The sequence below is a fragment of the uncultured Roseovarius sp. genome (assembly GCF_947489715.1).
Lineage (GTDB): Bacteria > Pseudomonadota > Alphaproteobacteria > Rhodobacterales > Rhodobacteraceae > Roseovarius.
In genome coordinates, this window is sequence record NZ_CANLER010000011.1 from 1 (window position 1) to 56,889 (window position 56,889).

Annotated in this window: 55 protein-coding genes and 1 pseudogene (1 of these 56 only partly in view); 13 read left to right on the forward strand and 43 right to left on the reverse strand. The window is 52.4% G+C overall.

Going from position 1 to position 56,889, the window contains the following annotated elements:
* Nucleotides 1-306: 306 nt before the first annotated feature.
* The 5 genes from Q1B27_RS20985 to Q1B27_RS21005 all read right to left on the reverse strand — a co-directional run bounded on the left by Q1B27_RS20985 (nt 307) and on the right by Q1B27_RS21005 (nt 3,976).
* Nucleotides 307-939 carry a tyrosine-type recombinase/integrase gene (locus Q1B27_RS20985; RefSeq protein WP_299851142.1) on the reverse strand — a complete coding sequence of 211 codons (633 nt, stop codon included), beginning with the start codon at nt 937-939 and terminating at the stop codon, nt 307-309.
* A gap of 196 nt (nt 940-1,135) precedes the next feature.
* On the reverse strand, nt 1,136-2,341 hold the full coding sequence (locus Q1B27_RS20990) for an NADH:flavin oxidoreductase/NADH oxidase family protein (RefSeq protein ID WP_299850783.1): 1,206 nt from the start codon (nt 2,339-2,341) through the stop codon (nt 1,136-1,138).
* 80 nt (nt 2,342-2,421) lie between these two features.
* Nucleotides 2,422-2,730, reverse strand: a complete 309-nt coding sequence (locus Q1B27_RS20995) for a helix-turn-helix transcriptional regulator (protein ID WP_299850785.1) — start codon at nt 2,728-2,730, stop codon at nt 2,422-2,424.
* A gap of 157 nt (nt 2,731-2,887) precedes the next feature.
* Nucleotides 2,888-3,070, reverse strand: coding sequence for a hypothetical protein (locus tag Q1B27_RS21000; RefSeq protein ID WP_299850787.1), 183 nt, complete (start codon nt 3,068-3,070; stop codon nt 2,888-2,890).
* 69 nt (nt 3,071-3,139) lie between these two features.
* Nucleotides 3,140-3,976: a hypothetical protein gene (locus tag Q1B27_RS21005; RefSeq protein WP_299850789.1), complete on the reverse strand. Its 837-nt coding sequence runs from the start codon at nt 3,974-3,976 to the stop codon at nt 3,140-3,142.
* A 312-nt stretch (nt 3,977-4,288) separates the two neighbouring features.
* On the opposite strand from Q1B27_RS21005, the gene Q1B27_RS21010 reads away from it, so the two are divergent.
* The gene (locus Q1B27_RS21010) at nt 4,289-5,239 is read left to right on the forward strand and encodes a LysR family transcriptional regulator (RefSeq protein WP_299850791.1); all 951 of its coding nucleotides are present in this window, start codon (nt 4,289-4,291) and stop codon (nt 5,237-5,239) included.
* Nucleotides 5,240-5,364: 125 nt separating this feature from the next.
* On the opposite strand, the gene Q1B27_RS21015 is transcribed toward Q1B27_RS21010, so the two are convergent.
* Nucleotides 5,365-5,598 carry a helix-turn-helix transcriptional regulator gene (locus Q1B27_RS21015; protein ID WP_299850793.1) on the reverse strand — a complete coding sequence of 78 codons (234 nt, stop codon included), beginning with the start codon at nt 5,596-5,598 and terminating at the stop codon, nt 5,365-5,367.
* Nucleotides 5,599-5,957: 359 nt separating this feature from the next.
* Here Q1B27_RS21015 and Q1B27_RS21020 point away from each other — a divergent pair, with 359 nt between their 5' ends.
* Nucleotides 5,958-6,356: a helix-turn-helix transcriptional regulator gene (locus tag Q1B27_RS21020; protein WP_299850795.1), complete on the forward strand. Its 399-nt coding sequence runs from the start codon at nt 5,958-5,960 to the stop codon at nt 6,354-6,356.
* A gap of 349 nt (nt 6,357-6,705) precedes the next feature.
* Here Q1B27_RS21020 and Q1B27_RS21025 read toward each other — a convergent pair whose 3' ends face one another.
* On the reverse strand, nt 6,706-6,891 hold the full coding sequence (locus Q1B27_RS21025) for a hypothetical protein (RefSeq protein ID WP_299850797.1): 186 nt from the start codon (nt 6,889-6,891) through the stop codon (nt 6,706-6,708).
* A gap of 139 nt (nt 6,892-7,030) precedes the next feature.
* Nucleotides 7,031-7,543 carry a DUF6653 family protein gene (locus Q1B27_RS21030; RefSeq protein WP_299850799.1) on the reverse strand — a complete coding sequence of 171 codons (513 nt, stop codon included), beginning with the start codon at nt 7,541-7,543 and terminating at the stop codon, nt 7,031-7,033.
* Nucleotides 7,544-8,874: 1,331 nt separating this feature from the next.
* On the opposite strand from Q1B27_RS21030, the gene Q1B27_RS21035 reads away from it, so the two are divergent.
* A complete protein-coding gene (locus Q1B27_RS21035) occupies nt 8,875-9,567 on the forward strand; it encodes an SOS response-associated peptidase (protein ID WP_299850801.1) in 693 nt (230 codons plus the stop codon).
* 304 nt (nt 9,568-9,871) lie between these two features.
* Here the strand turns inward: Q1B27_RS21035 and Q1B27_RS21040 are convergent.
* Nucleotides 9,872-10,570: pseudogene (locus Q1B27_RS21040) on the reverse strand (IS30 family transposase); the annotation flags it as partial.
* 285 nt (nt 10,571-10,855) lie between these two features.
* Here Q1B27_RS21040 and Q1B27_RS21045 point away from each other — a divergent pair.
* Both Q1B27_RS21045 and Q1B27_RS21050 read left to right on the forward strand, forming a co-directional pair.
* Complete coding sequence (locus tag Q1B27_RS21045) at nt 10,856-11,986, forward strand: Hint domain-containing protein (protein ID WP_299850803.1); 1,131 nt, start codon at nt 10,856-10,858, stop codon at nt 11,984-11,986.
* 204 nt (nt 11,987-12,190) lie between these two features.
* Entirely contained in the window at nt 12,191-14,155 is a 1,965-nt protein-coding gene (locus tag Q1B27_RS21050; RefSeq protein WP_299850805.1) for an EAL domain-containing protein, read from the forward strand.
* A gap of 317 nt (nt 14,156-14,472) precedes the next feature.
* Here Q1B27_RS21050 and Q1B27_RS21055 read toward each other — a convergent pair whose 3' ends face one another.
* The 14 genes from Q1B27_RS21055 to Q1B27_RS24560 all read right to left on the reverse strand — a co-directional run bounded on the left by Q1B27_RS21055 (nt 14,473) and on the right by Q1B27_RS24560 (nt 25,762).
* Nucleotides 14,473-15,459, reverse strand: a complete 987-nt coding sequence (locus Q1B27_RS21055; protein ID WP_299850807.1) for an ATPase, T2SS/T4P/T4SS family — start codon at nt 15,457-15,459, stop codon at nt 14,473-14,475.
* The gene (locus Q1B27_RS21060) at nt 15,456-16,880 is read right to left on the reverse strand and encodes a TrbI/VirB10 family protein (protein WP_299850809.1); all 1,425 of its coding nucleotides are present in this window, start codon (nt 16,878-16,880) and stop codon (nt 15,456-15,458) included. The genes Q1B27_RS21055 and Q1B27_RS21060 overlap by 4 nt, the downstream gene beginning before the upstream one ends.
* Nucleotides 16,881-16,883: 3 nt before the next feature.
* Nucleotides 16,884-17,618, reverse strand: coding sequence for a TrbG/VirB9 family P-type conjugative transfer protein (locus tag Q1B27_RS21065; RefSeq protein ID WP_299850811.1), 735 nt, complete (start codon nt 17,616-17,618; stop codon nt 16,884-16,886).
* Nucleotides 17,619-17,620: 2 nt separating this feature from the next.
* A complete protein-coding gene (locus Q1B27_RS21070) occupies nt 17,621-18,301 on the reverse strand; it encodes a virB8 family protein (RefSeq protein WP_299850813.1) in 681 nt (226 codons plus the stop codon).
* Complete coding sequence (locus tag Q1B27_RS21075) at nt 18,298-19,311, reverse strand: type IV secretion system protein (protein WP_299850815.1); 1,014 nt, start codon at nt 19,309-19,311, stop codon at nt 18,298-18,300. Before Q1B27_RS21075 ends, Q1B27_RS21070 begins: the two co-directional genes overlap by 4 nt.
* Nucleotides 19,312-19,716 (reverse strand): hypothetical protein, encoded by a 405-nt coding sequence (locus tag Q1B27_RS21080; protein WP_299850817.1) that lies wholly within the window; start codon nt 19,714-19,716, stop codon nt 19,312-19,314.
* Nucleotides 19,713-20,477, reverse strand: a complete 765-nt coding sequence (locus Q1B27_RS21085) for a type IV secretion system protein (RefSeq protein WP_299850819.1) — start codon at nt 20,475-20,477, stop codon at nt 19,713-19,715. The genes Q1B27_RS21080 and Q1B27_RS21085 overlap by 4 nt, the downstream gene beginning before the upstream one ends.
* Entirely contained in the window at nt 20,474-21,580 is a 1,107-nt protein-coding gene (locus Q1B27_RS21090) for a lytic transglycosylase domain-containing protein (protein WP_299850821.1), read from the reverse strand. The genes Q1B27_RS21085 and Q1B27_RS21090 overlap by 4 nt, the downstream gene beginning before the upstream one ends.
* Nucleotides 21,577-21,786 (reverse strand): hypothetical protein, encoded by a 210-nt coding sequence (locus tag Q1B27_RS21095; RefSeq protein WP_299850823.1) that lies wholly within the window; start codon nt 21,784-21,786, stop codon nt 21,577-21,579. Before Q1B27_RS21095 ends, Q1B27_RS21090 begins: the two co-directional genes overlap by 4 nt.
* Nucleotides 21,783-24,173, reverse strand: coding sequence for a type IV secretion system protein B4 (locus tag Q1B27_RS21100; RefSeq protein ID WP_299850825.1), 2,391 nt, complete (start codon nt 24,171-24,173; stop codon nt 21,783-21,785). Before Q1B27_RS21100 ends, Q1B27_RS21095 begins: the two co-directional genes overlap by 4 nt.
* A complete protein-coding gene (locus Q1B27_RS21105; RefSeq protein WP_299850827.1) occupies nt 24,148-24,426 on the reverse strand; it encodes a VirB3 family type IV secretion system protein in 279 nt (92 codons plus the stop codon). Before Q1B27_RS21105 ends, Q1B27_RS21100 begins: the two co-directional genes overlap by 26 nt.
* A 114-nt stretch (nt 24,427-24,540) precedes the next feature.
* Complete coding sequence (locus Q1B27_RS21110) at nt 24,541-24,822, reverse strand: TrbC/VirB2 family protein (RefSeq protein WP_299850829.1); 282 nt, start codon at nt 24,820-24,822, stop codon at nt 24,541-24,543.
* Between the two features lie 21 nt (nt 24,823-24,843).
* The gene (locus Q1B27_RS21115) at nt 24,844-25,443 is read right to left on the reverse strand and encodes a lytic transglycosylase domain-containing protein (RefSeq protein ID WP_299851145.1); all 600 of its coding nucleotides are present in this window, start codon (nt 25,441-25,443) and stop codon (nt 24,844-24,846) included.
* Nucleotides 25,415-25,762, reverse strand: coding sequence for a hypothetical protein (locus tag Q1B27_RS24560; RefSeq protein WP_367181377.1), 348 nt, complete (start codon nt 25,760-25,762; stop codon nt 25,415-25,417). Before Q1B27_RS24560 ends, Q1B27_RS21115 begins: the two co-directional genes overlap by 29 nt.
* Before the next feature lie 135 nt (nt 25,763-25,897).
* On the opposite strand from Q1B27_RS24560, the gene Q1B27_RS21120 reads away from it, so the two are divergent.
* Nucleotides 25,898-26,476 (forward strand): hypothetical protein, encoded by a 579-nt coding sequence (locus tag Q1B27_RS21120; RefSeq protein WP_299850832.1) that lies wholly within the window; start codon nt 25,898-25,900, stop codon nt 26,474-26,476.
* Nucleotides 26,477-26,746: 270 nt separating this feature from the next.
* Here Q1B27_RS21120 and Q1B27_RS21125 read toward each other — a convergent pair whose 3' ends face one another.
* Together Q1B27_RS21125 and Q1B27_RS21130 are read right to left on the reverse strand one after the other, a co-directional pair.
* Nucleotides 26,747-27,283: a hypothetical protein gene (locus Q1B27_RS21125; RefSeq protein WP_299850834.1), complete on the reverse strand. Its 537-nt coding sequence runs from the start codon at nt 27,281-27,283 to the stop codon at nt 26,747-26,749.
* An 11-nt stretch (nt 27,284-27,294) separates the two neighbouring features.
* Nucleotides 27,295-27,957, reverse strand: a complete 663-nt coding sequence (locus tag Q1B27_RS21130) for an acyl-homoserine-lactone synthase (protein WP_299850836.1) — start codon at nt 27,955-27,957, stop codon at nt 27,295-27,297.
* Between the two features lie 287 nt (nt 27,958-28,244).
* On the opposite strand from Q1B27_RS21130, the gene Q1B27_RS21135 reads away from it, so the two are divergent.
* The gene (locus Q1B27_RS21135) at nt 28,245-28,883 is read left to right on the forward strand and encodes an autoinducer binding domain-containing protein (protein WP_299850838.1); all 639 of its coding nucleotides are present in this window, start codon (nt 28,245-28,247) and stop codon (nt 28,881-28,883) included.
* A gap of 33 nt (nt 28,884-28,916) precedes the next feature.
* Nucleotides 28,917-29,429 (forward strand): hypothetical protein, encoded by a 513-nt coding sequence (locus tag Q1B27_RS21140; RefSeq protein WP_299850840.1) that lies wholly within the window; start codon nt 28,917-28,919, stop codon nt 29,427-29,429.
* A 173-nt stretch (nt 29,430-29,602) separates the two neighbouring features.
* On the opposite strand, the gene Q1B27_RS21145 is transcribed toward Q1B27_RS21140, so the two are convergent.
* From Q1B27_RS21145 to Q1B27_RS21160, 4 genes are all read right to left on the reverse strand, one after another.
* On the reverse strand, nt 29,603-29,980 hold the full coding sequence (locus tag Q1B27_RS21145; protein WP_299850842.1) for a hypothetical protein: 378 nt from the start codon (nt 29,978-29,980) through the stop codon (nt 29,603-29,605).
* A gap of 439 nt (nt 29,981-30,419) precedes the next feature.
* The gene (locus Q1B27_RS21150; RefSeq protein WP_299850844.1) at nt 30,420-32,033 is read right to left on the reverse strand and encodes a long-chain fatty acid--CoA ligase; all 1,614 of its coding nucleotides are present in this window, start codon (nt 32,031-32,033) and stop codon (nt 30,420-30,422) included.
* A 64-nt stretch (nt 32,034-32,097) separates the two neighbouring features.
* A complete protein-coding gene (locus Q1B27_RS21155; RefSeq protein ID WP_299850847.1) occupies nt 32,098-32,997 on the reverse strand; it encodes a metal-dependent hydrolase in 900 nt (299 codons plus the stop codon).
* A gap of 30 nt (nt 32,998-33,027) precedes the next feature.
* Nucleotides 33,028-33,513, reverse strand: a complete 486-nt coding sequence (locus tag Q1B27_RS21160; RefSeq protein ID WP_299850849.1) for a hypothetical protein — start codon at nt 33,511-33,513, stop codon at nt 33,028-33,030.
* A 135-nt stretch (nt 33,514-33,648) separates the two neighbouring features.
* Between Q1B27_RS21160 and Q1B27_RS21165 the strand changes: the two genes are divergently transcribed.
* Nucleotides 33,649-36,408, forward strand: a complete 2,760-nt coding sequence (locus Q1B27_RS21165; protein WP_299850851.1) for a LuxR C-terminal-related transcriptional regulator — start codon at nt 33,649-33,651, stop codon at nt 36,406-36,408.
* Between the two features lies 1 nt (nt 36,409).
* Here Q1B27_RS21165 and Q1B27_RS21170 read toward each other — a convergent pair whose 3' ends face one another.
* Nucleotides 36,410-36,727 carry a 2Fe-2S iron-sulfur cluster-binding protein gene (locus Q1B27_RS21170; RefSeq protein ID WP_299850853.1) on the reverse strand — a complete coding sequence of 106 codons (318 nt, stop codon included), beginning with the start codon at nt 36,725-36,727 and terminating at the stop codon, nt 36,410-36,412.
* Nucleotides 36,728-36,877: 150 nt separating this feature from the next.
* On the opposite strand from Q1B27_RS21170, the gene Q1B27_RS21175 reads away from it, so the two are divergent.
* Both Q1B27_RS21175 and Q1B27_RS21180 read left to right on the forward strand, forming a co-directional pair.
* Entirely contained in the window at nt 36,878-38,284 is a 1,407-nt protein-coding gene (locus Q1B27_RS21175; protein ID WP_299850855.1) for a coniferyl aldehyde dehydrogenase, read from the forward strand.
* A 260-nt stretch (nt 38,285-38,544) separates the two neighbouring features.
* A complete protein-coding gene (locus Q1B27_RS21180; RefSeq protein WP_299850857.1) occupies nt 38,545-39,204 on the forward strand; it encodes an OmpW family outer membrane protein in 660 nt (219 codons plus the stop codon).
* Between the two features lie 385 nt (nt 39,205-39,589).
* Here the strand turns inward: Q1B27_RS21180 and Q1B27_RS21185 are convergent, their stop codons facing one another.
* Together Q1B27_RS21185 and Q1B27_RS21190 are read right to left on the reverse strand one after the other, a co-directional pair.
* Complete coding sequence (locus Q1B27_RS21185; RefSeq protein ID WP_299850859.1) at nt 39,590-39,937, reverse strand: RidA family protein; 348 nt, start codon at nt 39,935-39,937, stop codon at nt 39,590-39,592.
* Nucleotides 39,938-39,978: 41 nt separating this feature from the next.
* Entirely contained in the window at nt 39,979-40,953 is a 975-nt protein-coding gene (locus Q1B27_RS21190; protein WP_299850861.1) for an ornithine cyclodeaminase family protein, read from the reverse strand.
* 242 nt (nt 40,954-41,195) lie between these two features.
* Here Q1B27_RS21190 and Q1B27_RS21195 point away from each other — a divergent pair, with 242 nt between their 5' ends.
* Both Q1B27_RS21195 and Q1B27_RS21200 read left to right on the forward strand, forming a co-directional pair.
* On the forward strand, nt 41,196-42,782 hold the full coding sequence (locus tag Q1B27_RS21195; protein ID WP_299850863.1) for an ABC transporter substrate-binding protein: 1,587 nt from the start codon (nt 41,196-41,198) through the stop codon (nt 42,780-42,782).
* 408 nt (nt 42,783-43,190) lie between these two features.
* On the forward strand, nt 43,191-44,111 hold the full coding sequence (locus Q1B27_RS21200; protein WP_299850865.1) for a LysR family transcriptional regulator: 921 nt from the start codon (nt 43,191-43,193) through the stop codon (nt 44,109-44,111).
* A 50-nt stretch (nt 44,112-44,161) separates the two neighbouring features.
* Here Q1B27_RS21200 and Q1B27_RS21205 read toward each other — a convergent pair whose 3' ends face one another.
* The 11 genes from Q1B27_RS21205 to Q1B27_RS21255 all read right to left on the reverse strand — a co-directional run.
* Entirely contained in the window at nt 44,162-45,529 is a 1,368-nt protein-coding gene (locus tag Q1B27_RS21205) for a GlmL-related ornithine degradation protein (protein ID WP_299850867.1), read from the reverse strand.
* Between the two features lie 48 nt (nt 45,530-45,577).
* Nucleotides 45,578-47,788: a D-ornithine 4,5-aminomutase subunit OraE gene (oraE, locus tag Q1B27_RS21210; RefSeq protein ID WP_299850870.1), complete on the reverse strand. Its 2,211-nt coding sequence runs from the start codon at nt 47,786-47,788 to the stop codon at nt 45,578-45,580.
* Nucleotides 47,785-48,150: an ornithine aminomutase subunit alpha gene (locus Q1B27_RS21215; RefSeq protein ID WP_299850872.1), complete on the reverse strand. Its 366-nt coding sequence runs from the start codon at nt 48,148-48,150 to the stop codon at nt 47,785-47,787. The genes oraE and Q1B27_RS21215 overlap by 4 nt, the downstream gene beginning before the upstream one ends.
* A gap of 15 nt (nt 48,151-48,165) precedes the next feature.
* Entirely contained in the window at nt 48,166-49,593 is a 1,428-nt protein-coding gene (gene ortB / locus Q1B27_RS21220; protein ID WP_299850874.1) for a 2-amino-4-oxopentanoate thiolase subunit OrtB, read from the reverse strand.
* Nucleotides 49,586-49,900, reverse strand: coding sequence for a 2-amino-4-oxopentanoate thiolase subunit OrtA (gene ortA / locus Q1B27_RS21225; protein WP_299850876.1), 315 nt, complete (start codon nt 49,898-49,900; stop codon nt 49,586-49,588). The genes ortB and ortA overlap by 8 nt, the downstream gene beginning before the upstream one ends.
* 29 nt (nt 49,901-49,929) lie before the next feature.
* On the reverse strand, nt 49,930-51,000 hold the full coding sequence (gene ord / locus Q1B27_RS21230) for a 2,4-diaminopentanoate dehydrogenase (protein ID WP_299850878.1): 1,071 nt from the start codon (nt 50,998-51,000) through the stop codon (nt 49,930-49,932).
* Nucleotides 51,001-51,082: 82 nt separating this feature from the next.
* The gene (locus Q1B27_RS21235; protein WP_299850880.1) at nt 51,083-52,960 is read right to left on the reverse strand and encodes an alanine racemase; all 1,878 of its coding nucleotides are present in this window, start codon (nt 52,958-52,960) and stop codon (nt 51,083-51,085) included.
* A 142-nt stretch (nt 52,961-53,102) separates the two neighbouring features.
* The gene (locus tag Q1B27_RS21240; protein WP_299850882.1) at nt 53,103-54,254 is read right to left on the reverse strand and encodes an amidohydrolase; all 1,152 of its coding nucleotides are present in this window, start codon (nt 54,252-54,254) and stop codon (nt 53,103-53,105) included.
* A 170-nt stretch (nt 54,255-54,424) separates the two neighbouring features.
* A complete protein-coding gene (sugE, locus tag Q1B27_RS21245) occupies nt 54,425-54,745 on the reverse strand; it encodes a quaternary ammonium compound efflux SMR transporter SugE (RefSeq protein WP_299850884.1) in 321 nt (106 codons plus the stop codon).
* 32 nt (nt 54,746-54,777) lie between these two features.
* Entirely contained in the window at nt 54,778-55,941 is a 1,164-nt protein-coding gene (gene argE, locus Q1B27_RS21250; protein ID WP_299850886.1) for an acetylornithine deacetylase, read from the reverse strand.
* 18 nt (nt 55,942-55,959) lie between these two features.
* Nucleotides 55,960-56,889, reverse strand: the 3' portion of a protein-coding gene (locus Q1B27_RS21255) for an ornithine cyclodeaminase (RefSeq protein ID WP_299850888.1). The gene runs 108 nt beyond the window's last position; the window shows 930 of its 1,038 coding nt (coding positions 109-1,038); the start codon falls outside the window, past its right edge — the gene reads right to left on this strand; the stop codon is at nt 55,960-55,962.

A 56,889-nucleotide genomic window follows, 5' to 3' on the forward strand; every position in this document is an offset into this window, starting at 1 on the left:
AGAGTTAAGCTCCCGGAATTCTCAGAACGCTTGAAATGCAGCCATTAAATTCTGAGAATTCGAGGGCGGTTTTGTCCGCGACGTGTGAATTCGACGCCTGATTCATGCTGCGATCAGCACGAACGGTCGTTTCTTCTGCTGCGCACCGGCACGGAGTTTTTCGCTCATGCCGCAATTTTCACGCTGCGGGCGCGCGCAGCGAAAGTCGAACACTTCCGGTGTGGGGCTCGCACTTCGCTTTCGCCGCAGCGAAGTCGTAGGTCTGTTCTAAATCGGCGAACGGCGCGTGCCGTCCGCCAACATGGGTCAGATGTCGATCCGCTCTGCGATGCTCAGAGCATCTTCCAGTTCAACACCAAGGTAACGAACTGTGCTATCGACCTTCGTATGGCCAAGCAAAAGCTGCACAGCGCGAAGGTTGCCCGTTTTGCGGTAGATTTCCGCAGCCTTGGTCCGGCGGAGTGAATGAGTGCCATAGGCGCTCGGCTCTAACCCAATCGATGTCACCCAATCACGGACGAGCCGACCGTATTGTCGCGTTGAGATGTGTGGTCGATCGTGAAAACGGCTTGGAAACATGAACTGGCAAGCAAACATCTCAGGCGACTTAACCCATACCAAGACCGAATCGCGCGTGTTTTCTGTCAGTTCGAACTGCACCGGCTTTTTGGTTTTGCTTTGGATCACCGAAACCCGTTCTCGGACGCGATCTTCTTTCACTAGGTCCGTGACGGTGAGTTTGACCAGATCACAACCGCGTAATTTGCTATCAATCGCAACGTTGAACAGCGCAAGGTCGCGGAGATAGCTGGCAAGTTCAAGGCGCGCGCGGATCGCCCAGACCTGTTTGGGAAGCAGCGGACGTTTCTGTCCGATGATCCGCCCTTTGTTCCAGGCTTTGCGCTTAGGGGTGACTGCAGGAAGTTGGACTCTTGGCATAACATGCCCTCCAATCCTCCCCCCAAACCCAGACGTCAGCACCGCGCTGACGCCAAAAACATAGCATCGGATTGAATGACCGGTGTCAGAAGGAACTAATACAGGCCATCTCTGCGAGCGCATTAGGCTGCTACGAGCCCTTACCCACCAACTTGCTGCGCAGAGTCGAATGTCAGCAATGCCAGATGAGACCTGGTCAACTGAACCGGTTGCGCCAGGTCTCACAGCGTCCCGCATCCCGCGCCTCGTATGCCTCTAAAGCGTTTGCTGGGCTTAGATCAAACCGGCTCTCTTCGTCCTTACCAAGTGCTGTCAGCCGCATCGAATACCAAGCGGTGACACCACCGCGTGACGGTGCGTCGAACATCGGAAACTCAGGGTCGCTACCAGCATCGCTCAACCATGTATTCGCGAGTGATGGATTCAAAATCATCGCACGGCCAAGACTGATGGCATCAGCCGCGCCGTCCCGCAGAGCCCTCACAACCTGATCTCTAGTCTCGAAACCACCCGTTACAACGATTGGAATATCGGTGAGTGCTTTTGCTCGCTTGGCGAAGTCAGCAAAGTATGGCCCAGACGAAGCCGTGCCATCCGAACTCGATGCAGCACCGGGGAAATAGGTGCCGCCGCTTATGTCGATCAGGTCCACCGATGTTTTGTCGAGAAGTCGCACCACCTCCAACGCATCGACAGTCGTGAGGCCCCCTTCGAGCTTGTCCGTCGAGTTGATCCTGATGCCGACCGGATATGAAGCCCCAACAGCCTGCCGAACGGCATCGATCACCTCGCGGATGATACGGAAACGCCCCTCAACTTCGCCGCCATAGGCATCGTTCCGGAGGTTGAACAGAGGTGATAGAAACTGGCTGAACAGAAAGCCGTGACCGGCGTGGATTAGGACGCCACCGAAACTTGCTTCCTGTGCGAGGGTCGCGGCTCGCGCATAGGATTGGGGTAGCTCATGGATTTCATCCAATGACATGCCTTCACATTGCAAACCCTCAACATTCAGGGGAGACGGCCCCTTAGGATTGCTGATAGGTCCATGTGCAAGTGCACCGGCGTGACCAAGTTGGGGCCAGATTTGAGCGCCGTTTTTTGATCCGCGCTTTGCCAGTTCCTGCAGTGCGGGCAAATCAGCGTCTGGCACCAGCACGAGGTTACCGGGTTTCTCAGGATAGCCGGGGATCACCTGCACCTCGCCGATCAACGAAAGCGCTGCACCGCCTTCCGCCCATCGTTCATAGAGGCGCATCTGTGCATCTGTCGGATTTCCAGCACCATCGCCGAGGGAGTCAGACATCGCCGATTTTATCAATCGGTTCTTCAACCGAGCGCCACAAGGTAGGTCAAGCGGATGGGTTAACAAGTTTTTCGCATCATGGTTGTTCTGGTTCATTTCATCACTCCATCGGCATATTTCGATATATCATTTCGCTTGAGCAAAGCTCGGAGAGGATAGACTTCCCTCATTCCGACCTACGATTTGAGAAGCTCGTCTTGGACGGCGGCTAGGAACGCTTGAATGTTCTTTTCGTCGCGTCGGTAGAATGTCCACTGACCGTGGCGCTCTGCGTTCACAAACCCAGCTTGTTTCAACAATCCCATGTAGTTCGAGATTGTGGATTGCGACAGCTTTGCTTTCTCCTGAATGTAGGCAACACAAACGCCCTCAAGGTCTTCATGACCGGGCAGTGCAGGAGGAAAGTTTGAACGGTCTTTAAGCCATTCCAGAATTTGTCGGCGAACCGGATTGTTCAACGCTGATATTGATCTTTCAATGTCCATAAATCGAAATATCTCGATATATTGTTTACTGTCAATCCATCCGTCAAATCGCTCCAAAGCGGGCGTTCATGGAAAACGTTCAAAGGTCAGGTTTTCCGCTTTGTGCCCGCTCGTAAAAACCATCCACGAATGACTGTTTTGCCATCCTACAATGAAGTTAAGCGCCGGTAATCTCGGCCTTATGTGCTGCAGCCAGTTCCGCCATACTGTTGAAGCAGAAGTCATAGCTGGGCATCTCTCCGGGGTTCATTGTTGCCCCGAACCCTTCTTTTTCGTGACCGCGATAGATCCAGCAATTATAAAGCCCGTATTTGTTGGCAGGGCCATGATCGTGGAACATGCTTTCTGCTGTAACCCACAGGCATTGTTGCCATTCCACCGACTTGCGTCGTGAGCATTCTACATTTATCTAATTCAATTTACCTCTACTCGGCATCCACGAAACGAACGTGATTTCGCCAGGAGTATTCTGGGTTATCCCTTGCCAGTATTTGACCTTTTCGGACCTTCCACGAACAACTATCTCATGTGTCCTGTCTGACCAAGTTGCCTGATAGGGCAAATTTAGACCCTCAGTATGCTCTGTCAAAACTGGAACTTTTCGATGCCAACAAAACGCGTCTTCCAGGGCACAGGCATCTATCTCTTCCAAAAGAGCGTTCGTCGCGAAAAGCAGTTCGCCGTTTTCACCATGAATGGAAGTCATCAATTGTATATTTTTTGTGAGCGCCATAACAATATTATCATATTCGCCAAGTGCTTCAGACATGAAGCGCATTTCCGACTGCAGCAACTCCGTCGCGAGTAGATGTTCAGCTTCCATGCAACACAATTGCAAATTGAGTTTGTCGACTTCGGACCAAATCCGAGGTTCAGAAGATACCGCACAGATAGCCCCTATTGCATTGGACTTTTCATCTCTGATTGGTTGTCCGAGATAACCTACGATAAATCCCTCCAAGACATAAGGAATTGTCGACAACTCGTTTACAGTTCGGGCGTCGTTCAATTCTTGCATAGTATTCCTGGTTACAGTCACCCCACATAGGGTGTCTGAGAACTCGTGAGATCGTCCACTGTATTCGTCCTGTTGCGCACCGGTCATTCCAAATGAAAATAGCCTGCTGCGGTTTGCTAAGCTAATGTAGACCCCGTCACAATTCACTACTTCCGCTAGTTGAGCTGCGACTTTGTCTGCTTTCTCAACGATCCCCTCTTCAGCACCCCAATTTTTCCTTCTTTGCATTCAAGGTTAGCCTTTCCGTTTTTGCCATCCACATTAGGTGAAGCCAATTGAATTGGCTTCCCGCAATTCTGCACACTGGGCAGAGTAAATGATACCTCACAGCCCCAACCACCCGCGATTTGTTAGTCTAAGCGCCTTGATGAACGAGCAATTCGGGCCGTCCAAAAAAGTGGTTGAATTTATATGGTATAACGCACTCTATGCTTGCGACTCCCCATAAGCACCTCTTCTGCATAGCTTTTATTTGATCACGGTTTTGTGAAATAATAACCGGAAGTTGTGATCGATCAATGCGAAGGTCTTAAAAAAAACATGAAGAAAGTTGATGTGTTATCATTGGATGGAAAGCTATTGAGGGTCTTTTTAGCTGTATATGATACACAATCCGTAACCAAAGCGGCGGTGAATTTAGAGACGGGTCAGTCAGCTGTTAGCCATAGCTTAGACAGACTCAGAGAATGCATCGGAGATCCATTGTTCGTCAAAAGCGGCAGAGGAATAGCGCCAACAGATACAGCATCTTTGATGGCCCCCAAAATACAGAAGATATTGACCGACATCGAGGGGTTGTCCACCCAAAACAACTACAACCCGAGGACAGACACAAATGATTTTACCGTTGCCACCAACGTAACCGAGCTTTTGCCAGTCTTGCTTTCTGTCAAAGAAAGAATCCGAAACATTTCAGGGGAAATACCCTTGCAATTTATCGAGTTGGGACCTCGTACAAACACCTTGGAAACACTGAGTTCGGGTAAGGCGGATCTGGTAATCTCGGTTTCAATCGGACCTTATCCTGTTGAGCTTTCAATTGAGCACCTTTACCAAGACCAGATTGTTTGTTTCTTCGACCATTCCCAAAGGAGTGCACCTCTAACTGTTGAGGCCTATTGTGCCGCGCGACATGCCGTTCTTAGTTTTGGTGGGGACAACAAGAGCATCGTTGATGCCGCATTAGACTATGCGGGATTTTCAAGACGTGTCTCGCTTGCTGCTTCCAATTCCTTCGCCCTCGCAAGTTTGATGAGGGGTACAAACCTGTTAGCCACATTGCCAAAGCGATTACATACAACGGCGTTTGAAGGATTCTATGTATCAAATCCTCCAATTTCACTCCCATTGGTGCGTTATGATCTGGTCTGGCATAGACGAATGCAAAATTCTGAACGCAATAAGTGGTTCCGAACATTAATGCGTGAAGCCGCTGCTGATTTTGACATAGTCAAGAATCCCGCGTCAGTTTCTCGTATTCTTGCTGTTTAGCATTACGGAAGAGTTCTTTGGATTAAAGAGATTTTACCGCTTCACTGAGGGATTATTTCCGAAATTTCCCTGTAAAACAAGATATTTGACCTGCAAATAGGAGATTCAGAATCACATGCCTTTGCTCAATCTTGCACCGGGTCTGATTCAAGGTTTCCAAAAAAAGACATATCAACACTTAGTGCACGAGATATGTCCTGAAGCATTGAAACGCTGATTCCTCTACCTCCTGTTTCGCATTTTTGAAGCTGCTGGAACTCGACACCAATATTCTCTGCAAGCTCCACCTGCGTTATGCCAAGTTGCCAGCGGCGATGGCGAATACATATGCCAACAAAAATATTGGTCAATCTTTCCAATTGATCGCCTCCAATTGAAGTAAGCCCTCCAAGCCAGAAAAGACTGGCGGGTTGAGGCAGTAACATTAAGAAACACAAAAACATATTCGCGTTATTATCTAGACGACCATGAAAACCTATGCATCAAGACCATTGTGTGTTGAGCCGTCCAAAGCAGATATTTGTAAAATTGTGCTGAACGACTGCAACCGGGGCTCAAAGCGGCCATCTGAGGCAAATGCTCGGGAGTTCGCCACCAAATTCATGACAATTTAGCGTGAATATTCCCCCTTTTCGCGAGCGCCATTGTCGACATTCTGGATCGCAATAACCACCCGCATTGAAGCAGAGGTGGGGGAACTTTTGCTTGGGGAGAATGAATGGCAAATCAGGTTGATATTTATGTTGGAAAACGCATCCGGCATCGGCGTTGGGTCGTTGGGCTTTCGCAACAAGAACTCGGTGAAAAGGTCGGTGTAAAATTTCAACAAATACAAAAGTACGAGACAGGCAGTAACAGGGTCAGCGCGTCTAAACTTTGGGAGATGTCACATGCTTTGAATGTTCCATTGGCGTCTTTTTTCCAGGGATTTAAACCTTGCGTTGAGGGTGAAGAAACGTTGCAAGAAGTCTTTTTGGCTGATTATCAGGCCACAATATTCTTAGCTGGATACTACAAAATATCGGAAGGGAAGCGGCGGGCAATTTATGAATTGGCAATGACACTAGCGGAGCCGCACAGAAGTCAGAGTGCCGAAAAAAATAGCGGCGTGCGCTAAAAAAAATTGTAATTTTCGCATCGCGTTCAAGTGCATGTGTAAGAGACACTTTCACGGACCTACTTTCCACACCGTTCTCTAAGAAATTCGTAGAATGATCACCCAAGCGCCCCAGTCCTGACACACAGCTATCGCCTACTGCGGCTGGGGTGCAGTCATGTCTGTTCCGAGTTCCAAGAATACAAACAAATCTGATTTTTGATATTCTCATTGATGAGTGCGACTGCACCTTCTCTAGCAGAGCAAATTGTGATGAATAGTAAGCTGCCCTCACATCTATTCGGGCCGCACCATCATGTCCTCTCGCATATTTATTGCTTAGTCTGAACATCAAATCAGGTTTTGAAACTCAGTGCGTTCTTCCAAAAGATGAGAGATCCAGCATTCGTTCTTTCGCGATGGCGCTTCCATTGATTTCGGTTTCAACATTTGAGCGCGCTTTGCCTAATAGACACTTCAATGAGCTCAATTCTTTGCTCGCGGCATACATTTCCAAATCTGCCAATACATCGATCATCCATTTGTGGTCAGTCATTAAAGTCACTCCCCAAGAAAATTTCAATTTCAAATAGCGAGCCCGAAACACAACTCAAAGGGGAATAATGTAAGTCAAAACTCAATTAGGAAGTTATTTCCTCACTGAAGCATCCACCCCATCCCGCAATACACCCCGTTCAGCCTGAAAGTGCTAGATCATCCAACGTACCGCCATCTCGCTGGAAGTCGCGCCAGACCCATGTCATGCGATCCACAAACCACATTTTGCCAACTGAAATCACTCCTATACCGAGACATGTGAACCCCAAATCGTACGCCCATAGACCATAGGCGAATGGCAGGAGACCCAGGCCGCTTCCGATAGCAAGTGCGTTTGCGACACGTTTATGATGTCCAGCAATCTTGTCGCGTTGCCGCAGCCAAACGCGTTCACCCAACACGCCTTCAGCCGACCAACTGTTGAAAGTTTTAGGCTGAGAAAAAATGCGAGGATTCATCCAGACCCAGGCCAGAACTACCGCGACAGCAACCCACGCTCCGCTGCCAATCCACGAACGACTCCAGATTGCCAGAGCCAATAATGGTAAGGGCGTCAATACACGGGACCATACAGACCAAGGGTTAGCATGCCTGAGCCAAACCTCGTCTTTCATACCCATAAGCCGTTCGGAAAATCGGGCTACGTCCATGTGTTCAGATCCGAATTTAGAATGAATTGCGAAAGTAGATTGAGACGATATGTAATGGAGCTCCACACCCTTATCTAGGTCACCCCAACAACAACAGCGTGGGCCCAAAGAGATCACGTTAATCCCTTCAAGAATACTCCGCCGCCTAAATCCGACTTCGGCTCACAATTAAACCAAACGTAACGAGGCAAGCAGACACGAAGTGCCAATCACCAAAGCCCTCTTTCAGTAGAAATGTCGAGATAAGGGCTGCGAAAAGAACATTCGCCTCGCGCAGGCCAGAGACCATGCCCATAGGTGCAACAGCAAGCGCGTAGATAATGATCCAGTATGCCCCAACCTGCATCGCGCCACCGGCTCACCCAGAGCTGATCGAACCAAAGCAAGGGTCGCGCTTTAGATAATTAACCAATTTTAAACAACTTATAGATGAATTAAAGCTTCGTACAGCACGACATTGAATTTCTGCGGAAACCGAAGATACCGAAAGACACCACGACACCAGATTCCCTTCAACCAATTGAAATAATGCCGCTGAAGGTAGTCAGCGGCAAACGCAACAGGCTTCCAACTTTGACAGATGCAAAAGAATGCACAGGTCATAAAGGGATGTGGCTTTCGAAATTGGCCTTGACCATGCGCGATTTGGTTAAGCATTAAACTTCGCCGAAACATTGCGAAAGCGGGATGTGTGAGAGCAACTGGTGCTTGGTGGGAGCAGCGGTGGGTTTAGCTAGCGACCCTCACACAATGCCCACAGCTAGAGCCAATTGATAAACAAAACGTGCCTAACTGATAAACGAAGAGTCAGCGGTTTGATTTACCGTTCGCTTTACTACTTCGAGCGACAGTTTTTGGCGTGTGAGCTTGGTGCAAGTATCTCAGGAATTTCGATAAATTAGGTGTGGTCCTTACTCAACCGACTCAGTTGTTTGCTCGTACTTTACACCAAGCTTCTTGGCTAAGTTTTACGAAGGTAAATTCGTCGGATTCGTGTTATTGTACAGCAAGAGGTTCGGCATATGACACAACGGCGGAACAATTGGGTTAGTGCTCGGGATATGATACGTTCGCGTGCTTGGCGCGAAGGGTACGAATCTTTCCGGCTTGGCAAGCCCCCCGAATTTGGCGCTCATGGACGTAAATCACTGGCTTACGAGTACGGAAGGCTTTCCGCAGCCTTCATCCGAAGCAAAGGTCAGCAACTTCCTCGCGTCTCCGCTACACGACCGCTCAACGAACATTACGTCCCGCAGTTGGTGCGCGCGCTTTCTCAGGTTGCCGCCATCAACGGGCTTGACTGAAATACGGCTCTGCGGCCAACCTTGCTTATGTGCGGAAGACTCGTCGGCGGAAACCTTACCCAAGCCCAGATGCTCGCCATTTTGGAGCGCTTTCTATACGGAGCGCTCGTGCCTGATGCAGATGCGCCGGAAGCCAAAACTGGCTGGAACATTAAGCCCACCCAGCACATTCACATGGTCTGTGAGGACGCTGGGAGCCTCATTGCCACGTCGGCCCGCTGGTGGTTCGTACCGCACTGGTTCAAGGGCAATGTGAAGGAATGGAAGCAAACTACATTCAATGCGCGGATCGAAACAGCGGCAAATAAACCGACATTCAGAACCGCCTGGAGATCCGCACGCTGCGCTATTGCCGCCATTGGCTATTACGAATGGTCAGGCCCGAAGAATGACCGTAGGCCGAACTACATCACGGTTGAAACCAATGCCCCGCTGATATTTTTTGCAGGGCTGCACTCCAAACTAAACGACGGCACGCGTACCTGCACCATTCTGACGCGGGAGCCTGCCCCGCAGATTGCCCATATCCACAACCGGATGCCGGTTCTTCTAACAACAGATGAAGTCGCTTCCTGGGTTAGCGGCGAGACAACTTCAACGGCTGCTCAGAATGCTTTGGGCACTAGTTGGGAGGGGAGATTCAAGTTTAATGAGGTGAACAAGTTTGGCCGTGATGATGATGGCCCGGAACTGGTTGAACCGATTGACAGGCTCATTTGATGTTCGCTAAAAGTTCCGATGCCTTGGACACGGAGACGGACCCGAATAGCTGGCACATATGCCATCGATCCGGATAGCGACTGGACCATCCAATTTGGGGGCCGCGATGTCGGACGTATTTCGCGAGACATCCAATCACAAAACGGTGCTCTACCGTGGAAGTGGAATACATGGCTTCACCCGGTAGAGAAGGGGCGCGCTGATACGTAGGTGGAAGCTCAGCAAGCTGTCAGGGAAAGCGTATTGCAGACATCGAAACGGGGAGTATACAACTAGTTCTCAATGTCAGCATTAGCGGGTGATTTCAACTGATCGCCGCAACACATTCTGCGAACTTCTCAGCTGGTGTTTGATATTGCAAGGTTTTGCGGGGCCGCTCATTGAGCTGTCTGGCGATAGCGCTGAGTTTTGCTTGCGAGTGAACGGATAAGTCGGTTCCACGCGGTAGATATTGGCGCAGAAGGCGGTTGGTATTTTCGTTGGAACCGCGTTGCCACTGTGAATGTGGGTCGCAGAAATAGACCTCAACATCGGTTGCCATCGTCAATCGCGGATGGTCCGCGAGTTCCTTTCCACGATCCCAGGTCAGGGATTTATAGAGTTCTTTTGGCAGGCGCTTTGATTGTTTGATTTGCCCTGCGATTACGCTCCTGGTGTCCTTGTTGGCGACCTTGATCAGCATGACATAGCGAGATTGGCGTTCATCCAGGGTGGCGACATAGCCGTTTTTGGAGCCACCGATCAGGTCGCCTTCCCAATGTCCAGGAACGGCGCGATCCTCAACGCAGGCAGGTCGTTCGCTGATCGAAACGGCATCTTTGACCTGTCCCAGACCGTTGCGCTTGAGGCTGGCATGCCGTGATCGACGCACCGTGCGCCTGGCGCGCAGATGATCCAGCAACTCTTTCTTCAGCACCCCACGTGCCTGGATATACAGGCTTCGATATATCGTCTCATGCGACACCTGTTTTTGCGCCTCTCCCGGAAAGCTGCGTTTGAGCCATCAATCATCCCTCCTGTGACACACAAATAGTGGCACAGTTTTACGGGGCTAAGACAAGGGCACCCGGAATTGCCGTCATTCGTCATCGCTCAACCGATGGCCGCTTGAACTCGTTCTTCAGACGATTGTCCAGCTGTGCTTCTGCTCCGCACCGGACTCGCGCTTTGGACCGTGCTGCACCCAAACAATTCGAACTAAATTCGACATTCTTTCACACATCATTCTAAGAACATTTTAAGGATTACATGGCCACCTTCCGGCGACGAAGCCCGGAGGCACTCAACCATGCCAGGATACATTTCTGAATATCAATACATGGGGTTATCCGATGAGGAATTCATCGAAATAGCAGTGCCAAACGGTACTGATGTCTCATCTTATTCCATCGTTCTATACCAGTATGATGGGACGATAGTTGAATCCTACTCGTTGGGAACCACGTTGGGAACATTTGGGGGTCAGGATGTCTATGCGATTGACGACACCACTCCTGGTTTCGATTCATTTTCCGGCCAGGGTGAAATCTATGCCGATGATGCGATTGCCCTCGTCGACGACAATGGGAACGTCCTGCAGTTCATTTCGCACTGGGGAAATACCGTTTCAGCCGTCGAAGGTCCCGCGTCTGGATTGAATAGCATCTCGGTCGGGACTGCCAACTTTGGGGAATCGTTGCAATCGGATGACGGGGGAGCAAGTTACTATTCTCAGAGCACAACCAACCAAGGTTCCATTCCTGCCTGCTATGGGCCGGGTACACGCATTGCAACTCCCCGTGGCTACATTCTCGTCGAAAACCTGAGAGCCGGTGATCACGTGTTGACCCGGGATCGTGGAATTCAACAGGTTCGTTGGGTATGGTCTGGAGGTCAGCCGCTCGACGATGTTGAGCCACACCAGAAACCCGTCTTGATTGCAAAAAACGCTCTTGCGTCCGGATTACCTGACCGAGACCTCATTGTTTCAAATCAACATCGTGTCGTCGTGGGCGTACCTGGACAACTCGACGAGATATTCACTGTTCCAACTTTTGTTCCGGCAAAAGCGCTTGTCGAAATTCCGGGAATCCGACATATGGTTGGCAAGAAATCGATGCATTGGCATCATTTTGTTTGCGATGATCATTGCGTGGTCATGGCTAATAACATCGCGTCTGAAACCTTGTTTTTGGGATCGCAAATTGTCCGTAAACTGAACAGTGCACAGCGAAGACAATTATCTCAATCATTGGGTCGCCACGTCAGGCAAAATGAAATACAGCCGATGGCTCTTCCGAGTTTAACGAAGCGTCAGGCACAGGAAGTATTGGCCCGAGGCGATACGAAACACTGCGAGGTTCGAGCCAAGAAGGACGACGATTCTGGAAAGAATACAATGCGAAACGAGCATTCCCTGGTGCTAACTGAATTGCACTAACTCGGTCTCATTTTCGTGCATCTCCCGCAAAACTAGCGCTCCGACGCCGGCCAGAAGCAGCAACTAGAATGTTGCTGCCGATTAACAGAACACGCCAAACCAATTGTGGTTTAGTCAAAATGAAAATTCTTTTCACACGTCGCATAATCGAATCCAAACGCCTCTGAGACATGTTCTTCGATTCACAACCTTGTGGATTTGAATATGAAAAATCGTCGTTTATCAGACCTCTGTTTTCTGCGGTCAGTTGCTCCCGGTGTCACATTATCCGTGTTACTTGTTTGCGTTATGACAGGTGTGATTTCCTATGGTGTTCACCGGCTGATAGACTTTGCAATTTCAACAACCATTAAGAATGAAGCCATCCAGGAAACCAGTAAGTGGGCGAAGTATTTCAACGCAACATCGCCAGACCTGGCAAGAATGATGGCCGATGGCAAGCTGACTCAAGAACAAAACAATATCGTCCAAGCCGCAATTGACTATAATAACGTATATTCATTTATGCTCTTTGATCTGCAGGGGCAGTTGAACTTCGGTTCAGATGAGGGAGTTCTTGAAAGTCCCGAAGATCAAGCTTTCAGCCAGGAAGCACTGAACGTCGTCCACTCCGGCGAACCGAGTGTCATCGTTACAAAAAGGCAATCTTATTCGACCTTGCCTGACTTTTTTGTTGAGGCACTCGTCCCGGCTTACGGAACAGATCAGCAAATAATTGGTGTGATCTATTTGTTCATGGATAAATCCGACAAAGCAGCTCTTTTTCACCAGTTCCTGAACTGGTTGGGTTATCTATTACCAATTCTGTGCGCATTGCTCTATTCAATCCCATCGCTCGCATTTGTACTGAAACGTGAACAAGCCAATGCAAAGGCTCGGCGTGTCAACCACTTGTCACGGTTTGATCATCTGACCGGTGCGCTGAACCGGCACACCATGTCAGCAGAGGCCAAAATGCGTTTCACCCAGCGTCGTGCAGCCGAAAATATCGGGGTCATGTTCCTGGACATCGACAACTTCAAGGCAGTCAACGATGAAAGCGGGCACGAATTTGGCGATGCCTATTTGCATAATATTGCGTCCATCTTGATGGGTACCGTGCGGAGTACTGATCTGGTCGGGCGCATGGGTGGTGATGAGTTCGTCGTTGCGCTGCCGAACATAGACCGAGAGGAATTGGAACGCATTGGAATTAGAATGCTATCGGCCGCACGTAAGCCTTTTGAGTATAAAGGACGAACAATAAAATCTAGCATCAGCATTGGATACCGCTTATCTCCGCAAGGAGAAACTCCGCAAACGGCGCTGCATTGCGCTGACCTCGCGCTCTACCACGCCAAATCAAACGGACGAGATTCTTTAGTTGAGTACTTTCCGGAACTCGACATGGCCCTCAATCGCCGTCGTGACATAGAGGCGACAATGGAGTCAGCATTAGCGACTGATCGGTTCGAAACGGTGTTTCAGCCGATAACTGAACCCAAGGACGGTTCGATCATAGGGTTTGAGGCTTTGTTGAGGCTGACATCCGAAAGCGGCGAAAAAATCCCACCAACGGAATTCATACCCGTTGCTGAAGAGACAGGCATGATCCACGAAATTGGGCTTCAAGTTCTGAGAAACGCGTTAAAAACCGCTCTTAATTGGCCGAGCGGAGTGTTCCTATCGGTAAACTTGTCAGCGCGTCAATTTGATAGGGATGATCTAGTCGAGCAGATTTCGACAATCTTGACTGAGCTGAACTATCCCGCCCACCGACTGGAATTTGAAATCACGGAAAGTCTTCTAATGGAAGATGAAGAGCGTATTTCTGAAATGCTAGCTGATTTAAGACACCTCGGCGTATCGATAGCAATGGATGATTTCGGCACGGGTTATTCAAGTTTGGGATATTTGTGGAAATACTCATTTGACAAGCTCAAAATCGATAAGGTCTTTCTCGAAGGGTATGATTTTGATGGTGAAAGATATCGTGAAATCATTGAGACCATTGTAGTGCTGGGGCGCAAGATGGGCATGGAAGTGACGATTGAAGGGGTCGAAGAAAAAAGACACGCCGACATGCTAAAGTCACTTGATTGCGATCAGTATCAAGGTTTCTTATTCGGCAAACCTATGGCCGCGCATGAAACCCTAAGTATTTCGTGGGATCAGAGTAAGACGGCCTGAAATCAAAAGGTCGCGGATTTCACACTCAAAATACAAAGCGGACATTTATCCCTAGTGCAGTAATTGGTACTTTGGGCTGAGATCGATTATTACTTCCAGTGTCGCGAACGGCCTTAAAGTCCGCGACCCGTAAATTGGCTGTCTGAAAATTGCTGCGCGGTCGGTGAATGGCCGATCTTTACGCTGCGTGGCGGCACGAAAATTTACGCGCCCGCAGAAAAATCCGTGCTGCGAGCGCGCGCAGCAAGAAGTCACAATGGCGGCCATGGGCTCAGAGCGGTGGTTAGCGGCATCATTCACGAACGGCTGCTTGGGCGTCAACCTTGCGGTACGACCAATATCTCGGTAACGCCGCGCGTTCCGTCGGCGCGACCCAGTTGGACAATCACGTCTATCGACTTTCGGATGTAGGTCTGCACCTCGGCAAAGGTCAGGGGTGTGCCCGCCTGTAGGACCATGATCGCCAATCGGTCTATTGCGAGCTCGGCGGTTTCAGCGTGTATTGTTGTTACCGATCCGCCATGGCCGGTATTGATGGCTTCCAAATAGGTCAGTGCCTCTGGCCCTCGAAGTTCGCCCACTATAATCCGATCGGGTCGCATGCGTAAGGATGCCTGCAGCAGCGCGTTTGTAGAGCGGTTTGAACTTGAGGAACGTTCAGCCAGAAGTGCTACGGAATTAGGTTGTTTCGGGAACAGCTCAAAGGCATCTTCGATCGTGATGAGACGCTCAGAGTCCGGAACATATCCGAGTAAGTATCGCGCAAAGGTGGTTTTCCCGGTCGAGGTCCCACCACTTATCAGAATATTCAAACGGTTCTCGATGAGCAGCTTCAATGCGCCATTCAAGTTTGTACGTGATAGCACTTCGACCTGCTTCAGCTTCTTCATTCTGAGGTCAACCAGCGAGACGGGTTTGTCGAACAGGTATTCAGGTCGGAAACCTTTCAAATTGTTCAGACCAAACAATCGCACGGAAATAGCTGCTCCATGATCTACAACTGGAGGGGCAACAACTTGAACACGTAGTGGGCGGCCACGGTATTCAATCTTGCCCGACACAAGAGGTGTTTTCTCTGAGACTTTGGCCTTTGCATTACCGACAATCGTTGTTGCGAGATTTATCGCCGCTGCTTTTTGGATTGACCCTCCCGTCGGTTCCATGACGGCGCTCCCCTGCCTCTCGATCCAGACACATCCATCTGGATTAATGGCGATTTCCAGGATGTCTTCTCGCAAGATGAGATCCCGGAATGGTTCGAGGTAACGTTCGAGATAAGAGGCGGGCAGGGCGGCTTCGTTCAATAGACCACGATGTCCCTGTCAACCAGCACGGTGACCATCGCTCCTTGATCGACATAGATCGTGGGCGAGATCGAAACCTGATCCGCGATGACCGAACTTGTGGCATCTTCCAGATCACTTCCGACTTCTTCCAGGACATCACGCGTCAGATCGTCTTCGGCCGAGTTTGCAGCAATTGCCGGAGCCGCACCAATGATGGAGATGAGAGCGGCGCCACCAAAGCGCTCATCGAATTTTGTGTCGACAAGGCCGGTCAGACCGGAGCGCCCCAATTGATCACCGCCGACAGAGGCGATTTGCATTGAGGTTCCATCTGGCGTCAGAATACGCGTCCAGAGGACCAAAATGCGTTTTTGGTTCACCTCGATACCTGAGCGATATTGACCGAACAAACGAGAGCCACGAGGAACCAGGATGGTATCGCCGGAAAACGCGTGAACAGGCTCAGCGACAACAGCAACGACGCTGCCCGGCAGGTCGCTGTTGATCGCTGTCTGAAGAGCCGCCTGAATGACCGAACCTTGCGCCAGGGTCCGGTCCGGGCTTTCCATTCGAGCGGCCTCATCAACTTCGAGTGGCCGGGCTGCACCCTGAAGATAGGCCTCATTTTCACCAAGGGGCAGATCAGAGCCTTGGCCCGTTCCCGCCCCGGATTTGGCTCTACCGGATGCAGATGACGTTTTGCGGGTAGAATAGACAATAGCTGGAGATTTGATTTGGGCGGTGAGCAAATCCGCAGCTTGCCGTTCTGCTTCTCGTTGGCGTTGTTGTTCCTCCTGTCGGCGGCGTTCGTCGAGTAACCGTTGATCGCGGATCAGCGCGTCATTGACACGCTCTGATTCAAGGGCTTCTTTTTGTGCGCGCTCTGCATCCAACAGGCTTTGGAGAGAGTTCAGCCGGGTTTTGGTTTCTCGCTCCAGGCGGGCGATGCTCTGATCACGCTCAGCGACAGTCGCCTCCAGGGCGTCGGTCTGATCCTTAAAAGCGTTTCGCAATTCAGTCACCGCGGCCTGGATCTCGGTGTTCCGCTCCGCCTGATTGTCGGCGAGTGCCTTTCGGAGACGCTCGAGCTCAGCCACCACCTCTGCGCTTGGTTTAGTTGGGGCAGGGGTTGGATCGGGCACCACAAGCGCCTCTTCCACAGCGATCAATGCATCGTTGACACGCTGACCCGTTTCTTCTTCCGGGAACTCCAGTCGTCCCCCCGTACGAATGCGGTCATTCTGAAACGGCTCGACATCGGAAGTCTGCAATCCATCAAGGTCGCCGTGCCAATCAGATGCGAGAAAATAGGCGACACTAGCGCCGCCTAATCCAAGTGCGAGCGCAAGAGCGGTAATCCCAAACCTCGAGCGACCGGATTTTCGTTTGGCGCCATTAAAGGTATCAAGACGCTCCTGAAGGTCGGGATCCTGCGCCATCTGTCATGTGCCTCCCTGCGACAACGCTTTGGCATCGCGGTAGATGCAGATTGCTGTTTCACCAAGTCGAAGTGTCCAGTAAGCATTCACGCCGGAAACCCGAACCGTATTGCCTTGCTGGGTCCAGTTGATGGTGCGCTCGCGGCCCTGATTGTCGGCCTTGAAGATCGCTGGCTGTCGTCCGGTTTCAGAGAAAGTGAAATACGTGAAACGCCCGTCGTCATAGACTGAGGTTGGTCGGAAATCGGCTTTCCCTGCGGCTTTGTAATTGTAACTACGTGGGGCTTGAAACCCCTTGGGCTGGGCATTTGCCAGTTGCTTCTTGCGGTCATCATCCGGATACCGAAACCGGACCTCGAAGAACATGCCGGTCTTGCCTGGAATGGAACCTTCGCGCAGGTGGAACGAGTAAGTTCGTCTGTTTGTGATGACTGTCATATTGGTCGACGCGTTCTGCACATGCGGTTTGATAGTCAGAACATTTCCAAGCTCCGGAATCGGATCGACCTGAAAGCTTTCCGTATCACCGACAATCACTGCGTTGAAGCGTTCGCCCTGTCCAAACTGGATGGTCGTTGAGTGGCGCAGATCGGTTTCGATGCGAAAGACTTGCTGCTCATCATAGGCCGCATAGCGGATGCGGATATCGCGTGGTCCACCCCGCGGCGTGGCTTCGGCCAACGCGGCGTCTGATGCCAGCAGGCTGGACAGGAATATGAGGGCAGCTCGTACAAACATTTTCACTTCTCCAGGGTTTCTGCATCAACGCGATAAGACGTGACGACAAAGCCAAGTGGGTTGGCCCAGACCTGTTGCAGACGTTGACGGGTTTCGGGCCTGAATTCATAGCCGATGGTGGCCACGTAGGGCCGTGTCACGGTTCGATTGTCGCGGGGGCGTCGCAAGGTTCGGGTGAACCGCACCTGTGCAACGCCAGGCTCGATCTGGTTTACAGAGCGGATCACGACGTCGATTTTGGCATCTCTGCCATAAACAGTGATGGGATATTCCGAATTTGTGGAGGACCAGAGTTCTCGGAGGGTGCGTGAGGCGTCTTCATCTGATCGTTGCAAAACCGAGTTGATCCGCTGATCGCCATCCGTGAGATCAAAGGTTTCACGGTCATCGACATAGGCCACCAGATTGGCCTGAATGATGGCGTCGCTTTCATCCAGTGTTAGCGCTTCGACGGCAGCAACACGGTCCATGTCGCCGGTCTCCTTGTCGACCACAACGACAAATGTCTCCACGGTTTTGAGAGGAAAGAGCGTGATGGCACCAACAAAACCCGCGAGGCCGATGATGACCCCGGCGGCGGCCACCAGGTATGCAATCCGTTCGCGTCTTCGCGGACCGAAGATGAAATCCGCCTCGAAGGCATCCTGATCAAACGCCGGCTTATCTGAAACGCGCGCTATCATGCTTTTCGAAACGATTTGGTGACGGCGAGAAGGGCGCCTGGTGAGCGCCGGATGAGTTCATTACTTTTTGTTGCCGCTCCGCTGATGTCCCGACGAAGTTCATGCGGCGTTCGACCCGTCATCATTCGACTGGCCCCACCGGCTCCGTACTGGCCGACATTGACAAATCCTTGGCGCGCCAACCCGGTCAGGCCAATGGCGTTGGAGGCGATGCCCATGACGCCCGTAAGATTGGACGCGATAAACGGAACAGCGGCCATGATGCCCGCAGACAGAATGAGAATAACCAGAAATGGCAGGATGAGGCTGACCGTCTCAACACTGTCCGGGTCTGCTGAGGCATCGCCAATCGCTTCTGCAATGGCGACGATAATTCCAGCAGCGCCCGCTGCGGCCACCGGCATTAGGGCATAGCCGATGGTGGCGCGGGTCCAGGCTTCGAATAGTGATTGAGTGGGCTTGAAAAGAGATGTGAGGATCATGAAGGGTGCAATGACGATCATCAGCGTGAACACGATCCGCGCATAAGCAATGATCCCGGCTGTTACGGCTGCAAATATGGCTGACAGAACAAAGAAGATTGCGCCAAGGACCGCCCCGAAGACCCACCCGGCTCGGTCGCCAATGGCATCTCCATATGCGGTGATCCGGTTCACCATGCCGTCCAGACTTTCGTAAACGCCGGCCTCGTTGCCGGAGTCAGTAAGTGCAAGGATCGATGCCCCTACACTGTCCGGTACGTCTGTTGCGATCGAATAGATGACCCGGAAATTGTCCCAACTTTGTGCGAATATCCCGATCAGAGTTATCTTCAGCCCAAAAGCAAAAGCACTTCCGAATGTCATTGGCCTGAGCTGCATGACGACGCTGACGCCCAGAATTACCAGCAATAAAATTGATCCGGCTGTAAGCACATCTCCAACAACGCCAGCGGATGCCACGAAACCGTCCTCAGAAACGCTGTCGATTGCGTTATCGACCTGCTCGAGGATATCGCGAATAATGCCCATTCACTTAGTCGAACATGCGATAGCGCGCTCAGCTTCCATCTCGCTGGCTTGCCGATCGAGTGCAACTACATCAAATGGTCGACGTGGATTTTCGGAGATGACGAAATCATTCGCCTTTGCAACAACCTCTACCCAAGAAATTTCTGAAACCGTGCATTCGCAGGATCCGGTCTCCTGCCATTCTTCTATGGCCATGATACGTAGTATGGCTCGATACCCGTTTCGGAGATAAGCCGTCTCAGCGAGGTCTTTCGGGGGCTTAGGTGCTTTGCACTCGTCTTCATCTTCAGCCGGTTGCACCATGGTCTCAAAACCTTGTTGAGCTGTTTGGGCGCTAAGAATTACTGGAGATGCAGCCGTCACTATTGCAGTTGCAGCGAATAAGAATTTGAGCGGCACAATCATTTTGGCACCTCCATGGAGCGGAATTTGCGTTCTTCAGCGAGCGTCGCCGCATCAACGATACCGAGCTGCCCGCCATTCACGCCTGCGGCCGCCTCGAGCCTCCAGATTTGGGTAAGAATGATGCCGAGTTCCGCCGTGACGCGGGTGTTGAGATCGACGGCTGACTTGAGCCCGTCCTGATCATCAATGAGCCCTACCATCGTCTCAAGTCGCTCTAGGCTTTGTCCTGCCTCGGCGTGGCTTTCTTGGGAGGCCACCGAGAGCATCACACTCGATCCAGCCTGGGTCGCGATGCGGTTGTCTGCGGGTTCCGAACTCTCTGAAAGCTCAGTCAATCGTTCCTGCGTAATCCCGCTGCCCGACAATAAACGTTTTAGGACATCATCCAGATTTGCGTCGGGTTTGAAGCCACTCAGAAAGTCACCGCTTGCGAGCGCTTCGGCGGTTTGTAGAGGCGCGGTAAGCTTACCTCTGACGCGCTCAAATTCTTCGACATTTGCGAAGAGCTTCCCCAGCTCGTTGCCATCAACCAACGATGTCAGTTGCGCTTCCATATTGAACAGCTGACTGAATTGCGTCTCAACTTCCTGACGCATGGTGGCCAGCTGCTGAAGCTGGACGTTCAGGTCCTCGGCCATGTGCTCGAGCTGAAGAACCAGCTGGCGCAGCTGCGAACCGTCGAAGGTCGGAACGCCCTGTGCCGTGGCGCTTGACCCTGCGAGTAGAGTGGCGAGCGCTGTTCCATAAATCTTTTTCTTCATCGGATCTCTCCCATGCGTTTGAAATCACGCTCAGCCAGACGGTCGGCGACGAGATGTTGCCCATGCGCCGAAGCTTGTTGCTGCTTTGCGGCCATCAGGCGGACACGGAGGTTTAGAATGCGCCCAATCTCAGCTTTGACATAAGTGTTGAGCTCGACCGCTCGTTTGACGTCCACTGTCTCATCGATCTGTCGGATGATCGCAGCCAACCGATTAATGACCTGGTCTGATGTGGCATGACTGTCAGCAGCATAGTAGACCGACGCGTCCAAGATATTGCTGTATTCAGCAAGAGCCATTTCGGCGGGCGACAAAGTTCCGAGCGTATCTGTGCCACCGACCACGGCCAGATATTCATTGTAGTAGCGCGAAATGTTCCGGACATAGCCTTGGGTTTCCGGAAAGGGTGGCACGCCACCGTATTCCTGAACGCGGCCGGGCCCTGCATTATAAGCGGCCAGGGCATGGGGAATATTGCCAAAGCTGTTGAGCTGCGTGGTGATGTAGCGAGCACCACCACGCAGATTGTCCATCACGTCATAGCGGTCCACCCCCATGTCAGACGCTGTTCCGGGCATGAGCTGTGTCAGACCATAGGCACCGACCGGGCTTTGGGCGGAGACACTGAACCGGCTTTCCTGTTTGATCAGTGCCTGAAAAAGACACCGCCATTGCGTCGGTGAAAGGCCCGCGCGGCTCACGCCCGCAGCTCCTTCGAATTCTCCGGAAACCTGGACAATCATCATCTCGACAGTTTCACGGCCTTCGCCAAAAAGACGACTGTCCATCGGGTGATTGCTTGTCGATGGATAAATGTCGCCCGCGGGAAAGTCGGCATTTCCTTCCAATGATTGAAGGTTCAACCCGGGCCCTGTCAGCGCAGCAGACATAGCCTCCAGAACCCGCAATTGATCGGCCTGGACAGACGCTAAGGTCTTACCGGTGCTGAGATGATCTCTTTGGGTGTTCATATCTTCGTTCAATCTGGAAAGCAGGGTCGCGAGGCGTCCGATGCTCGTGTTGTCGTGTGTTGGAACACCTTGGGCACAGACCGGCGCACCGGTGCAGGCAGCGGCAATTAACATGGGCAAAAGGGTTTTCATGACCCATTGCCAATCGGTTCAAAATCACAATTCTTTTCATCGGTTCCGGTGCCAGTCTCAGTTCCAACGAATGTGAGTGGCGTGGCGGCACTGCGGCTCACAACCGGATCACCATCCTTACCGAAACAGGGAGATGTTGCGTCAGTGTATTTTTCACAAGCCGACACGACGGTAAGGACCGCAAGAAGGATATAGAACAGCCTCATGTCGACCTCCAAAACTCGGGATCAGAACGCCAGTCTGCGGCGACCTTTTCTTCTCCGGTCCGGCCACCTCCCAGAATCGGAAGCAGGTGTCCGAGTGCGGAGAGATCCGCATCGATAAAGACGCTGTCGCCTGCTGAGCGGACGAGAGCGATCCGCTGCCCCGCCGTGGTCTGGGTAAGGAGTGCGGCTTCTTTTTCGTTGACGCGCAGGAAATCATAATCGGCTGGTGTCGCCCGATCGTTGGGAAAAAGGATTTGAGTGGGGACAGTTTCGACAATGGTCTTTCCGACCCGAACATCGCGCAGCTGACTGGGATATTGCGTCATCATCACCACCACGCAATTCATCTTGCGAAGCGTGACCAGCCAATTCTCAAGCCGTGCGCCGAAGTATGGGTCATCCAGAAGCTTCCAGGCTTCATCGAGCACGATTATTGTTGGGCGCCGATCCTCGACAATCCGCTCAATACGGCGAAAAATGTAGGATAGCACCGCCATACGCTCGGTTGTCATGTCGAGGATTTCAGTCATGTCAAAGCCGACGATGTCACCGGAGACATCTATGGATTGCCCAGTGTCCGGTTCATCGAAGACCCAGCCAAACCGCCCGCCTGGGATCCATTCCGCAACGCGCCCTTGCAGTTCGCCGTCATCATCCAGTGGTTGGAACAAGGTCTCGAACGACGCAAAACGCTGAAGTGTCGGGCCGGCGTCAGCATTCTGAGTGACAGCGCTTTGGATGTGCCGTGATTGCTCACCTGACAGATCGCCTGAACGGGAGAGCAGTGTCGCCAGCCAATCTGAGAGCCAGGCCCGTCCGCGTTCATCGATCTCGGTCTGAAGTGGATTGAGACCCGTCGGGATTCCCGCGCGGATTTCGTTGTATCGCCCTCCGAGCGCACGAACTGCCATCTCTAATCCACGGTCTTTGTCAAAGAAGAAAAGGCGTGCACCCACACGCTGTGCCTGCGCTGCGAGAAACGCGGTGGTGAGCGTCTTGCCGCTGCCGGTGCGCCCCAGAACCAAGGTGTGGCCAACCGTCGGTTCGCGCGCTGCGGTTCCAGCCTCGTGGAAATTAAAACGATACGCGGCAGACCCAATGGAGGGAAAAGCAGTGATCAGCATGCTCCAGGGGCTCTCGGAGTCGGAACGTCCCTCGACACTGCCGTGAAGTGCGGAAAAATCGGCGAAATTAATTGTTGAGATGGGTGTCTTGCGTGCGCGATAGCCAAAGTTGCCCGGCACTTGTGCAAAATATGTGGCTTTAAGCGCCATATTCTCGCGTACGATTACGGCCATGGCCTCTTGCCCGAGACGTTTGATTTCCGCGGCTGCTTGTTCGAGCGTCGCCCGGTCAGGCGCGTATACAGCAATCGAGAGATGGTGATCTCCGAAGGCAATGCGCCCAGCTTCCTGATCATCGGCTGCTTCCAGAAGCTGATCTCGAAGCGAAACAGCCGCATCGTCGGCCGCCCGCATTTGCCGGACGATGCGCTGAATGCGCTCTGCCATGACGTTGGTAGGCGTTGGGGAGAAGGAATTGGTCAAGACAACATCGAGTGGAAGGTCCAGACCATCAAGGAGGGCAACATCGGTCAGGGCAGGGTAGGACTTGACGCTGAAGAGGGCACCATACCGGGTTTTACTCGTGGTCGCACAGGAGATTTCGGCCGTATCCCCATCGAATGTCGCGCGGCAGGCGCCGAGGCAATAGGCCAAGGGCAAAGGCGAGTTGGGGGCCGCAATGGGTGAGAATGTTCCTGACATTAAGGTGCTCAGATAACCCAGCCATTCCCCACCATCATTCGTAAGGCGAACGGGGCTTGCCGCTGCCAAAGCCGTCTCAAAAAAGCCGGTAACTTCATCAAGCTCTCGTGCGCGTCCTGCCCGATCCTTCACCCAGGTACGTTTCGCAAGCAAATTCAGCACCGGCACTCTGGCAGCGAGGTCCGGACGTCGGATGATGCTCAGATAGAGTTGCTTTTTCTTTGGCGCCTGATTGGCGTTGTGGCTTTGCCAAATGCGGTCAATCTCAGCTGCGAACCCGCCTCCTGGTATCAGCTGCATGGCAATTTCCTGAGGCACCGAGATGCGGTGCACGTAAATGCCAAATGTGTTGCCTGTTTGGGCGATGACGGCAGCGACCGCGCGTTTGAGAGCATCAAGATCGGCGTCAGGTGTGGTCAGCGGATTGAGGCCGTCCAGTCGAAGCGTTGCCATCAGATCACCCTCGCGCAGAACAATGACGTCTCTGCCGAAAAATGAGACGAACGGCAGATGCTCCGCGAGATGGCTCTCCTTTGCGAATGCGCCTCCACCCGCTGAGATTAGCGCGGCGCCGGGATTTGCGTATCGGATCCCATCAAGCGCCATAGCTGTCACCCCCATGCAGGGCGCGGTTTCGCGTAGCCCGGACAGCGCCGTATGAGACGCGTAGCACTTCGAAGAAATGCGGTTCCTTGTCGGCGACAAACCAAAGAATGGGATAGGCGAGGCCACCTATCAGGAAAAAGACAAGCGATTTGGTCCAGATAAACGGCAGAACGATCCCCGTGACCAAAACCACCAAATACCCAACCGGGAGTCCGAGGTATTTTGGGGGCCTGGCAAGCCCCAGGAAGAGGGGGGTTCGCTCTGCCATGTTATGCATATCCCGTGATGTTGAATCCACCTGTCGGCCCGAACGCGTTGTGCTGCGCAAACGCTGCCTCGGGCCTTCGGTTGGATGCATTTTGTGAGCTGAACGGGATACGCATTAGGTAAACCCGTCGACGATAGTACCGGCTGAGAAGATCAGCACAATGCCGATAATAACTGAGGCAAACCATCCCCAGTTCAGACGTCCCATCATGCACATGAACCCGGTTCCGATAACGGCGAGTGTGGCCACGGCAATGCCGATGGGTCCGGTGAGAGCGGCCTCAACCGTTTCCAGCATGGATTGGATCGGCGACAGATCCTGTGCGAGGGCAGGGGCGGCCCAAAATGCCATGAGTCCCGTGAGCGGTGGCAGGCGTCTGGGCAGTAATCTGTGCATTTTGATCCCTCGATCTGGTATTTATTTGTGGTTAACCTCGACGGCGGGTCGCAAAGGTCCACGTGTTGAAACACGGACGGATTCTTGGATTGGAGAGTTTGAAAGCCGGGCGCGGATGCGATTCACCCGCGTGATGTAGGTCCGGGTTTCCTGAAACGGTGGGACACCGCCGTATTCAGTAACCCGGTGCGGGCCAGCATTATAAGCGGCCAGAGCAAGATCGACATCGCGGAATTCGGTCAGCTGAGTCAGCAGATACCGTGCAGCGCCATCAAGGTTTTGCGCCATATCTTTACGGTCGACACCAAGGCGGTGGGCTGTTTTCGGCATGAGCTGACCCAATCCGTATGCCCCCTTTGGGCTCACCGCATTTGGTCTGTAGGCGCTTTCCGCCTCGATAAGTGCGCGAAACAGCACATGCCAATCGTCGGAAGAAAGACCTAACTTTCGGATGGTTCTGTTTTTCTCATGGCGCGCAGATGCGACCCGGATTGCGCGTAAGACATCGTGACGGCCTGACGAACGAAAGGCAGATTTTCTAGCGAATTCGCGACTTGCGTTACTGTCGTGGAAATTCCAGCCGACTGTCGTTCTAACGCTTCCGTCCCATCCGAACAGCATTGCCTCCGCCGGCAGTGTCGAAGGCAATGTTATACTCACCGTCAAAACACAGAGTGCGACCGTCACCGAACTCGAGATGGTGCTTGAAGAGACCCGGCCAGATGTTGAAATAGCGTGGTTCCGGGCCGTAGGGCGTAATCCTCGTGGACACGAGGATCGCTTCAGGTTCTCCGTCCCGAAGATAAATGCACTGATAGCGGGGTTTTCCATCGTCCGTGAACCCGACAAGCTCGTACCGACAGCGGAAGCTGACTCCAGACCCGATGAGGTCTTTTACCCCATCAATCGTAATCAATATCTGGTCTCTTGCGATCGGCACCGGACTCCCCCTCTGGGAGTCCTTCTATAGTTGGCAGGAAAGCGCGCAAAGACATAGCTTTGCAATATGTAATATTGTGCAATACGTAAATAAGCGAGAATATGCCCAACGTGGATTAATCAGAGGAGCGTCCCAATGCGTATTCGTACCATGGCTGCCACCGCTGCATTCCTTGGAGCCGTGACAACAGCCGAACCAGCTCGTGCCTATGATATCGACTGCGCCATTATTCTCTGCATGGCAGGTGGATTTCCATCAAGCGCAGTCTGCTCGGCAGCCTATGCCGAAATGATCCGCCGCATTACGCCAAAGCCGGTCTTGCCGCCCTTCGGCGTCTGTTCCAATGCCTCGGCTCCGGTTGCGTTTGGCGGAACCGGCGGGACGGAAGCACTGGATGTTTCCAAGCCTGATTATGCATGGCTGCGCCGCACACGTGTCATTTGGTGGAATGGCCAGGCTTTTGAGGATCGCGATGGAAACCGACGCTGGAACTGGTCTGTCAGTTCGTGCCAGCATACCAATCTGTTTTGCAGGGTAGTTTCCAATGGATATCGGTCTGAAGAGCCTTGGCCCGACATGTTTACGACGGAACACGGGCAAACCATAGCGATGCCGTCTGCAAGTGAGGCAAGGGTTTTCTCCAGCCGGTCCGTCATGATGGAATTCGGCGACTACAATGGTGTCATGAACCATTCCGGCTGGTCGAACTACTAGGAGGGAAGTCGTTCCGTTTTAGAGGCGATGGCCTGATTGTCACCTCAGATCCCGAGATCGAACTCGGATCTACGAGCCAGGATCGTTCTATCTCACCAGTGTTCCACTGATAGTCGCGCCAGATTACCGCGCGACCCTTTGGCGTCACAACGAGGCCCTCATTTATGGGATATGCCAGCAATCTTGTTTTTCCCATTTTGAAGGCACCTCTTCACGGCCGCGAAGAATGTCCATCTTCGTGTTTGTGCCAAAAAGTGTTGGTGTTTGCGGTCAACCGGTGCTTGAGTGAGCGTTAGAATCTACAGCCTGATATGTCGGTTTCGACGCCACAGGTGAAATGTGGAGATCATCGAGCTGGTTCGGCACGGGGTAGGGGATCTGGCCGATCCTGGCGAATTCGTGAACCCAGTGGTTGGCAAGGGTCGCCAACCCTTCATCTGAGAGGGGATCGTGTTTGCAATCGACGATGCCGACAAAACTCTCCGGCCCCATCTCTTCAATGATCCTGCCAAGCGTGCGCATGATGAAGCCACGCCGCGCGGGGATTTGATACCTCACGCACATCTCGATCGTCGGTGCGCCGATAAGGATGATCGGCTCCTCCGCGAAAGTGTCGAGATACCAGTCTGCCATTTCCACGCAGAACCCCGACCAGTTTTGGAGAACCTTGGAAATCTCTTCTTCGAGGGCGAGAGGGAGAAGGTCTTCTTGCTCAACTGAAGTTCCGGCATGATGCGGATCAAAGCCGAGAGCAGACAGGTAGACGTCCTTGATCGTGATTGGTTTATGCATTTGAGAACTGTTCATGTGACATCTCCTCAGTGAATTGGGCCGGGATGTGGTTTGAAAACATCGCAGGAGAACGCGAGAAATCGCCCGTCCTCGTTGCTGTGAATTGGTCCAAGCGCGCGCGCCTGAAAGCCCATGGATCGCGCCATGCGCATGAAGGCTGGCGATCCTAGAAACAGGCAAGTTCGCGCCGCTTGATCTGCCAGAAACTCATTGGCAGCCTGCAGGATCTTGGGGCCCAGGTTGGTTTGTCCGAATGAAATGATCCGCGTCAGCTCCCAGACATCATCGCCGCGCGGTGGCGCTTTGCTACAGATGGTGGCAGGGATGCCGGGAAGGCGCCCGAGATAGGCGTCACGGATCATGTAGGAGGTCGATCCATCTGCCGATGCATGAGTGGTGTTCAAAAGCCGAGCACCGCCCAGGACGCCGCCGAATTTTGTATCATGGGCGATCAGATAAACGGTTTCCGCGCAGTCATACTGCTCGATTTCAAAATCGTCATCGACAGGAATCTGCCAGCCCATATCCTCGACGAATATGCGTTTTCTCAGGCGGTGAAACTCGTCGATCAGACCTTTTGGGTCGTTAAGGGGCCGGACGGTTTTAACAACCGTGTAGGGGAGCCGTCGCCGAACCGTGACATTGGCGGCATTAAGCTCCTTGTCCCGTCTCTTCCTTGAGAATCCCATCGGTTCACACATCCCCATTTCCATGCCTATTTGGCGGCAACCTGCTGCGCGGGAGAGGGAAAGTCGACGGAAATACCCGTGATACCCGGAAATTCAAACCTCTGGTTAGAGTTGAATTCAAAACCTAACCTCAGGTTAGGTGTCTGGCAAAAATCAGCCTATAATCAGAGAAAATTGCCGAAGTCTGACCTGTCACTTCAAATCAGGCTTCATCTCTCAGATCGCGCTTAAGTAGAACTTTGGTATGGAAATGAGGGAAATCTCTGCTCAGAGCTGGATGGCTTCAAATGAAAATGCATGAAATCAAGGCCCTTTCTGCTGCGGAACTATTTGCGGAGTCGCTGGAGACGATTTCGTCCATCGGCACGGAAGGGTATTTCGTGATGGTCAATCACTCACGGAAAGGGCCGGAGTTCATTCAAAGCAGCTATCCGCAAGAGTGGCAGACCGAGTATGACGAAAATTCCTACCATCTGAAAGATCCGGCTTTTCTGTGGAGCCTCGCGAAAAACGGATCGCGCAGATGGTCAGAAATCAAACTGCCGGATCCGTCAGGTGTAATGAAGAAAGCCCGCCGTTATGGCCTCATCTATGGTGCCATCTTTAGCAAAGGGTTTCTGACAAAGAAATCGGTGTTCAGCGTCGCACGTGATGACCGCGAGCTCACCGATGACGAGATGACCTGGCTGGCCGACTGGTTCGAACGCTATGTGACGGCCTGCAACCGCCAGCAGGCATTTTCGATCAAAGAACTGGACGTATTACAGTGCCTATCGAATGACATGACGGTTGAGGAAGCGGCAGATCATCTCAATATTAGTGCGTCAGCTGCAAAGGCACGTTTGAAAACTGCACGCGACAGATATGGTGTCAAAACGAACACCTGGATGGTTGCCACCGCGTTAAGGTCAAATCTCATTAACTAACGCTCCGGGGCACGTTCAGAGAAAGGGGTTTGTTTGAAGCGTCGTAGTTCATTCATCGTTCCCAAAAAGTGGATGGCCATTGTTGCTACGGTTGTGATCGCGTTTTGGTTCGTGAAACTCTCTGGTGAATTTTTTGGGAATTTTCGTGTCTCTGAGCAATCAGTTGCGAGACAGATATCGGCACATCCTAATCTTTCTCGCGTAGTAGATGCGGATACAATTATTGTTGGTCAAATCACTGTTCGTTTGGATGGAATTTCCGCGCCCGAGCGCGGTCATGAAGCATATGAGGCAGGGAAATGGTTCGTTGCGGATCTGATGAGAGAAGCTGAATTGGTGGTTTGTGATCTGGAGGGTCGCAACTTGCGCGGTCGCGAAATTGGCGCGTGCTATTTCGTTTTTCCGGATGGGCTGCGGATCGACCCCCAAGCAGAAGCAGTGAAAGCAGGATTTGCGCGCGATTGTCCAAGGTACTCCAGCGGCCGGTATAAGAAATTTGAAACATCAGCCAGCAAAGCGTTACCGCTGCCACCATATTGTACGTGAATGATTACCGAATTACCGCGTAAAGGTGGCACTTTCGTCCGCCTATGGTTGCTTGGTAAAAAGAGGATTTATGTCAGAATTATTGACATAACGCATAATCAAGGTTATGTTAAGCAATCTAACAGTGTGCAGGGCCTACTTTGTGAATTTGATTAGTGCCTGAGCCACTACGTTTATCGGTTGGCGTCAATCCATTTTGACATCATCGTGCGATCCCGAAAGCATTCTCGGGGAATGTCGCGGCGCTTCATCCGCGCGATCCGCTCAGCAAAGCCAACCTGTTTGGAAGACGGATACTTCGAAAACTGGCCGGCTGGTTTTGCAATCTTGTTTGCGTCTATCCAGCGCGACAGCACATAGCGATCCCGCTGAGCCTCCTGCGGTAGCGCGACCCCAACACGTTCCGAAATCTGTTTGGCAAACGATATCTGTTTGCTGGTTGCTGGAACCCGATAGTAGTCATTCGACTGACTTGGTGAAAATGAACTCTGTTGCAGGGCCGCTGACATAGGAATCACTCCTCTCTTCGCTTGCCAATGAGTATAGAACATTTGCAGAACAAATCAAGATGGTGTGGTAATTAACGAACAGAACACACCATGTGGTGTTCACTGATGCCGCTCTCCAAAACAAGAGCTTGAAGACATACGGAGATCAGGGATCTCTAGTCTCATGTGGAGACGCGAACCGGATCGCCAGTCGTCTACTCCTGTTTCGGCGCAGTATCTAAGCGGGGCGTTAAATATGCTTTCTTGCCCCCTCCCCTACCCGCCTGCACCCGGCCACTCCGGCATCACCCGTGGCGACTTTAGCATTAGCGTGCCACCTGAAAGGATAAACACCAGGATGTGAAAAGGAGAAGGGAGCGCTTTCCTATGCAATCGCAGGTGCTTGCCTCATAGGCAAAGCTTGGTAGCGGAGGTTCGCGGGATAGTTTGTCATGCCGCCCTGATACCAAACAACGATTTCTCTAAGGCGCGAAGATTGGCATCATGCGAGTTCCAGGCCGCCATACTTTTCTCGAAGCTTTGTTTTGACAATTTTACCTGTCGCGTTGCGGGGGATCTCATCTACGAACAACACGCGGTCTGGAATCTGCCACTTGGCAAACTTGTCTTTGTAGAGCGACAGGATGCTTTCTTCGGTGGGCTGGGTGTCTTCGACAAGTTTGACCAAGACAACCGGGCGTTCGTTCCATTTGGGATGTGGCACGCCAATCGCCGCGGCATCCACGACATCCGGGTGGACAATGGCGGTGTTTTCCAACTCGACCGAGGAAATCCATTCGCCACCGGATTTGATCAGGTCTTTCGAACGATCTCGGATCGTAACGAAACCGTCTTCGTCAATAGACGCAATGTCACCGGTGTCAAACCAGCCATCCACCAGGTCATTCGCGTCGCGATTGAAATATTGCTCCACAATCCAGTGTCCGCGGATCTGCAATTCACCTGTTCCGGTGGCATCTGGCAGTTCCACCCCGTTTTCGTCGACCAGCCGCAGCTCTACGCCGAATGGCGGACGACCCTGGCAAATCCTGATCTCGTTTTGCTGTTCCACAGGCAGGGACAGTTGCGAGTTTTTCAGGGTATTGGTCAGCCCCAATGGGCTGGTTTCCGTCATGCCCCACCCGTGAATGACCTCGACGCCGAAATCTTCGCGGAACGTTTCCATCATCGACGGTGGACAGGCCGCCCCGCCGACAATCGTGCGCGTCAGAGGCAACTTTTCAGAGCCGCCTTTCGCCAGGGCCCCAAGCAGGCCAGCCCAGATGGTCGGGACGCCCGCGGCAAAAGTGACCTGTTCCGCGTGGATCAGGGACAGCAGGCTGTCGCCATCCAGTTTCGGTCCGGGCAGCACAAGCTTGCAGCCCGCCATCGCCGCCCCATAGGGAATGCCCCAGGCATTGACGTGGAACATTGGTACCACGGTCAACACGCTTTCCTTGGCACCAAGCGCCATGCCATCCGCCGCCAGAAGAGCCATGGAATGCAACAACGTGCTGCGGTGGGTATAGGCCACACCTTTGGGGTTGCCGGTTGTGCCGGACGTATAGCACAGGCTCGATGAATGGGTCTCGTCGAAGTCCGGCCAATCAAATTCCGGGTCGCCATCGGCGATGAACGTGTCGTAGAACTCGACTTCCGGAAGAATGTTCCGGGCCTCTTCGTTGGCCGGTGACATCACGATCACCCGCTCCAGAACCGGCAGACGGTCGCGCAGCTTGGCGATGATCGGCAAGAAGGTCTGATCCACGAAAAGGATACGATCCGCAGCATGCGCGACGATGTATTCCAGCTGATTGTCAAACAGACGCGGGTTGATGGTGTGACACACGAAGCCAGCGCCAGAGGTGCCGAAATAAATCTCAAGGTGGCGGATGTTGTTCCACGCCATCGTCGCGATGCGATCGCCTTTCTTCATCCCGGCCTTTGTCAACGCACTTCCAAGCTGGCGGGCGCGCTTTGCAACGTCGCCCCATGTGCTTCTGGCAATTGTGCCGTCTGTTTCCACGCCGACCACGGCGGTTGACGTGTGGTAGCGTTCAGCGTGGGTGATAGCAGCACCGATGGTGAGTTGCTGCATCATCATCTTTCCAAACATGTCGGTCTTCTCCAAATCGAAGGTCGCGTTCTGTCAAGTTTTGTTGGATTGGCGCGTTGCGGGCCTAGTCCGGCATTTCGTACATCAGAATTCTGGCCATCAACGGTTTGTCGATGGACAAGACCTCTCCGCCATTGTCTTCCCAGTTGCGCCACGCGAAGCCCACGGGGTTTTTCCGTTGGTTGACGAGCGGATGGTCTCGGGGCGTGTAACCCTTTTTCAGAACCGGAAGAGCCGTCCATGCCATTTCCGCCATGGTCTTGGTCAGGAAGCTGATGCTTTTCCACGTGCCGCGCAGGGATTTGAAATAGCCTTCAACCTTGCACATGTGAAAATAGGCTTTGCAGGTTTCCTTGGTGATGTGCCACAGCGCTTCTATCACCATGCGGCGCCGGTACCACTCGTGCTCGCCATAGAGATGCTGATAGGCTTCGAACGCAACAGCGCCATGTTCCACCTCTTCAACCTGGTGCCAGACCCACAGCGCCCGAACGATCGGGTTCGCGTCGTGCAGCCAGCGTTCATAATTGTCCAGGATGATCATTCCGGCCAGGAAGGTGAACGTCTCGTAACCGGCGGTGAACCCCGTCAGGCGCTTCAGGTCATCCTTGCGCGCCATTGTCGCAAAGTCTTTCTTGGCGTGTTCATCCAGCGCTTTAACCTTGGGATAGCAATCCGCAAGATATTTGTTGAAGTCGATGAAGTTCTTTGCGTGGTGGGCTTCCTGGCCGATGATGTCAGATACGTCGCTGCGCAGCTTGTCATCGGTGATATGCTTCTTGGCTTTCCCAAGGGCTGCAATCAGATACCTCTCAAAATACGGCACGTGCACGCCCAGGGCATTGATGAAAATCGCAAATTCCGGGCAGGATTCGCTCCAGACCGGGCTGTCCATTTGGTCTGTCTCGAACTTCAGTGTCCGGACCTTGATATTGTCCATTGGATGTTCGTCAGTGATAGACATTTTCTTTTCCTCCTCCTCGAAACCCGATGGTCAAAGGTGCTTTTTACCGGGCAGGTTCATCAGCATTTTCACCAAGACCAGAAGCAGCAACAGCGCAGCGAACACGGCTGGGATATAGGCGATGTACGAGGCCCAGTTGGCGGGGCCCGCGGGCGTTTCGGACAGTGCAAGACCCCTGTTGGGCGACAGGGCGCCAAAGACGTAGAACAGGACATTCGCCCAGGCGACAAAGACAAACATCTTGGTGATCTTGCCGATGCTGTGTTCGCTCATCGCGAAGCGGGGCAGAAGTGCGGCGAAGGCCAGCAACATCAACCCGTTCATCAGGCAACCGGTGTGAATACGCGCCCAGGCTTCGGTCGAGCTTGGCATCTGGACATCGATGACGAACGGGATCGGCGACAGGCTGACTTGACCCAGAATCGAAAAGGTCAGGCCGAATCCACTTAACAATCCGATGATCATCACCAAAATGCCGTGCTTTATCAATCTATTGGCGTGAATGTGATCGTTCATATTTGATGTCCCGATGTCTCGTGTTGCACGCCAAGGTACGGGAAACGCGAAATCCGGCCCCAAACTTTAGGCTAGGTCTGGGTTTGGATTTTCATGTTAGTGGTGTGACAACAGGACGTATCGGTAACTTTGAAGATGCTGACGGATCGCCATCAATTAGTGGATACGAAGTTTCATCCACCAAACCTTACGCAAACCAACGTGTCGCGCGATGGTATTTTGTCGGCGTTGCTGCCACGTCCCACGAAATCCGTTTTCATGTTTGCAGCGGCCGGGTTCGGGAAATCCACGATCATGCGTCAGGTTTTCGATCGCCTGACCGAGGATGGGTTTGCGACGGCATGGTTGAGCCTGGATGAAAGAGACAGCCAGCCTGCGACTTTTCTGGTGTATTTTTTCGAGCTTCTTACCCAGGCTGGCATCATCGAAAAAGCCGAAATTCTTGAACAAACCTGCCTGAGCGAAGGTGGCAACATCGAACGCGCCTTTTCATTGATGAACCAGGCCGTGTCACGCGTGTCCCGGCCAACGGCGATTTTTCTGGATGATTTCCACGCCATTCAGAACGCTAGTATTCTAAAGGAATTCAGTCGCTTCCTGGATGCCAAATCCAGTAGTGTCAGTGTCTTTCTGACCTCGCGTACGACACCTGATCTGGACCTCAGCAGACGGGAAATGGACGGTTCGTTCATTTGGCTGGACTCAGCCAACATGAAGTTTTCCCAGATCGAGGCGGAACGGTTTTTTGACAACGCCCTAGAGAAAACGATCGAACCTTCCGATGTCTCGCGGGTGCTGAGTTCTACCGAAGGATGGCCAGCGGGCCTGCAACTGGCATCCATTTCGCTGGAATCTTCCACCGCGCATGTTCCGGCGATCGCATCCAATTATTTGGGTTCGTCCGAAAAGATGACGCAGTACCTCTACGACAACGTCATGAAAAAACTTCCCGAGGACGTTCAAGACTTCCTGCTAAGCACGGCACCTCTGAACAGGTTTTGCAGCTCTATGTGCCGCGCTGTTCGTGGCAAGGCGGGCAACTCCGCGCTCATCCAATGGCTGGTTGAAAAAAACCTCTTCGTTGTGAAGCTGGACGATGACGGAAAATGGTTCAGGTATCATCATCTGTTTTCTGATTTTCTTAACCAGATGAGCCGAAAATGCGGGCGCCGCTCGAAATCGGACATTTGCCACAAGGCCAGTCGATGGTGCCTTGAAAACGGGTTTCTCGATGAAGCCGTGAGTTACCTGCTCGAAATACGTGATTACGACGAAGCTGCAAAATTGATCAGCGACGCGGCCCCCAGAGTTGCGCGCCAAAAAGGGGACAACATCACGATGATCCGGTGGATCGAAACGTTGCCAGAGTCCTATCTCACGGAATACCCGGAAATGATGTTGGATTATGCCTTCTCGCTGTCGTTCACGCATTCCACGGAAAAAGCGATCGAGATTGTAAACAACACCCGAAAGCTGTTTCAGGACACCTCCGATACCCCGGAAGAAGCGCCGTGCCGCGAGTCCTATGACACCCTGGCCTATGCAGACACCGTCGAGGCATTGGCCCTGGCCGCGAAGGACGACACCGAAAAATCCCTGGAAAAAATCGCTGAAACACAACGGCGCTGGACAAGCTGTGACGCTGTTACTCTGGGCGTATTGGCCAACGTCGCCGCATATTGTCATATTTCCAACGATCGTCCGGGTCTTGCTCTGAAAGAAACGGTAAACGCCCGCATGTTGGGGCTGCAGTCTAAATCAAGTTACGTCTGGGTCTGGGCGGATTGCCTTGAAGTTATGGCGCATTGCCGAACCGGAGACCTGGCAGCAGTCGATGGACCGTTGAGACGTGCGTTCGCTGATGTGGGGACCGTCGAGGAAGACAGCCTTTTACGGCTGATGGTTCATATGCTCTCCGCGGACGTGGCCTATTTGAAAGGCGACATCAAAAAGGCCCGATCGGAATTGGCCTTGGGGACCGGGTTTTCGGCATCCTACGGCCCGCTGGAACCGCTTTTGATTTCGCATCGTGTTCGGGCGGGTTGCGCGGCAATCTCGGGGAATTGGAAGCGAAACGCCGAAGTTCTGGAGCGCGGTCAATCCCTGGGTCTCAGAAACGGATTGCCGCGGTTGACCTTCAGTCTGATCAGCTTGGAAATCTCTTCTCTGGCTCTGCAGGAGAAGGATAGGGAAGCACGCCAGGTCGCAGAAAAATGGGGGGTTTTTGACGGCAGTTGGTCGACACGTTTTCGCGGCACAACAGAAAGTACCGAAAGCCTTGTTCTGGTGCAGAAGCGAATAGTCGCAGAGGTCGCCGTCACCGAAGGCGCGTTCGATCTGGCGGCGAAGACAATCGACGACGCAGTCAGGCGCGTGCGCAACCGTTTGCCTTTGCCGGAACTAGTCCGCCTGATGATCCTTAAGGCCCATGCATTGTCAAATTCGGACCGGCCGGATGATGCCGGCAAGGAAATCTCCGGCGCCGCCCGGCTTGCGCATTCCCACGGCGTCGTCGCACCGTTTCTGGAGTTTGCCAAATATGCTCGCCCATTGCTGTGCGATGTCCTGGACCGGCGTATCGCGGTTGATACGCCAGAGGATATTCTTGCGGAATCACCCGAAAGCCGCCTGCTCGCGGCGACGGAACCCCAGACCCCGAATTCGGAAAATCCGAATGTAGACGCCGAGACACCCTTGTGCTGCGAAGACCTGACGAAAAGGGAGATCGAACTTCTCCAATTGATCGAGAGCGGCATGACAAATGCCCAGATCGCGGCCAGCTTGTTCATCTCCGTCGCGACGGTCAAATGGCATTTGCACAATGCGTTTCAGAAACTGGGCGTTCGCAACCGAATGGGCGCATTGAAAGCCGCACGTAAAGTCGGACTGCTGTAGCTTAACATTCGGTTTCCACAACCGCATGCAACCCGTTCATCGCCTCCGTCAACGTGATTTGACAGGCCAAACGACAATTGCCCGGGGTTTCCACCGAAAATTCCAGCATGTCCTCTTCCTCTTTGGACCGGCCGTCGAGCAGATGCTTCCATTCGTCCGAAAAAGACACCGCGCATGTGCCACACGCGCATGACCCGCCACAATCTGCGTCAATGCCCGGTATGGCCTTGGCTTTCGCCGCCTCCATCAGCGTAACGCCAACCTGGGTTTCAACCTCGTGCTTTTTCTTGGCTGTATCGATGAAGGAAATCGTGAGCATGAGAATGTTCTCCGTTGTTTTTCCACGTTCCTTACCGTCAGTTCGGGCGAAGAAACCCATCCTTAAGTTTGGTTTGGGCCGGGTTGCGGCACGTTAAGCCGTAGACAAATGGCGTCAGCAGAAGCGCGTCAATGCCTACGGAGATTTCAGATGACTGAATTGCGGTCTTTGTTTGAAAATCATAGAGCGGCCTACTTGGAAAACCCTTATCCGGATTTGGCCACGCGTATGGAACGGTTGCATCGGTTGAGCACCGCCCTGGCGAAAAAGCGGGAAGGTCTGATTGCCGCCATCAACAAGGACTTTGGATGCCGCAGCCGGTCCGAGACCGTCATTGCCGAGATCTTGGGGTCTCACGGCGCAATCCATTACGCAGAAAAAAACCTGCACCGCTGGATGAAATTGAAAAGACGCCTCACGTCAATGTGGTTCGCCCCGGCAAAAAACTATATGGTGCCGCAGCCGCTTGGTGTGGTTGGGATCATGGCGCCGTGGAACTATCCCATGCACCTGAGCATCGCGCCCCTGGTGGCGGCGCTGGCGGCAGGCAACAACGTCATGCTTTGGATTTCGGAGGAAACTCCCAACACCACGCGCTGCCTGGCACAACTGATCGAGGAAAACTTTGACCCTTCTTTGATTACCGTTGTCGCGGGCGACCCGAAGATTGCGCCGGAGTATTCCGCCCTGCCTTTTGACCATCTGCTGTTCACCGGATCAACGCGCGTTGGCAAGCTCGTTGCCACGGCGGCCGCGAAAAACCTGACTCCGGTGACGTTGGAACTGGGCGGGAAAAGCCCGGCCGTAATCGCCCCTGACTATTCTTGCAAAGAGGCTGCAAAACGTATTGCCTGGGGTAAATCCTTCAATGCCGGGCAGACCTGTATCGCGCCTGACTATGTGCTTTTGCCGGAAAAGGATAAACGCGCCTTTGCCGAATACGCGATCAAGAGCTTCAAATCCTTCTACAATTCGATCTTGGATTACAACTATACGGCGGTGATTTCGGAACGGTTTTTCCGACGCTTGCGCGACATGGTCAAAGAGGCCGAAGACAAGGGCGCGACCGTTCTGCAACCCTATGGCATCACGGAAAGCGTCGTTGCCGGTGTCCACAAGTTTCCGCTGACCCTTATCCTTGACGCGCCTGAAGACTGTGCGGTCATGCAAGAAGAGATCTTCGGGCCAATTCTGCCTGTTGTCGGATACAAAACGCTCGATGATGCGATCTCCTACATCAACGCCCGCGAACGCCCGCTCTCGCTTTATTGCTTTAGCGGCAAAGAGGCGACCCGCCGCGAGGTGCTCCGCAAGACCTGCTCGGGGTCCGTTGGTTTGAACGACGTTCTTTTGCAGTATCTGCAAGAAGACCTTGCCTTCGGCGGTGTCGGGTCGAGCGGCACGGGCGCATATCACGGCAGAGAAGGCTTCGAGACATTCTCGCACATGAAATCGGTGTTCGCTCAGAAAGGCATCGGCCACTTTACCGGAGCCAAGCTGCTCTACCCGCCCTACGGCCCGGTTGCGAAGACAGTTCTCAAACTGATGGGCGCCTGACCAGCCGCGGGCCGGATGGTCGATTTTACGAAAACCCAATCTTTAGGCTGGGCTCTGGCGTGCACTCTCAAGGGTAAAAAGCATCATGGAAATAAGGAACAAAAATCAACCGGCAGATGACTTCACAGGGATGGGAGCCGTTTCACGCGGCATGTCTGCCACATGGAAAATGAACAGCGTTCAACGAAGTGTTCTGGCCCGTCATGGGGCGGTCGACTTCGTGGAATTTGCTCCAACAACGAACGAATGGGGGAAACAGAATGAATATCAGGAAAGTACTGGCTGTACTGGCGGTGGTTGCGGGCTGTGCAAGCAGTGTCCAAGCCGGAGATAAGGGATGGTACGTGCAGGCGGGTCCGGCGGCCATCACCTTTGACGAAAGCACAAACCTCACAGCCGCTGGCACGCCGGTTCCCGGCTCGAATGTAAAAGTCTCAAGCGAGGCGGCATTCGGTATCGGCCTGGGCTACTTTTTCAATCCCAATTTCTCTGTTATCGGGATTGCCGGATCTACACCAACCAGCAGCATCACCGGACGCGGCGCCATCAATGGCCTCCAAGTGGGCAGTGCTCAATACGGGCCGATTCTTGTGATGGGTAACTATCACTTCCGGCAATTCGGGAAGTTTCAGCCCTTTATCGGTGCCGGGCTCTCCTATGCGATCATCTTTGACCAGCACGATGGCCTGGTTCAGAACCTCAAAGTCGACGATGCCTTCGGAGGTGTCATTCGCGCCGGGTTTGACTATACGTTCGATGATCACCATGGCGTGTTTTTCTCGATGAACAAGATTTTCGCCGATACGACGCTGACCGGAACGGTTGCGCCCGGTGTGCCCGGATTTGGCGGAGCCCCCGTAAGAGCCAAGGTGGACCTCGATCCGCTTATCTTCCACGCGGGTTACACATACCGTTGGTAAGAAGAATTCAACCTGATGGGTGGCATCATCTCGGAGTTGAAGTCCGATGCACCCCAATCACATCGGAATCCTATAGCTGTCATTGAGTGTAGTTTTGGAACTCCAATCGAACGAGATACCCAATTGAGAATCGAGGAAAAGAGCAAGAAAACTGCAAGTAGACTTAAGCCCGATGTGCAATTACAGGGGCTGGACAACTGGCAGACGTTGGCAGCGTTGTGAAGTGGGCAAGTCGAAATATGCCCACTCTATTGTTTGTGATTGCCGGTTGGGTCCTTTACTTGGAAACAACGTGCACCCAGATTGCGCGAGTAGATTTTCAATGCGTTGTACAAACTGAGCCATTCGGCTACGATAGGATTTCGACAGTCGAGCCCAAGTTTTGTTACTTTGCAGCGACAATCATGACTTCGATAGCAAATTCTGGGAGCGCCAATTTGGCTTCTCCACATGCACGGGCGGGCGCAAGGCCCTTAGGCACCCATGCATCCCAAACTGCGTTCATTTCGTCAAAGTCAGTCATATCCGCGAGCCAAATAGTCGCTGATAAGATACGGGATTTGTCTGACCCTGCTTCTGCCAACAGTTCGTCGACATTGTCCAAACAATCCCGTGTCTGATTCTCCACACTCGTTCCTGGTTCTCCAACTTGGCCTGCAAGATAGATAGTATCGCCATGGATAACGATTTGGCTCATGCGATCACCGACTTGGATGCGTTCAATGTTTGACATGCTACTTCCTTTGGTTGTGGTGTTGGAAATGGAGGGATGGCCTAGTGCGAAGCTTCGATAGCCAACTCTGCTGCCGCAAGGTCTTCCAAAGACATGCCAACTGATTTGAAAACGGTGAATGCACTTCCGTCCACCCGGCCTGGATGCCTCTTGTTGCACAGATCCAGAAGATCTGCCTGTATGTGTGAACTATCGATCACACCCGAGTTGATGGGTTGATGCAAGTCGCCGGACTTAAGTGCCCCAGCCCGGGTATCGACAAAAAGGCGTGCTTGACTGATTGCCTGATCGTCGCTTTCGCGCATAGTTTCACGGAACGCACCAACCAGGTCGAGATGTGTACCAGGCCGAAGCCACTTACCTTTAACTATTGGTCTGTCTGAAGGGGTGATGGTGCTGATCACATCTGCAGTCTTGCACGCCAATTCGAGGTCTTCGGCAACATTGGTCTTTAGTCCCGATTCAGATAGCAATCCTGCTACGGCTGCCGCCTTAGACTGGGTCCGCCCCCAGACAGAAATTACATCATAGTTTCTCACGCTCGCATGAGCACGTGCCATCGCGACAGACAATTGTCCGGTGCCAACTACAAGTAGCCTGCTCGCGTCATCACGTGCCAGGTAGCGCGCTGCCAGCGCCGAAGCGGCTGCTGTGCGCCAGCTTGTGATCGCATCACCGTCCATTAGCGAACGCATTCGACCAGTGGCGCCATCGAACAGCATATAGCACGCATTTATCGTGGCCTGGCCTCGCGTGCTGTTTTGAGGAAAAAATGTAACCACTTTCACGCCTAAAGACTGACCGGGCACCCAAGCTGGCATTATTAGCAACGATGCCTCTGATCCGTCTGGTTGCTTCATAGAGTGTACATGACGTTCGGGCGAAACCACGTTTTGCGCTGCAATCCACCTTTGCAGTTGGTCGATAAGTTCGGGCCAACCCAATTTGGCATCAATCTCTTCGTGAGACAGGCAGTCCATCACGGTCGTTTCCTCCAAACTGTTTTCGTCAGCCAACTGGTCTCGCGCGCTAATAACAACCAACAGGTCGTGCGAATCGTCGCTATTGGTGGTGGGTACAAATTGATAACGGCAAATACGCGGTCGACCACTCTGTCTTAGACAGATGACATTGCGTTTCCTTATGTCAGATATAACCGCGCGAATTTCGCGAGAATTGAATTGAAGAATATACCTGCAACAATTGTGCAGGCGCAAATTGTGAGGCGCGAACCAAAATCGCTCTGCGGGAGGAAGACATGAAAGACGAATTATCAAAGTCGCAGCGTAGTACTGTCCAAAGAGGTTTAAACCGTCGCTCGTTTTTAGCCCGGTCAGCCGCATTTGGTGTCACAAGCGCAGTGGGAACATCCATTACTGGCAGATCAGCATTGGCTGGCGAACCAAAGAAGGGTGGGATTTTGAAGCTAGGTATCGGAGGCGGCGCGACCACCGATGTCCTTGATCCTGGAATGGCTCAGAATTCGGCAACGTTCATGGCCAACCGGATCTGGGGTGACACGCTATTTAATGTCACACCAGATGGAAAGATAGAGCCTCGCATTGCCCAAGAACTGTCGTCTAACGAAGACGCCACGGTTTGGACGTTCAAGATCCGGGAAGGTGTTACATTCCATGATGGTTCCCCGCTCAGCGTTGATGATGTGGTCGCAACATTCAAGCGCCATTCAGGCGAGGGGTCCACATCCAGCGCCGTTGGTATTCTAAAGGGTATTTCTGACATCTCTGCAGATGGTGGCAATGCCGTCTTCACCCTGTCAGCCGGCAACGCAGACCTGCCGTATCTGCTGGCCGAATATAGTCTGATTATCCAGCCCAAGGGCGGCGTTGAAAATCCGAATGCAGGCATTGGCAGTGGCGCTTACAAACTCATTTCGGTTGAAGCCGGTGTTCGTTACCAATTTGAGAAGAACCCGGATTACTGGGACGGCACACGAGGTCACTACGACGGCATCGAGATGCTCATAATCAATGATGCAGCCGCTCGGAATTCGGCGCTGCTCTCGGGTCAGGTGCATATGATCAATCGCGTCGCTCCGAAAGTTGCGAAGCGTGTTGCAGAAAGCGATGGCATTCATGTCAGAAACACGTCGGGCCGAGCCCATTATGAGTTCGTGATGCTTGTCGACACACCGCCATTTGACAACAAGGATCTTCGTCTGGCGTTGAAGTACTCGATCAACAGGCAAGAAATGGTGGACAAAATCCTGAATGGTTTTGGATCGATCGGGAACGATATTCCTATCAACTCAGCCTACGCCCATTTTGACGAGACACTGCCGCAACGCGAATTCGATTTGGAAAAGGCTGCAGCCCACTACAAAGCGTCTGGCCACGACGGCAGCCCGATTGAACTGATTGTCGCTGAGGCTGCCTTCCCAGGCGCTGTGGATGCAGCAACACTTTGGCAGCAAAGCTGCAAGAAAGCCGGCATTCCGCTGACGGTCAAACGGGTACCTGACGACGGTTATTGGGACGATGTTTGGCAGAAAAAACCATTTTGTGCCAACTACTGGAGCGGCCGGCCGGTTCAGGATCAGATGTATGCAACGGCCTATATTTCTACGGCATCCTGGAATGATACGCATTTTTACAATGAAGAGTTCGATGCACTGTTGATCGAGGCCCGCGCTGAACTGGATGATGCACGTCGCAAAGAGTTGTATTCGAAAGTTGCCCACATTCTTTGGGAAGAAGGTGGCGCCGTTGTTCCGATGTTCAATGACCTGATCGACGCGCATAGCGATACCATTGCTGGTTGGGAATCCGATCCGAACTTTGAGCTGATGGGCGGTCACGCGCCGCTGAAAACTTGGATGGCGTAGAACATCGCGCATCATCAACAAACTCTGGCCGGTGAACCTGCTGGCCAGAGAACTCACTATTCGGGTCTCGATCATCGCCAAGCGGTGTCGCCGTAGAAAATAGAACACATTTGAGCAATCAAACCTGCTGAATTGGGCGGTGTTTATGCTGGTCGATCCTGGACGACTCACAAAACGGAACGAGGCAGGCCAAACTTCGTACTCCATTTCATTGGCTGTGATCCCAGAACAATCGTCACCAATGTTACATCGACATTAACATAGCCTTGGCTTATGTTGGTCGGTGTTTCTGGCCATCCAAGTATTGCAAGATGAACCCGTCGTTTCCCAAAGTTATGCCGTTGATCCAAGGAAGGCATACCATGAACTTCCCAGGTCGTTTTCGAACAGAAGGCGCGATAGTTTGAGATGAGAGAGGTGAACTGGAACCTTTTTCGTACATTCTGCGCAATTGTAGAGCAGGAAGGCGTTACCAAGGCGGCGCGGCGATTGGACACCAGCCAGCCATCTGTTAGCCAAGCCTTGCAAAAACTTGAGGCTCAGCTTGGGTGCACTTTGGTTGTAAGGGGCATGCGAAAATTCAGTCTGACCGAGCACGGCTCACGAATTTATCAGGAATGTGCCAAGATACAGCGATGTACCAGTCGGATTGATGCCCTGGTTGATGGGCTTCACGAAGACACTTATGGCGAATTGCGTCTACCGATGATTAGCAACGTCGCTTCGCCGCTCATTGACGAAGCAATCCGCCTCTATCATCAACGTTACCCGTCCGTAGTCTGGCAAATCGAAATTCGAGATAGCCAAGATATTGTTCGCCACATTGCGATGGAAAAGGGAGGCCTTGGAATTTGTCTTTTGGCCAATCCAGTGGTGGGATTGGAATGCACCCACTTGTTTCGCGATGAATTCGGTGTGTTCTGTGGTGCTGAACATCCACTATTTGGCAGCAACAATGTTTCCGTTCGCGCTTTGCAGAAAGAACCTTTCGTAGTTTTTTCCTGCGCGCAAAGGGGCGGCGGAATGGAGCCGATGGAAGCGCTGCGAGAAGGTGCAGGGCTTGGCCAACATGTTATTGGTTCCAGCCTTAACCTTGAAGAAGTTCGTCGAATGATTGTCTCTGGACTGGGTATCGGGATATTACCCCTGGCAGTTGTTCGCGAAGACATAAAGAAAAATTTGCTGTGGAAGCTGCCCATAGCCGACAGTGAAATTGGCGCTGATATCTATCTGGTTCGGCACCTCAAAATCCCATTGACCAAACCGGAACAAAGATTTGTGGATGTCATAGATGAAATTCTGCGCCTGTATCCGGTAAATCAACTCTAGAACTACGGGTCCTACAGCGCGCTAGTCTGCACCACTCATGTCGACGTTTGTCACATGCCCAAGCTTTCCCTAGCAAGTTTCAGTGCCGCCTTTGGATGGCGCTGTGACAGCACACCAAGTGGTGCCAGGATGTTTTTCCGATCCACTAGGACGTCTGCATCCTCGCGTGGAATCAGGCGTGATCCACTGGGGTCAGATTTTGATATCTCTTTCATGATCTCAATCCGGTTTGGCAGTTGTGTTAACGCGCCACCTGTACCGATTACATATCGTACAGCTGTCAAATCCTTGCCCTCTGCAATGTCTCTCTTGCCAGATAAACTGTATATTCCCCGGATTGTTCCTGCATGCCGCTGGACGGCCCGCAGCACGCAATATCTTGCAAGCTCTTCGGTAAATTTAGTCTGATCTGGCGATTTGGGAATTGGTTGGTGATTATCAATCAGGACTTTCAGCTCGGACACATCGATGCCCAAACTCCGAGAAAACTTGTCATGTCCGATCATCTCAAGCACGTTTTTCATATTCACATAAACGCCTAGATCGCCCTCGACTGTGCGTTTTGCTTGGGGTTCAGGGCTAATTGAAATCCGGCTGATTTCGTCGTCTCCCGTTGTCACCGAATGCAAGTCGCTGGTGGCCCCGCCGACATCGAAAACAACCAGATCGCCGAGGCTTTCGTACAACAGCTCAGCGGCGGTCATTACAGCTCCTGGCGTTGGAACGATCGGACCTTCTACCAGTTCGCGAACATGTTCCATTCCAGGCGCATGAACGATGTGTTCTTCAAATGCCTCTTGGATTGCTTTTCTGGCCGGATCAACATTGAGAAGGTCGATCTTCGGATAAACATTTTCGACAACACGGAGTTGAAATCGCGTTCCAGAAAAAATCAGCCGAATTTCGTCATGATTTTGTACATTACCCGCGTATATTACAGGAATAGGCATATCCAATGCTGCGATTTTTTCGGCATTATCAAGCACAGTGTCACGCTCGCCGTGATCTACACCGCCTGCCAAAAGAATGATATTCGGTTTTGTTGCCTCCAACTGGGCAATTTCCCCTCGCCGCATTTTGCCAGCAGTGACATTGTGCACAATAGCCCCCGCGCCAAGCGCAGCTTCATTGGCTGCCCGCGCTGTCATATCATGCACCAAGCCATGAACAGTCATCTTCAGACCGCCTGCGGCACTCGAAGTGGCCAGCATCTCAAAATAATCTAGTTTTTCAATGCCGAGGCGAGTTTCGAGATCCTTGACTGCAGCCCTAAGACCAACGCGAACGTCACCTTCCAACACAGTAGTTGGAGCCTGCCCTTGACCCAGAAACTTAGCATCGTCAGTGCCCAGGTTATCAAAAGCGCTGACGGTCGTCGTAGTGCTGCCAATTTCTGCAACCACAGAATCGATTTTCATTACTGCTCTCAATCGTTATTTGGGCTTTCGAAACGGTGCATGAACTGCTTAGTCATTCCTTTTCTGCCGTCGCTGCTCGACCAAAAAGGTGGCGACATGAGCGCCTTTGGTTCCGCGGCCGAAGCCTGCATCTACACCCATTTCGCGCGCGATCTCTGGTGTCACCTGCGTTCCACCGACCAAAATGGTTATCTTGTCTCGGACACCTTTCTCGATCGCCAGCTCATGTAGCCTGCGCATGTTTGTATAGTGGATGTCGTCATGGCTGATTATTGTCGATGCAAGAATTCCATCTGCGTCCAACTCGATAGCGGCATCAACTAGCTTCTCCAGTGGCACAGAAGTTCCAAGGTAATGACACTGGATCCCATATTTCTCGATTCCACCATGTTTTATATCGATGACTTCGCGAAGGCCGACAGAATGCTCATCCTCGCCGACTGTACCGGCGACGATACGCATAGGTTCATTATCAATCGCTTCGCGTAATTCATCATCTGAAATGATTTTCGGCTCCGGCGGAATCTCAAGCTTCGAAACGTCGACCTTAAAGGGTACTCGGCCCTTGAGTTCGATACGCGTTCCTTCTGCCGGGTGCATCACTTCGCGGTTGATGACTTCGGCTTCTTCCAATCCCATCTGCTTCGCAAATTCAATCGCCGCCGCCGCAGCCACCCGGGCATCCACCGGCAGGAACATCGTCAGCAAAACAGTGCCATCACCTGCCCACTCCGCTTCGGGAGTGATCATGGGCGACTTGCGAAACTCATGCGACTCAGCCAAGCGAAGGCCGACGTTGTCGTTCTCGTCTAGCTCGTCGATATAGATTGTTTTTTCAGGTTTCTCGAAAGTGCTCCCATCAATCAATGCCGACGGATCACTGACTGCTTCGGCATCATATTGAGCCACGTTGTTGCGCCCGAAATGCGCCGTAACCGGCGCCATGTAATCTTGATCGCGGGGGTAAACTGTTGCCGCAGCGATCCCGCCTTCGATTTCACGCGGAATACCGTCGCCGTTCTGACCAGGGTAGTATCCTGAATCGACAAAAAACCCATCTTCAACGGCCTGGAAATACCCGCCGATTTCCAGCATTTCCTCCAGAAAAAGCACTGCGCGCTCTTTGATTTCACGCGCCTTGTCACGCAACACCCCAGTCTCGCTAAGCTGGACCATTTCTTTAAGACCATCCATTCCGACAAAAGCTTGCTTAGCGGTATCGCATGCCTCGACATTGTAGATGTGCCAAGGCACGTTTCGTCCTTCGTCTGGCGTAATTGTCGATTGGATATCGGCGTGGGTTAGCTGAGAGACCAACGCGTTTAACGTGTGAGTTACCGTTGCCTCGCGGGTCGATGCTTCCATGTATTTGGTATTCATCTGCGCGCGCATTTTGTAGTTCGCGAACAGGTCACGCAATGCGACTGCGTAAGGCAAATCCAGATAGACACACGGCGCTGGAGGCGCGGTCGGAGGTACAGTAGATAAGCAGATGTCTTCTTGGGACATTCCAACGCGTTCGGAGATGTTCGTATTGACCGCGTGCTGCACCAGAAGTTCGGGCGTTACCTTCCACGCTTCGCGGGCTGTGGCATTTGCGTTATGCGCCCCATCAATCTGGGCCATACCTGCCCATGCCATAACGTGTTTGGCTTCGCAGGCATCGACAAAGCTGCGCACCATGTTAATGCCACGATAAAGAACATTGTACTGCGGATCCTGATGGGCGCCGTTCACACCTTCTTCCGCAAACATGACAGCAATTTCCGGCCCCGCGACACCACTGACATAAGAGTGGTAGTTGATCGGCCGACCAACCTCTTCTTCAATCAGATCTAGTGCCTTGCGGTGTGCGCGAACCTGTTTTCGCGTAATAGGTACACCGCCAATTCCTTGTGGGGTTCCCTCGATCAGACCATCATAATGCGACTGCCCAGCAGTACGGATCACCATAATATGGTCCGCACCATGCCATGCCGCCATGCGCATGCGGCGAATGTCGTCTTCAAATCGACCAGAGGCAATCTCGGTTGTGATTGAGCATTTCGACTGTGGATCAATGTCGCCGAAAAATTTGGCCGATGGCAATGCTACGCTATTTTTCAAGGGTGCAGACATGTCTTTGAACGTGAAAGGCCCGGCTTCCAATTTGGCCTCCGGTTGTCGCCATGTCCAGCCGCGTCGTTTGGGTCGGTAGTTTTCAAGTCCCGATAGGATATTATCAATATCCAGCTTCTCGTGAGTACTCAAAACCGTCATGACGCTTCTCCTTCAAACAGACATGCTGCCCGGTCCCACAATTGACCTTCAGCCAAAGCTAGCCCTGTCGTTCGCAGATCCAGCCCTTCTGATTTGGCAAGCTTGAATACAACATGACCTGCCCCCCTGCCCATCAATCCGCGGTCAATAACCCCATCGACGATTGCGCGCGCTTCGAGCGATGAAAACCCCATGCGCAGCAATACGGACCGTTCAATCGACGGAGTTGTATTGTCTTTACCCAGCTCAAGCAGCGGGTCGACGACTTCTGCCGTCAGCGCCCAAAACCTTTGGTGTAGCTCAGCGTCGCTCAATTCTGCCAGATGCGCACGGCGGCTTTGAAAATCATCTTCTCTTTTCATCGTGAAATCTCCACCTTAGGAATGCTGAGCTGCCGCTAAGTCTGCGATTGTGTTGCGGACAAATTGCTCTGAACTTTGTGTTTCGTTGACCAGAAACGAGATATCCACTTCGGACAACTCAACGTCGTTTCTGCCTACCAGCGCGTTTCGAATGTATGATTGGCGAAGGCGGTTAAGGTTGATATCGACCGCGCGGATCTGTCTTGGGTGATTAGGCAAGACGATACTGCTCCCAACAGTTTCTTCCTGGGGGTTGCCGAACAGAACGTCGATTCCGCGCGACTTGGCAAACGTCAATTGTGCCTGAACATGTTTTCCGGCACCGGTGTATTCAGTTTCCTGAACAACAAGCGTCTGGTCCTTGCCCATTTCCTGGGCTAGCGAGAATGCAGCCGCCAAGGACGTGTTTCCGGCCGGTCCGCGTTCTAACCCTTCGAGCCGGGACAATGCCTCAGTTGCGTAGAATACTTCGCCCTGGTTTACGGTGACATAGCGATCCATGTACCGCAAAACCCGCGCGGCTGAACGTGGTACGTCTGAACGGTCGGGTTTGGTGGCAAATGGAATGCCAAATCCCGTATGTCCTGTTGTAAAAGATTTGCGGTTGAATTGATGATCGCTGGCCATGTGCAAGCCCTTCAGGTTCACGCTAGCCCCGACGACTTGCGTGTCGACAGCACCGGCTTTTCGAAGACCTCGGGCCGTTCCGGTCAGGTTGCCACCGCCAGCATGAGTGCACACAACCATGTCCGGGAAATTGCCTGTCAGCTCCTGCATTTGTTGTGCTATTTCAACTCCCAAAGTTTCAACTCCGGCGATGCCAAAAGGTGAGTACAGCGAGGCATTGAAGTAGCCGGTTTCTTCCAGGACGTTCAGAAAGGTCAAAAAGAGCTCGGGGCCAACCGAGAGCTGAAGAACCTCTGCACCGTAGGCTTCGCAACGGCGAGCCTTTTCGATGATTTCCGGTTGCCCGATCCCATCTCTGTCATAGCATTCCTGCACGATGATGCATTTCAAGCCATTGATAGCGGCCTGAGACGCAACCGCAGCACCATAGTTGCCGCTTGTCGCGGCGACGACGCCTGCATATCCCAGTCGCTTCGCGTGGTAGACGGCATTGGCGGCACGTCTGTCTTTAAAACTACCCGACGGGTTGGACGCTTCATCCTTCACAAAGATACGAGCGCCTTTGCCGGGTTTGTTCGTTACCATCCGGGCCAGCGACGTGAGGTTGCGCAACTCCAGCAACGGTGTATTGCCGACCCCAGCATGGCGTTGAATGACTTTCATCTCCGCCAACGTGTAGCCAGTTTTCCGCATCATTTTTTCGTAATCGAAAGAGATGCCACCGCTTTCAAACTCACCGAAATCAATCCCGATTGAGGCCTTCATGATCTCGTTTTTCCGAGCCATGACCGAGTTGAACTTGCCTTTTTCAATCATTTTTCTGGTTTCCTTCCGACAGCAGGTTCCAAACCTGATCGCCAATTTCCGACAACTCCCGTTGGAAAGTTCCGAAGTTCAGCGTGTAAGCTGGGTTCACTTCAACGAGTTCGCCGCTTACTTTCCGGCCTGTGGCCGTTTTGACTTCGACCACGTCTCCGATGTTTGCATCGGCAGAAAGGTGACCCTTTACCCACATCTGCAGTGAAGTCGCACGAGTATCTTCGGGCACTTGTTCAGTTCGTTCACTTGACGGGATAACTATCCCATGAATTCTAACCCAATCGCCTCGCAGAGCATCTGACATACTGTTATCCTAGCGGTTTTTGCCGTATCTCAGGCGGTTGTCTTAAGGCGTTTTTCCGCCCGAACTTGATCGCGAAAATCGCCCATGATGGCCCTTGGCACTGGCAAATCGAGCATTGTTCTCAGTCCGGGATCAGAGTTGATCACTTGCGGAATCATGTTCACGCACATAGCAATCGTCCCAATTCCACCCGGAATTTCAGGACCGATTTTCATAGAGATGTCGGGAGTGCCGCGGATCTCAATCACGTCCCCGGTTTCAATACCTTCGACCTGAGGCATGATTTGTTGGGGGTGCTCCATTTCGATCTTCGCTTCCCCATCCACGTAGCCCTCACCGCGCTGCCGGCACCCGGCAACATCGCCGGCTGATACTTCAGCAAATGGTGCTTCTCGATGAACGTTCGAAACGATTGCTTCGCGACTTTCAGAAACTTTTTCGAGATCCCAACCCAAGCCCTCGGCAATCATTCCAATCGACTCGGGGAAACCGACATGGCCCGATATCGTGCCGATTTCTACACCTTTGTTGAAGGCGTCGATTGTTGTACCGACGCCTTGCTCGCGCATGACAGTGGCACCAAAGGGCGACAGATCATTCACTCGCACGGCTTTGATATGGTCAACCGTTTCGCAAGTCCCGGTCAAAGCCAGTACCAGGTAGTCCAGTACGAACCCGGGATTGATGCCGGTGCCAAGGACCGATACACCATATTGTTGCGCAATTTCGTCAAGCTGTTCTGCCAATTCTGGCTCTTGGATCTTGGGGAATGCCATTTCCTCTGCTGTCGAAATGACGTTCATTCGGCGTTTCAGACCCAGAACCACCTTGTCGAATGCGCTGTGCGTGAACGAGTCGGTAGCAAGCAGCAACACGTCTGCCACGCCCTCTTGAAACACATCCTCGGGGTCGTCCATCACAACGACATCGGGATGCACTCTTTGTTCTTCCCCCAGAATGTCGAACATGCTGCGCCCGACGCGATCCTGTGCAAGATCACAAACGGCGACAATTTCGACACCTTTCTTGTTCAACAGCATCCGGGCCATACCACTGCCCATCGCTCCAAATCCCCAGATGGCTATCTTAATCTTTTCCACGTTTATTTCCTTGTCTTGAACACTCTGCGGCGTTTAGTGTTTGCCGGTTAGGTTGCATCTCAGATGCCCAGCTTGTGCCGGGCTAATCTCTGATTTTGTTTATTATTTTCTTGCCAAAGGCGCTTAGGATGACACCAGAGATGTCTTCCTGAAAGGCTGGGTTGCATTTGCCATCAAATTCCGCGACAACAAGCGCTCGCAGTAGCCCGCTGTCCGCAATCAGCTCCATTGCGTGGCACATCTCGCGATAGGTGAGCGTACCGATTTGCCGTACACCTCTTCGGTTTTCCATCGAATGCGGATTTAAGTAGACGAGGAAACCAGCAGTGCCCGCAGAAGCCTGACGCATGCTTTCTCGCAAAACCCGAGGCATACCGGAAGCGTCAATGTCTTCCATCGTATAAGTCGTGATTGAGCTTTTTATTATCGAGTCGAGCTTTTGGGGATCACCACCACGAAGACCAACCAAAACCACGTTCTCCAGCAACAATTTGTCGCTTGTTGTAGCAAAGAGCCCACCGTTGCAGGTTATCTGAATATTTTGTCCTACGCGTTCATCACCGTCCGTTTGCGCGGAGTCCGGCACGAGTCCGGGTGTTGCATCAATCCAGATTACACCAAGTGAGCTTAGCTGCTCAGACAGCCCGGAAATCGCTGATCTGGCAGTAATTTCACTACCTCCGATAATCAGAGGCAGTTCTCCAGAGGACGCGGCCTTCGAAACTTGACGGCCAATTCGAAGATCATCACCGGCTTCACCAACCAATTGCACGGAATACCCCAGATCCTTCAAATTGTGCGACAACACGTTCAATTTGCCGTGCTCAAAACCTGCAGGTTCTCTCGGAACAATCAATGAGATGTTTTTCCTCAACGATTGTTCTGGCTCTTCACCTGAGATTTCTTTTTCAATTGAGACCGAAGACATCGCTCCGATAAGAGCTGAGTAATCCATGAAAAAAGAAACGGTATCCTCAAGCGACACATTTTGCGATGTGGAAGATAGATCTAGAATTAAGTGATCGCTGGACGCGCCGATTACCTTGATCTTGGGGTCCGTTGGCGTCAGACCTTCTATGTTCAGGTCAGCACGCCCAACGTTAACAATGCCGCGTTTCTGACGGCCGCGATCTTCAAACTTGTTCTTGCGCCCAAACGCATCCCGCCCTACCTCGCCGATGGGGCAGGATGGCTTGTCTTTGAATTCGATAATTTCCGCCCGAAGCAAGAAGGCTTTTTGACGCGAACCGGGCCACGCTGTCTGGTTCACAGTTTCCTTGCCAAGAAGAACAGACTCTCCCAATCTCAGATGGTTGACCTGCTGAGGAAGCTTGCCCGAAAACAGCAACGGTAATGTGCTGCTGTTCCCTCCGGAAACAAATCTGAGATCCAGACCAAACTTCCCGACCAGCTCATCTGCGTGATCAACAAGAGCACCAAGATTGGCCTCGGTAGGGATCACGCCACCATAGCAGGTCAAATTGGTACCCAACCCGACAATACGAACGCCAGGTAGCTCAACAACCTTTTCGACCAATGGTACCAACTCTTCTGGCCAGACACCTTCTCGCAGGTCACCCAGCTCGACCATTATGATGATTTCGTGAACACAGCCGTTTTGCACGGCAGCTTTTGAGAGCGCTTCTATCACCGTGTATTCAGAGTTAAGACTGACATCTGTCAGTTCCACCACTTCCTGAACGCTGCTGAGTGACGGGATCCGAAGCAGCATTAGCGGTGCTACAATCCCTGCGGCTCTTAGACGCTGGACACCTTCCAGCCGAGATTCACCGATGCCGGAAAGGCCTCCACGCAACATCGCACGCGCAACTTGAGGCATACCAATTGTCGCCTTGGAAACCCCGGTGATCTCCACACCGTATCCACCGCAAATTGCCGCCAGCTTGCGGGCGTTTTCCTCGATCATTTTCAGATCAATTTCAACTCTGGCGCCAGTCATGTTCATAGAGCCTTAGTTCCAAAGCGGTTGTAGTGTTTGCGTGCATCAGGAAGCACTGTATACGGGTGCTGCAGGACAGATTTTTCCATCAGGCGCCAATTAAGCGACTGCCAGGAACTTGTGCAAAAAAGGGTCTTGTTGGCTACGCTTGGCCCAGTAGATCGCGGGCAATTCGTTCAAAAATACCCGAACCAACCGGTATCAGGTCGTCCGGAAAGTCATAGTCAGGATTGTGCAGTGCCGCATAATCTTCACCTGGACCAAGGCACATCATCGCGGCTTTGGCCCCCCATCCAAAAACTCCAAAATCCTCGGACGCTCTCATAGGTAATCCAAAGTCGCCGTTTTCGACACCAATTGCATTCATTGCGGATTCAACCACTGCGGCAGCTTCGGGGTCATTTATAGAGGCTGCAAAAGCGTCGCAAACATCAAACTCAACCTGTAATCCAAACTCCTCCGCCGCTGCAACAGCTAGAGCCCGGGCATCTTTGTCCATAGCGTCCATGGCATCGTCACGTGCGGTGCGAAGGGTTGCGTAAATCACCGCTTCGCCGGGCGCGACCCCAAATGATGGCTCCCCGATTTGTACATGAGTTACTGTAACAAGACGGAAATCATCATCCAGGTTCCCACCACTCCCTAAGTTGTCCAAAGCAGGAATGAGTTTAGCAACCGCTTGAGCAGGTGAGACACCGTCTTCTGGATCGGCCGCATGTGCAGTCTTGCCTGTAAGTTTGATTTCCAGACCTTGCGAGGCGCAGTTGATCAGGCCTGCTTGTGTTGAGACATATGCAAACGGCCGACCGGGTTCTATATGAATTGCAAATGCCCAATCAGCCCTAATTTCTTCATAATCTGGGTCAGCCACAACGGCGCGTGCGCCGCTACCGTCTTCTTCTGCTGGTTGAAACATCAGAACGACGCGACCTTTCGAAACAGGGTTTCGAGAGATCATCCGTCCAAGACCCAGGAGCATTGTCATATGCCCGTCATGGCCGCAGAGATGCCCTTTTCCTGGGATCTCCGACTTCCATGGATTGTCAGAAATCTCTTGAATTGGCAGCGCATCAAGTTCTGCACGAAATAAGACCGTGGGGCCTTCTTGGCCGCTGTCAAACACCGCGGCTACTCCGTGCCCCCCCAAACCTGTCAGTATCTTCGTCGGCGCCAGCGGTTCCAGCGCCTTCACAATTGTGCGGGCGGTCTCGACCTCTTCACCAGACAATTCGGGTTTTCGGTGCAAGTCGCGGCGAAATTCTGTTAGTTCCACAAGATCGGAATTAGTTAACATTCAACCACCCCTCCATATTTTCTCTGCAAAATTACGAGTCGGCTAAGCTCAACCACACTATCGCATGATCTAAACTCAAATAGTGCCCACGAATATCTGACGCTCAGTGATAGTTTTTTGGTTGCCGCTGTTGGCGGCCAACACATACGGTAGTGACCCCTTCATAATATTCAATCGGCGCTTACCAGCTTCAATCCCAAGATGCCGAATACAATTAATGCAATACACATAAGCCGGAGGATGTTGGTTGAATCAGAGAAGACGACAATCCCGAAGATCACAGTTCCAATCGTACCTATACCGGTCCAGATCGCATAGCCTGTGCCAAGAGGTATGTCGCGTAATGCGATCGCCAACAGCACAACACTGATTGCCATAGAAGACGCCGTCAGCAATGACGGCCATAATTTCGTAAAACCGTCAGTGTATTTCAGGCCAACAGCCCATCCCACTTCAAACAGACCGGCTACAATCAGAATTAACCAAGGCATTTAGGCTTCCTCTTTTCTAACGATCGGCAAAATCAATGCTGATCTAGTTTGTCGACTAGTCTAGACATAAACTCTGCGCCTTTGTGGAACTGCTCAATCGAGATAAATTCATTCGGCTGATGAGCCTGTGCGATATTGCCGGGTCCACAAACAATTGTTGAGTACCCGCGCTCTTGGAACAAGCCGCCCTCTGTAAGAAAGCTGACGACTCTGGACGTGTTGGCTCCCGTCAGTTCGGCAACGAGTTCCCGTGCGGGTCCATTTTCTTCTGGCATCAAGCCGGGCGCGTAGAAATCCTGGAAACAGTCGATGCCAGTATCAGGGTGCACATTCTTCATTTGTGCGTCCAGCTGGGCCACTTCGGCCTCAAATGCCGCCATCCACTCGGCAAAATCATCGCCTGGAACGACACGGAAATCGATTACGAAATCACAGTTTTTTGCTGTGATATTCAGCGCTGTACCGCCTGAGATTTTCCCGACATGTACTGTGGTATAGTGCGGGTCGAACTGTTTTGACAGGCCCGCCGGTTTGGAACTGGCGCCTCGTTCGTTCATTTGGTTGGCCCATTCAATCAGACGGGCCGCCATCATCACGGCGCTAACGCCTTTGTGCATTATAGATGAATGCACTTCAAAGCCTCTGAAACTCACCTCATATCCGAAGCCGCCGTTGTGGGCGTTGATAATGTCCATCCGAGATGGTTCACCGACAATGACTGCTTTGGCCTTTGGCATTCCATTGTTCAGCATATGGTCAATCAATTTTGGCGCCCCGGTCATTCCGATTTCTTCGTCATAACTGATCGCAATCTGGATGGGTCGTGTGATGTCGCGTTCAAGTGCAAGCGGTACCGCCGCCAATGACAGCGCGACAAATCCCTTCATATCGCAGGTGCCACGTCCAAAAAGTTTTCCATCCCGCTCCGTCAAAACAAACGGGTTTGTATCCCATGCCTGTCCATCCACCGGCACAACATCGGAATGCCCTGATAGAACCACGCCATCTTCGACCTCAGGCCCGATATTCGCGTAAATCGCGGCTTTTGCTTGCTTGTCGTCATGGACTCTCACGGCGCGTATGCCGTGAGAGTCCAAGTAGCTTTCCACGAAATCGATAAGATCCAGATTGCTTTCGCTACTAACTGATGGAAAACCAACTAGGCGATCCAAAAGCATTTGGGCATCTTCTATCATTGGCAAGCTCCTGGTGTCTCAGCTCAGCATTCCGTATAGATTTCGAGGATCGGATGGATCCGCAAGCATGTCCAAATTATCGTAGAAGTCAGTGCCTTGGATTTTTTCCAGGACATATTTTAGAGCACTAAAATCTTCGACAGCGAACCCGACACTGTCGAACAAGGTGATTTGCCTGTCATGTGTCCGTCCTTTCGATTGGCCCAGCATGACTTGCCACAACTCGGTGACAGGATAGTCTTCGGGCAACTGCTGGATGTCACCTTCAATCCGGGTTTGTGGCGGGTATTCCACGAAAATGTCAGATCGCCGCAAAACGGCTTCAGCAACTTCGGTCTTGCCCGGGCAGTCTCCACCAATGGCGTTGATGTGAACGCCATCGCCAATCATGTTATCTGTTAGAATGGTGGCATGTTGCTTGTCCGCAGTACAGGTCGTGATGATTTCGGCGTTTTCCATCGATTCTTCCGCAGTCTTGCAGCGGGCAACGCTCAATCCCGCCTCTTCTAAGTTCCTCGCGCACTTCTCAGTTGCTTCAGGGTCGATGTCATAGAGGCGAACGTTTTCAATTCCACATATCGCTTTGAACGCCAGGCACTGAAATTCTGATTGTGCGCCATTACCGATCATCGCCATGGTTCTTGATCCTTTAGGTGCCAGATACCGCCCAACCAATGCCGACATCGCGGCCGTACGCAATGCAGTCAATAATGTCATTGCCGTTAGCAGTTTCGGATAGCCCGTATAAACATCTGCCAGCAGACCAAAGGCTGTTACAGTTTGCAGACCTTCTGCGGTGTTTTTCGGATGTCCATTGACGTACTTAAACCCATACATTTCACCGTCTGATGTCGGCATCAATTCGATTACGCCGACATCAGAGTGAGATGCAACACGAGGTGTTTTGTCAAACAACTCCCAGCGTTTAAAGTCAGCCTCGATCGCATC

Excerpts from the sequence above, each read along its gene's own strand:
- Q1B27_RS20985 (WP_299851142.1), bottom strand. The coding sequence starts at position 939 with ATGCCAAGAGTCCAACTTCCTGCAGTCACCCCTAAGCGCAAAGCCTGG.
- Q1B27_RS20990 (WP_299850783.1), bottom strand. The coding sequence starts at position 2,341 with ATGAACCAGAACAACCATGATGCGAAAAACTTGTTAACCCATCCGCTT.
- Q1B27_RS20995 (WP_299850785.1), bottom strand. The coding sequence starts at position 2,730 with ATGGACATTGAAAGATCAATATCAGCGTTGAACAATCCGGTTCGCCGA.
- Q1B27_RS21000 (WP_299850787.1), bottom strand. The coding sequence starts at position 3,070 with ATGTTCCACGATCATGGCCCTGCCAACAAATACGGGCTTTATAATTGC.
- Q1B27_RS21005 (WP_299850789.1), bottom strand. The coding sequence starts at position 3,976 with ATGCAAAGAAGGAAAAATTGGGGTGCTGAAGAGGGGATCGTTGAGAAA.
- Q1B27_RS21010 (WP_299850791.1), top strand. The coding sequence starts at position 4,289 with ATGAAGAAAGTTGATGTGTTATCATTGGATGGAAAGCTATTGAGGGTC.
- Q1B27_RS21020 (WP_299850795.1), top strand. The coding sequence starts at position 5,958 with ATGGCAAATCAGGTTGATATTTATGTTGGAAAACGCATCCGGCATCGG.
- Q1B27_RS21025 (WP_299850797.1), bottom strand. The coding sequence starts at position 6,891 with ATGACTGACCACAAATGGATGATCGATGTATTGGCAGATTTGGAAATG.
- Q1B27_RS21030 (WP_299850799.1), bottom strand. The coding sequence starts at position 7,543 with ATGGACGTAGCCCGATTTTCCGAACGGCTTATGGGTATGAAAGACGAG.
- Q1B27_RS21035 (WP_299850801.1), top strand. The coding sequence starts at position 8,875 with ATGTGCGGAAGACTCGTCGGCGGAAACCTTACCCAAGCCCAGATGCTC.
- Q1B27_RS21045 (WP_299850803.1), top strand. The coding sequence starts at position 10,856 with ATGCCAGGATACATTTCTGAATATCAATACATGGGGTTATCCGATGAG.
- Q1B27_RS21050 (WP_299850805.1), top strand. The coding sequence starts at position 12,191 with ATGAAAAATCGTCGTTTATCAGACCTCTGTTTTCTGCGGTCAGTTGCT.
- Q1B27_RS21060 (WP_299850809.1), bottom strand. The coding sequence starts at position 16,880 with ATGGCGCAGGATCCCGACCTTCAGGAGCGTCTTGATACCTTTAATGGC.
- Q1B27_RS21065 (WP_299850811.1), bottom strand. The coding sequence starts at position 17,618 with ATGTTTGTACGAGCTGCCCTCATATTCCTGTCCAGCCTGCTGGCATCA.
- Q1B27_RS21070 (WP_299850813.1), bottom strand. The coding sequence starts at position 18,301 with ATGATAGCGCGCGTTTCAGATAAGCCGGCGTTTGATCAGGATGCCTTC.
- Q1B27_RS21075 (WP_299850815.1), bottom strand. The coding sequence starts at position 19,311 with ATGGGCATTATTCGCGATATCCTCGAGCAGGTCGATAACGCAATCGAC.
- Q1B27_RS21080 (WP_299850817.1), bottom strand. The coding sequence starts at position 19,716 with ATGATTGTGCCGCTCAAATTCTTATTCGCTGCAACTGCAATAGTGACG.
- Q1B27_RS21085 (WP_299850819.1), bottom strand. The coding sequence starts at position 20,477 with ATGAAGAAAAAGATTTATGGAACAGCGCTCGCCACTCTACTCGCAGGG.
- Q1B27_RS21090 (WP_299850821.1), bottom strand. The coding sequence starts at position 21,580 with ATGAAAACCCTTTTGCCCATGTTAATTGCCGCTGCCTGCACCGGTGCG.
- Q1B27_RS21095 (WP_299850823.1), bottom strand. The coding sequence starts at position 21,786 with ATGAGGCTGTTCTATATCCTTCTTGCGGTCCTTACCGTCGTGTCGGCT.
- Q1B27_RS21100 (WP_299850825.1), bottom strand. The coding sequence starts at position 24,173 with ATGGGGGTGACAGCTATGGCGCTTGATGGGATCCGATACGCAAATCCC.
- Q1B27_RS21105 (WP_299850827.1), bottom strand. The coding sequence starts at position 24,426 with ATGGCAGAGCGAACCCCCCTCTTCCTGGGGCTTGCCAGGCCCCCAAAA.
- Q1B27_RS21110 (WP_299850829.1), bottom strand. The coding sequence starts at position 24,822 with ATGCACAGATTACTGCCCAGACGCCTGCCACCGCTCACGGGACTCATG.
- Q1B27_RS21115 (WP_299851145.1), bottom strand. The coding sequence starts at position 25,443 with ATGCTGTTCGGATGGGACGGAAGCGTTAGAACGACAGTCGGCTGGAAT.
- Q1B27_RS21120 (WP_299850832.1), top strand. The coding sequence starts at position 25,898 with ATGCGTATTCGTACCATGGCTGCCACCGCTGCATTCCTTGGAGCCGTG.
- Q1B27_RS21125 (WP_299850834.1), bottom strand. The coding sequence starts at position 27,283 with ATGAACAGTTCTCAAATGCATAAACCAATCACGATCAAGGACGTCTAC.
- Q1B27_RS21130 (WP_299850836.1), bottom strand. The coding sequence starts at position 27,957 with ATGGGATTCTCAAGGAAGAGACGGGACAAGGAGCTTAATGCCGCCAAT.
- Q1B27_RS21135 (WP_299850838.1), top strand. The coding sequence starts at position 28,245 with ATGAAAATGCATGAAATCAAGGCCCTTTCTGCTGCGGAACTATTTGCG.
- Q1B27_RS21145 (WP_299850842.1), bottom strand. The coding sequence starts at position 29,980 with ATGTTCTATACTCATTGGCAAGCGAAGAGAGGAGTGATTCCTATGTCA.
- Q1B27_RS21150 (WP_299850844.1), bottom strand. The coding sequence starts at position 32,033 with ATGTTTGGAAAGATGATGATGCAGCAACTCACCATCGGTGCTGCTATC.
- Q1B27_RS21155 (WP_299850847.1), bottom strand. The coding sequence starts at position 32,997 with ATGTCTATCACTGACGAACATCCAATGGACAATATCAAGGTCCGGACA.
- Q1B27_RS21160 (WP_299850849.1), bottom strand. The coding sequence starts at position 33,513 with ATGAACGATCACATTCACGCCAATAGATTGATAAAGCACGGCATTTTG.
- Q1B27_RS21165 (WP_299850851.1), top strand. The coding sequence starts at position 33,649 with ATGCTGACGGATCGCCATCAATTAGTGGATACGAAGTTTCATCCACCA.
- Q1B27_RS21170 (WP_299850853.1), bottom strand. The coding sequence starts at position 36,727 with ATGCTCACGATTTCCTTCATCGATACAGCCAAGAAAAAGCACGAGGTT.
- Q1B27_RS21175 (WP_299850855.1), top strand. The coding sequence starts at position 36,878 with ATGACTGAATTGCGGTCTTTGTTTGAAAATCATAGAGCGGCCTACTTG.
- Q1B27_RS21180 (WP_299850857.1), top strand. The coding sequence starts at position 38,545 with ATGAATATCAGGAAAGTACTGGCTGTACTGGCGGTGGTTGCGGGCTGT.
- Q1B27_RS21185 (WP_299850859.1), bottom strand. The coding sequence starts at position 39,937 with ATGTCAAACATTGAACGCATCCAAGTCGGTGATCGCATGAGCCAAATC.
- Q1B27_RS21195 (WP_299850863.1), top strand. The coding sequence starts at position 41,196 with ATGAAAGACGAATTATCAAAGTCGCAGCGTAGTACTGTCCAAAGAGGT.
- Q1B27_RS21200 (WP_299850865.1), top strand. The coding sequence starts at position 43,191 with ATGAGAGAGGTGAACTGGAACCTTTTTCGTACATTCTGCGCAATTGTA.
- Q1B27_RS21205 (WP_299850867.1), bottom strand. The coding sequence starts at position 45,529 with ATGAAAATCGATTCTGTGGTTGCAGAAATTGGCAGCACTACGACGACC.
- oraE (WP_299850870.1), bottom strand. The coding sequence starts at position 47,788 with ATGACGGTTTTGAGTACTCACGAGAAGCTGGATATTGATAATATCCTA.
- Q1B27_RS21215 (WP_299850872.1), bottom strand. The coding sequence starts at position 48,150 with ATGAAAAGAGAAGATGATTTTCAAAGCCGCCGTGCGCATCTGGCAGAA.
- ortB (WP_299850874.1), bottom strand. The coding sequence starts at position 49,593 with ATGATTGAAAAAGGCAAGTTCAACTCGGTCATGGCTCGGAAAAACGAG.
- ortA (WP_299850876.1), bottom strand. The coding sequence starts at position 49,900 with ATGTCAGATGCTCTGCGAGGCGATTGGGTTAGAATTCATGGGATAGTT.
- Q1B27_RS21235 (WP_299850880.1), bottom strand. The coding sequence starts at position 52,960 with ATGACTGGCGCCAGAGTTGAAATTGATCTGAAAATGATCGAGGAAAAC.
- Q1B27_RS21240 (WP_299850882.1), bottom strand. The coding sequence starts at position 54,254 with ATGTTAACTAATTCCGATCTTGTGGAACTAACAGAATTTCGCCGCGAC.
- sugE (WP_299850884.1), bottom strand. The coding sequence starts at position 54,745 with ATGCCTTGGTTAATTCTGATTGTAGCCGGTCTGTTTGAAGTGGGATGG.
- argE (WP_299850886.1), bottom strand. The coding sequence starts at position 55,941 with ATGATAGAAGATGCCCAAATGCTTTTGGATCGCCTAGTTGGTTTTCCA.